The 57,671-nt window shown below is 39.8% G+C and carries 55 protein-coding genes and 1 pseudogene (1 of these 56 running past the window's edge); 25 read left to right on the top strand and 31 right to left on the bottom strand.

All coding sequences use genetic code 11. The features are described 5' to 3' along the window. The 22 genes from J8L71_RS17310 to rpmH all read right to left on the bottom strand — a co-directional run. On the bottom strand, positions 1 to 63 hold the start of the coding sequence (locus J8L71_RS17310; RefSeq protein WP_211001624.1) for a hypothetical protein. It extends 1,146 nt beyond the left edge of the window; only the first 63 of its 1,209 coding nucleotides appear in the window; its start codon is at positions 61 to 63; the stop codon falls past the left edge of the window. 488 nt (positions 64 to 551) lie between these two features. Then, positions 552 to 1,916, bottom strand: coding sequence for a bifunctional UDP-N-acetylglucosamine diphosphorylase/glucosamine-1-phosphate N-acetyltransferase GlmU (gene glmU / locus J8L71_RS17305; RefSeq protein ID WP_211001623.1), 1,365 nt, complete (start codon positions 1,914 to 1,916; stop codon positions 552 to 554). A 233-nt stretch (positions 1,917 to 2,149) separates the two neighbouring features. Further along, positions 2,150 to 4,279 carry a winged helix-turn-helix domain-containing protein gene (locus J8L71_RS17300; protein WP_211001622.1) on the bottom strand — a complete coding sequence of 710 codons (2,130 nt, stop codon included), beginning with the start codon at positions 4,277 to 4,279 and terminating at the stop codon, positions 2,150 to 2,152. Between the two features lie 157 nt (positions 4,280 to 4,436). Further along, a complete protein-coding gene (locus J8L71_RS17295) occupies positions 4,437 to 4,856 on the bottom strand; it encodes a F0F1 ATP synthase subunit epsilon (protein ID WP_138541934.1) in 420 nt (139 codons plus the stop codon). Positions 4,857 to 4,869: 13 nt separating this feature from the next. Next, the gene (gene atpD / locus J8L71_RS17290) at positions 4,870 to 6,255 is read right to left on the bottom strand and encodes a F0F1 ATP synthase subunit beta (protein WP_058548204.1); all 1,386 of its coding nucleotides are present in this window, start codon (positions 6,253 to 6,255) and stop codon (positions 4,870 to 4,872) included. 33 nt (positions 6,256 to 6,288) lie between these two features. After that, complete coding sequence (gene atpG / locus J8L71_RS17285) at positions 6,289 to 7,149, bottom strand: F0F1 ATP synthase subunit gamma (RefSeq protein ID WP_211001621.1); 861 nt, start codon at positions 7,147 to 7,149, stop codon at positions 6,289 to 6,291. 60 nt (positions 7,150 to 7,209) lie between these two features. Further along, entirely contained in the window at positions 7,210 to 8,751 is a 1,542-nt protein-coding gene (gene atpA, locus J8L71_RS17280) for a F0F1 ATP synthase subunit alpha (RefSeq protein ID WP_211001620.1), read from the bottom strand. A gap of 14 nt (positions 8,752 to 8,765) precedes the next feature. Further along, a complete protein-coding gene (atpH, locus tag J8L71_RS17275; RefSeq protein ID WP_211001619.1) occupies positions 8,766 to 9,299 on the bottom strand; it encodes a F0F1 ATP synthase subunit delta in 534 nt (177 codons plus the stop codon). Positions 9,300 to 9,315: 16 nt separating this feature from the next. Then, the gene (gene atpF / locus J8L71_RS17270; RefSeq protein WP_058548200.1) at positions 9,316 to 9,786 is read right to left on the bottom strand and encodes a F0F1 ATP synthase subunit B; all 471 of its coding nucleotides are present in this window, start codon (positions 9,784 to 9,786) and stop codon (positions 9,316 to 9,318) included. 42 nt (positions 9,787 to 9,828) lie between these two features. After that, the gene (gene atpE, locus J8L71_RS17265) at positions 9,829 to 10,062 is read right to left on the bottom strand and encodes a F0F1 ATP synthase subunit C (protein ID WP_138683981.1); all 234 of its coding nucleotides are present in this window, start codon (positions 10,060 to 10,062) and stop codon (positions 9,829 to 9,831) included. A gap of 51 nt (positions 10,063 to 10,113) precedes the next feature. Continuing rightward, positions 10,114 to 10,971: a F0F1 ATP synthase subunit A gene (gene atpB, locus J8L71_RS17260; RefSeq protein WP_211001618.1), complete on the bottom strand. Its 858-nt coding sequence runs from the start codon at positions 10,969 to 10,971 to the stop codon at positions 10,114 to 10,116. A 15-nt stretch (positions 10,972 to 10,986) separates the two neighbouring features. Next, positions 10,987 to 11,367, bottom strand: coding sequence for an ATP synthase subunit I (locus J8L71_RS17255; RefSeq protein WP_211001617.1), 381 nt, complete (start codon positions 11,365 to 11,367; stop codon positions 10,987 to 10,989). Between the two features lie 142 nt (positions 11,368 to 11,509). Next, positions 11,510 to 12,436, bottom strand: coding sequence for a ParB/RepB/Spo0J family partition protein (locus tag J8L71_RS17250; RefSeq protein ID WP_211001616.1), 927 nt, complete (start codon positions 12,434 to 12,436; stop codon positions 11,510 to 11,512). A 20-nt stretch (positions 12,437 to 12,456) separates the two neighbouring features. Beyond that, positions 12,457 to 13,242, bottom strand: a complete 786-nt coding sequence (locus tag J8L71_RS17245) for a ParA family protein (RefSeq protein ID WP_058548196.1) — start codon at positions 13,240 to 13,242, stop codon at positions 12,457 to 12,459. A gap of 14 nt (positions 13,243 to 13,256) precedes the next feature. Beyond that, entirely contained in the window at positions 13,257 to 13,877 is a 621-nt protein-coding gene (gene rsmG / locus J8L71_RS17240; RefSeq protein WP_058548195.1) for a 16S rRNA (guanine(527)-N(7))-methyltransferase RsmG, read from the bottom strand. Between the two features lie 15 nt (positions 13,878 to 13,892). Beyond that, positions 13,893 to 15,782, bottom strand: a complete 1,890-nt coding sequence (gene mnmG / locus J8L71_RS17235; protein WP_211001615.1) for a tRNA uridine-5-carboxymethylaminomethyl(34) synthesis enzyme MnmG — start codon at positions 15,780 to 15,782, stop codon at positions 13,893 to 13,895. Positions 15,783 to 16,208: 426 nt separating this feature from the next. Further along, positions 16,209 to 16,658, bottom strand: a complete 450-nt coding sequence (gene mioC, locus J8L71_RS17230; protein WP_211001614.1) for an FMN-binding protein MioC — start codon at positions 16,656 to 16,658, stop codon at positions 16,209 to 16,211. A 962-nt stretch (positions 16,659 to 17,620) separates the two neighbouring features. Continuing rightward, entirely contained in the window at positions 17,621 to 18,985 is a 1,365-nt protein-coding gene (gene mnmE / locus J8L71_RS17225; RefSeq protein WP_211001613.1) for a tRNA uridine-5-carboxymethylaminomethyl(34) synthesis GTPase MnmE, read from the bottom strand. Between the two features lie 166 nt (positions 18,986 to 19,151). After that, on the bottom strand, positions 19,152 to 20,786 hold the full coding sequence (gene yidC / locus J8L71_RS17220; RefSeq protein WP_211001612.1) for a membrane protein insertase YidC: 1,635 nt from the start codon (positions 20,784 to 20,786) through the stop codon (positions 19,152 to 19,154). 8 nt (positions 20,787 to 20,794) lie between these two features. After that, complete coding sequence (yidD, locus tag J8L71_RS17215) at positions 20,795 to 21,070, bottom strand: membrane protein insertion efficiency factor YidD (protein WP_058548191.1); 276 nt, start codon at positions 21,068 to 21,070, stop codon at positions 20,795 to 20,797. Positions 21,071 to 21,195: 125 nt separating this feature from the next. Beyond that, positions 21,196 to 21,621, bottom strand: coding sequence for a ribonuclease P protein component (gene rnpA / locus J8L71_RS17210; RefSeq protein ID WP_211001611.1), 426 nt, complete (start codon positions 21,619 to 21,621; stop codon positions 21,196 to 21,198). 7 nt (positions 21,622 to 21,628) lie between these two features. After that, positions 21,629 to 21,763, bottom strand: a complete 135-nt coding sequence (gene rpmH / locus J8L71_RS17205) for a 50S ribosomal protein L34 (RefSeq protein WP_004335215.1) — start codon at positions 21,761 to 21,763, stop codon at positions 21,629 to 21,631. 518 nt (positions 21,764 to 22,281) lie between these two features. Between rpmH and dnaA the strand changes: the two genes are divergently transcribed. From dnaA to J8L71_RS17160, 9 genes are all read left to right on the top strand, one after another. After that, positions 22,282 to 23,673 carry a chromosomal replication initiator protein DnaA gene (gene dnaA, locus J8L71_RS17200; protein ID WP_138683988.1) on the top strand — a complete coding sequence of 464 codons (1,392 nt, stop codon included), beginning with the start codon at positions 22,282 to 22,284 and terminating at the stop codon, positions 23,671 to 23,673. Between the two features lie 13 nt (positions 23,674 to 23,686). Continuing rightward, positions 23,687 to 24,790 carry a DNA polymerase III subunit beta gene (gene dnaN / locus J8L71_RS17195; protein ID WP_138683989.1) on the top strand — a complete coding sequence of 368 codons (1,104 nt, stop codon included), beginning with the start codon at positions 23,687 to 23,689 and terminating at the stop codon, positions 24,788 to 24,790. 15 nt (positions 24,791 to 24,805) lie between these two features. Then, positions 24,806 to 25,900, top strand: coding sequence for a DNA replication/repair protein RecF (gene recF / locus J8L71_RS17190; protein WP_211001610.1), 1,095 nt, complete (start codon positions 24,806 to 24,808; stop codon positions 25,898 to 25,900). A gap of 12 nt (positions 25,901 to 25,912) precedes the next feature. Further along, positions 25,913 to 28,339: a DNA topoisomerase (ATP-hydrolyzing) subunit B gene (gene gyrB, locus J8L71_RS17185; RefSeq protein ID WP_058548186.1), complete on the top strand. Its 2,427-nt coding sequence runs from the start codon at positions 25,913 to 25,915 to the stop codon at positions 28,337 to 28,339. Between the two features lie 141 nt (positions 28,340 to 28,480). After that, positions 28,481 to 29,383 (top strand): glycine--tRNA ligase subunit alpha, encoded by a 903-nt coding sequence (gene glyQ, locus J8L71_RS17180; RefSeq protein WP_211001609.1) that lies wholly within the window; start codon positions 28,481 to 28,483, stop codon positions 29,381 to 29,383. 1 nt (position 29,384) lies between these two features. After that, on the top strand, positions 29,385 to 31,454 hold the full coding sequence (gene glyS / locus J8L71_RS17175) for a glycine--tRNA ligase subunit beta (RefSeq protein ID WP_211001608.1): 2,070 nt from the start codon (positions 29,385 to 29,387) through the stop codon (positions 31,452 to 31,454). A 74-nt stretch (positions 31,455 to 31,528) separates the two neighbouring features. Further along, positions 31,529 to 31,978: a hypothetical protein gene (locus tag J8L71_RS17170; RefSeq protein ID WP_211001607.1), complete on the top strand. Its 450-nt coding sequence runs from the start codon at positions 31,529 to 31,531 to the stop codon at positions 31,976 to 31,978. A gap of 132 nt (positions 31,979 to 32,110) precedes the next feature. Further along, the gene (locus J8L71_RS17165) at positions 32,111 to 33,469 is read left to right on the top strand and encodes an AAA family ATPase (protein WP_211001606.1); all 1,359 of its coding nucleotides are present in this window, start codon (positions 32,111 to 32,113) and stop codon (positions 33,467 to 33,469) included. After that, complete coding sequence (locus J8L71_RS17160) at positions 33,466 to 34,215, top strand: HNH endonuclease (protein ID WP_211001605.1); 750 nt, start codon at positions 33,466 to 33,468, stop codon at positions 34,213 to 34,215. The genes J8L71_RS17165 and J8L71_RS17160 overlap by 4 nt, the downstream gene beginning before the upstream one ends. On the opposite strand, the gene tusA is transcribed toward J8L71_RS17160, so the two are convergent. The 3 genes from tusA to fadB form a co-directional block, all read right to left on the bottom strand. Beyond that, a complete protein-coding gene (gene tusA, locus J8L71_RS17155) occupies positions 34,216 to 34,455 on the bottom strand; it encodes a sulfurtransferase TusA (protein ID WP_004335190.1) in 240 nt (79 codons plus the stop codon). It lies immediately after the preceding gene. A gap of 264 nt (positions 34,456 to 34,719) precedes the next feature. Further along, positions 34,720 to 35,889: an acetyl-CoA C-acyltransferase FadA gene (gene fadA, locus J8L71_RS17150; RefSeq protein WP_211001604.1), complete on the bottom strand. Its 1,170-nt coding sequence runs from the start codon at positions 35,887 to 35,889 to the stop codon at positions 34,720 to 34,722. Positions 35,890 to 35,893: 4 nt separating this feature from the next. Beyond that, complete coding sequence (gene fadB / locus J8L71_RS17145; RefSeq protein ID WP_211001603.1) at positions 35,894 to 38,053, bottom strand: fatty acid oxidation complex subunit alpha FadB; 2,160 nt, start codon at positions 38,051 to 38,053, stop codon at positions 35,894 to 35,896. Between the two features lie 194 nt (positions 38,054 to 38,247). On the opposite strand from fadB, the gene J8L71_RS17140 reads away from it, so the two are divergent. From J8L71_RS17140 to J8L71_RS17105, 8 genes and pseudogenes are all read left to right on the top strand, one after another. Further along, positions 38,248 to 40,134: a transglycosylase SLT domain-containing protein gene (locus tag J8L71_RS17140; protein ID WP_211001602.1), complete on the top strand. Its 1,887-nt coding sequence runs from the start codon at positions 38,248 to 38,250 to the stop codon at positions 40,132 to 40,134. Between the two features lie 149 nt (positions 40,135 to 40,283). Then, a complete protein-coding gene (pepQ, locus tag J8L71_RS17135; protein ID WP_211001601.1) occupies positions 40,284 to 41,606 on the top strand; it encodes a Xaa-Pro dipeptidase in 1,323 nt (440 codons plus the stop codon). Positions 41,607 to 41,694: 88 nt separating this feature from the next. Continuing rightward, complete coding sequence (locus J8L71_RS17130) at positions 41,695 to 42,309, top strand: YigZ family protein (protein ID WP_211001600.1); 615 nt, start codon at positions 41,695 to 41,697, stop codon at positions 42,307 to 42,309. A gap of 96 nt (positions 42,310 to 42,405) precedes the next feature. Next, positions 42,406 to 43,857 (top strand): TrkH family potassium uptake protein, encoded by a 1,452-nt coding sequence (locus tag J8L71_RS17125; protein ID WP_211001599.1) that lies wholly within the window; start codon positions 42,406 to 42,408, stop codon positions 43,855 to 43,857. A 29-nt stretch (positions 43,858 to 43,886) separates the two neighbouring features. Further along, a pseudogene (locus tag J8L71_RS17120) lies at positions 43,887 to 44,549 on the top strand (flagellar brake protein). A gap of 466 nt (positions 44,550 to 45,015) precedes the next feature. After that, entirely contained in the window at positions 45,016 to 45,228 is a 213-nt protein-coding gene (locus J8L71_RS17115; RefSeq protein WP_211001598.1) for an EF-hand domain-containing protein, read from the top strand. A 136-nt stretch (positions 45,229 to 45,364) separates the two neighbouring features. Continuing rightward, positions 45,365 to 45,577 carry a calmodulin gene (locus tag J8L71_RS17110; RefSeq protein WP_211001597.1) on the top strand — a complete coding sequence of 71 codons (213 nt, stop codon included), beginning with the start codon at positions 45,365 to 45,367 and terminating at the stop codon, positions 45,575 to 45,577. A gap of 77 nt (positions 45,578 to 45,654) precedes the next feature. Then, positions 45,655 to 45,870 (top strand): calmodulin, encoded by a 216-nt coding sequence (locus J8L71_RS17105; RefSeq protein WP_211001596.1) that lies wholly within the window; start codon positions 45,655 to 45,657, stop codon positions 45,868 to 45,870. 65 nt (positions 45,871 to 45,935) lie between these two features. Here the strand turns inward: J8L71_RS17105 and trkA are convergent, their stop codons facing one another. The 4 genes from trkA to def form a co-directional block, all read right to left on the bottom strand. Continuing rightward, on the bottom strand, positions 45,936 to 47,312 hold the full coding sequence (gene trkA / locus J8L71_RS17100; protein ID WP_058548169.1) for a Trk system potassium transporter TrkA: 1,377 nt from the start codon (positions 47,310 to 47,312) through the stop codon (positions 45,936 to 45,938). 106 nt (positions 47,313 to 47,418) lie between these two features. Next, complete coding sequence (gene rsmB, locus J8L71_RS17095; protein ID WP_211001595.1) at positions 47,419 to 48,714, bottom strand: 16S rRNA (cytosine(967)-C(5))-methyltransferase RsmB; 1,296 nt, start codon at positions 48,712 to 48,714, stop codon at positions 47,419 to 47,421. After that, the gene (fmt, locus tag J8L71_RS17090) at positions 48,707 to 49,660 is read right to left on the bottom strand and encodes a methionyl-tRNA formyltransferase (RefSeq protein WP_211001594.1); all 954 of its coding nucleotides are present in this window, start codon (positions 49,658 to 49,660) and stop codon (positions 48,707 to 48,709) included. The genes rsmB and fmt overlap by 8 nt, the downstream gene beginning before the upstream one ends. Before the next feature lie 21 nt (positions 49,661 to 49,681). Beyond that, positions 49,682 to 50,188 (bottom strand): peptide deformylase, encoded by a 507-nt coding sequence (gene def / locus J8L71_RS17085; protein ID WP_058548166.1) that lies wholly within the window; start codon positions 50,186 to 50,188, stop codon positions 49,682 to 49,684. Positions 50,189 to 50,307: 119 nt separating this feature from the next. On the opposite strand from def, the gene J8L71_RS17080 reads away from it, so the two are divergent. The 6 genes from J8L71_RS17080 (at position 50,308) to hemF (ending at position 55,239) form a co-directional block, all read left to right on the top strand. Then, positions 50,308 to 51,429: a LysM domain-containing protein gene (locus J8L71_RS17080; RefSeq protein ID WP_211001593.1), complete on the top strand. Its 1,122-nt coding sequence runs from the start codon at positions 50,308 to 50,310 to the stop codon at positions 51,427 to 51,429. A 31-nt stretch (positions 51,430 to 51,460) separates the two neighbouring features. Further along, the gene (dprA, locus tag J8L71_RS17075; protein ID WP_211001592.1) at positions 51,461 to 52,552 is read left to right on the top strand and encodes a DNA-processing protein DprA; all 1,092 of its coding nucleotides are present in this window, start codon (positions 51,461 to 51,463) and stop codon (positions 52,550 to 52,552) included. A 1-nt stretch (position 52,553) separates the two neighbouring features. Then, complete coding sequence (locus J8L71_RS17070) at positions 52,554 to 53,027, top strand: DUF494 family protein (RefSeq protein WP_211001591.1); 474 nt, start codon at positions 52,554 to 52,556, stop codon at positions 53,025 to 53,027. Positions 53,028 to 53,122: 95 nt separating this feature from the next. After that, positions 53,123 to 53,698 carry a topoisomerase DNA-binding C4 zinc finger domain-containing protein gene (locus tag J8L71_RS17065; RefSeq protein ID WP_211001590.1) on the top strand — a complete coding sequence of 192 codons (576 nt, stop codon included), beginning with the start codon at positions 53,123 to 53,125 and terminating at the stop codon, positions 53,696 to 53,698. A gap of 25 nt (positions 53,699 to 53,723) precedes the next feature. Continuing rightward, positions 53,724 to 54,287 carry an L-threonylcarbamoyladenylate synthase gene (locus J8L71_RS17060; RefSeq protein ID WP_211001589.1) on the top strand — a complete coding sequence of 188 codons (564 nt, stop codon included), beginning with the start codon at positions 53,724 to 53,726 and terminating at the stop codon, positions 54,285 to 54,287. Between the two features lies 1 nt (position 54,288). Beyond that, positions 54,289 to 55,239 (top strand): oxygen-dependent coproporphyrinogen oxidase, encoded by a 951-nt coding sequence (gene hemF, locus J8L71_RS17055; protein ID WP_211001588.1) that lies wholly within the window; start codon positions 54,289 to 54,291, stop codon positions 55,237 to 55,239. A 50-nt stretch (positions 55,240 to 55,289) separates the two neighbouring features. On the opposite strand, the gene J8L71_RS17050 is transcribed toward hemF, so the two are convergent. After that, positions 55,290 to 55,727, bottom strand: a complete 438-nt coding sequence (locus J8L71_RS17050; protein ID WP_211001587.1) for a group II truncated hemoglobin — start codon at positions 55,725 to 55,727, stop codon at positions 55,290 to 55,292. Positions 55,728 to 55,781: 54 nt separating this feature from the next. On the opposite strand from J8L71_RS17050, the gene aroE reads away from it, so the two are divergent. Next, positions 55,782 to 56,606 (top strand): shikimate dehydrogenase, encoded by an 825-nt coding sequence (gene aroE, locus J8L71_RS17045; protein WP_211001586.1) that lies wholly within the window; start codon positions 55,782 to 55,784, stop codon positions 56,604 to 56,606. Beyond that, on the top strand, positions 56,603 to 56,863 hold the full coding sequence (locus tag J8L71_RS17040) for a DUF1488 domain-containing protein (RefSeq protein ID WP_138684061.1): 261 nt from the start codon (positions 56,603 to 56,605) through the stop codon (positions 56,861 to 56,863). The genes aroE and J8L71_RS17040 overlap by 4 nt, the downstream gene beginning before the upstream one ends. Here the strand turns inward: J8L71_RS17040 and J8L71_RS17035 are convergent. Then, the gene (locus J8L71_RS17035; protein ID WP_211001585.1) at positions 56,846 to 57,382 is read right to left on the bottom strand and encodes a gamma carbonic anhydrase family protein; all 537 of its coding nucleotides are present in this window, start codon (positions 57,380 to 57,382) and stop codon (positions 56,846 to 56,848) included. The genes J8L71_RS17040 and J8L71_RS17035 overlap by 18 nt on opposite strands. Positions 57,383 to 57,671 lie beyond the last annotated feature (289 nt).

Here is a 57,671-nt window from a genome sequence, read left to right as displayed (position 1 = left end):
TGAAGATATAATCATCACGAACAGCACATATATTTTGCAAACGACACCCAATATTATTTTCATATTATCCTCCTGATCTGCAAAAATTGTATAACGATAAATTGAGCTTGGTAAATGAGGCGATGGGTGGCTTTATAGGAGGATAAAAGGAAATAATGACAGATAAGGCTATTTGGTAAAAACAGCTTATGAGCGGCTATAAAGATATTTGGTGCCTTTTAAGAGCCATGATGGGTAAAGAGGAAGTTATAAATAAAGAATAATAATATACCTAGTAATTTAAAGTCATATTTGTAAAACAACGGCTAAAAAGGCTTGCTTAGAATTAAATCTCGGCCACCTGTACATTTAACTCCATTTGATTCTGAATTAAAGCATGCCATGGAGGAACTGAGTATTTTGCAATATTTCCGCTTATTACTAAAAATAGCTTACCTTGTACCCATTAACATAAGATGTTACTTAAAAACGTACCTATTTTTTGATGTAAATAATAAGTACGATAACGCAGCGTAAAAGAATAGCAAATACAGTCTTTACTTAGAAAGTTGTTAAAAAAGCTTTTTAACTGGGCGTTTCCAACCATCTAAATTACGTTGCTTGCCACGTGCTACAGCTAGCTGATCATCCGCCACGGTATTGGTAATAACAGAGCCAGCGCCAACTGTTGCTGTAGCACCAATATTTACAGGAGCAACAAGTGATGAATTTGAACCAATAAAGGCGTTATCACCAATAATGGTTTTTGCTTTATTAACTCCATCGTAGTTACAGGTAATTGTACCTGCGCCTATATTCACTTTTTCGCCAATTTCAGCATCGCCTAAGTAACTTAAGTGGTTTGCTTTAGAACCCTTACCTAAGCGTGTTTTTTTCATCTCTACAAAGTTACCAATGTGCGAGTCTTCTTCCATTACCGCACCTGGGCGTAAGCGGGCGTATGGGCCTAGCGTACATTGAGCCGCTACGCTTGCACCTTCAATTAGGGTATTTGCTTTTATAACAACGTTATCGCCTATGGTACAGTTTTTAAGTACACAATTAGGGCCAATTTGTACATTATTACCAAGGGTAACACTGCCTTCAAAAATAACATTGATATCAATTAATACGTCTTCGCCTGTTTTAACATTGCCGCGTACATCGATACGGGCTGGGTCGGCGAGGGTGGCACCATTTAACATTAACTCTTCTGCTTGCCATGCTTGATAAGCTCGTTCAAGGCCTGCAAGTTGTACGCGGTTATTTGCGCCTTCAACTTCCATTGCATGATCTGGCTGCGCCGATGCAATTTCTACACCTTCACTGTGTGCCATAGCAACGATATCGGTAAGGTAGTATTCACCTTGTGCATTATTGTTAGATAGATTACCTAACCATGTTTTTAAAAGCTTGCCATTTACCGCCATAATGCCGGTGTTTACTTCGCTAATAAGTAGCTGCTCAGGGCTTGCATCTTTTTGCTCAATAATACCTACAAGCTTGCCATTTTCACGCAGCATACGGCCGTAGCCATTTGGGTTAACTAAGTTAACGGTTAATACCGCTAAACCATTTTTAGGTGTTGCAGCTAATAAGCGCTCTAGTGTTGATTGCTTTGTAAGAGGTACATCGCCGTACAACACAAGTACTGTGTCGTCATCATTAATGTGTGGGTTAGCTTGAGCTACTGCGTGGCCTGTACCAAGTTGATCTGCTTGCAGTACCCAGTTTACGTTATTATCGGCAAGTTGTTGTTGTAATAGTTCGCCGCCGTGTCCGTAAACTAAGTTAGTGGTGGTTGCACCAAGTGCCTTTGCATTATCTATAACGTGCTGCACCATAGGTTTATCTGCCACTTTATGCAGAACTTTAGGTAGAGCAGAGCGCATACGAGTACCTTTACCCGCAGCAAGAATTACTGTTGTTAGAGCCATTAAAACAATTTCCTTTTTTCGTTGTTTTAGCTAAATAAGTCTTATGTTTGTGCAGAAGATTACGTAAATCACTTCTTGTGCAAATACTCAGTAGCTTATTTTACTAGCACTGAATCTTGACTGAAAAAATAGACTTAATTGTATGGCGTTATTGTAGCGAGGATTGGTGAAGGATATAAGTAAAATATTTTGAATGACTCCTATTATCTTAAATTTCAAAGCGTTATCTAGCTTTAATTTTTAACCTGAGTTACTTCAAATATTTTATTGTTATGTGACGAAATCAAACCGACAAATAGAGAATTAACTGCTTCGTTATAATTAATACTTCTTATTACCCTTGAGTTTTCTCCTTTGTAAATAACCTGGGGAGCAGTATTAAAACCTAAACTAAAATCATATAAGAAAACATTTATACCATCTGAATGAAAGAGTTTATTGCCATCTAACGATAGAGAATGCCTATATTTCACTGGATTTAAATCAAGCTCGGTAATGACTTTATTTTTCCAACTATCAAAAATTTGTAGCTTGTTTTGTGCAGAAAGAAATATATATTGTGTAGTCGATAGTTGATCAAACCACACAGCATTACTTATTGGCAATATAACACTCTTCTTTGTTGTTCTATCATAGACATAGGATGAATTACTCGAAGAATGACTACCACGCACAATAAAACCTATATTTTTATTTATTAAAAACTCAGTGTTAACAAAAGTACCATTCACCTGAATAGAGTCTTTTAAATTAATAAGCTCAGTATCGTGAATTTCTATTGCCTTTGTAGTGACTCGTAATGCCTCTTCACCATCTCGTGACACTCTTAATAACAGATTAAAAGCAATACTCGATTTTGTGTTTATAGTGTTTGTGGCTTCATCCAGAGCTTGCAATTTATAAGTACGATCAGCCCCTATATTATTTTTTCCACTAAGAAAAAATATATCCCCATTATTCGTTAATTGCGGGAGTATTTGACTTATTGACGGAGTACTAATCGTTGTATCAGATAAGTTGAAATTATTTAAATCAATTTTATTAATATCTGCATCGTAAGGATATTGAAAGGCTAAGATTTTATAAGGACTAATAGGTAGGGTCATAGAGTAAGTTGACACTCCTTGCATTGATGTTTTACTTAATAATTTCTGCTCAGATAAAGAGTACTGAAATAAAATGTTGTCTACATTGTCGTACCAAAGTAATGAATCTAATTCTTGGTTATACTTCAATGTCCAGATACGATTTTTAGTCGTATACAGATGAGTTTGAGCTCCACCCTCAATACCTGTAATGTACAACTCACTAAAACCAAATTGATGCCGTTCAAAAACTACTTTATTTTTACCTTCTATATGCGCTAAAAATTTATCACCGTAAGAGTTTAGATTCGGAGAGCTTATTTGATACTCTTCACCTGTTAGGAGGTCGCGATTCATCAATACAGCAAGCTCATCCCGATTACGATAACCAAATTTAGAATATACGAGGTTAGTATTATTAATACTCTCTCCAGAAAAAGGTAAATGTGAGCAATCAAACAAATACCTACTCTCGCCAGCAAAGTTACTATCAACAATAAATACCTGACAATCCTGACCATTACTTTGCCAATAGATGATCTCATTATTGTTATGTGACCAACCAACTGGATATATTTCATAACCAGGTTTTATTAATAGCTTTTCCGTTCCCGTAGCAAGCTCTTTATTGATTAAAATGAACTCTGAGGTTTCGTATTTTATAAGTGTAAAAACTAAACTTTTCTCATTGGGTGAAAGAGAGAGAAAAGTATGCATCCCTTCTTTCATGGATAATACTTCTTCTTGATAGCTTTTATTAGTGACTTGTACCCCATTACTTTTAGCTGTCAACTTATATACACCTGTTATGGCGCTTACTAGCAGCACGACTATTAAGGCGAATATCCAAGGTAAGTATTTTTTTTTCCCCAGAACAGCTGATTTTTTAGCAACGTGCTCATAAACTAAATTTGAAGTTACACTTTGATAACCACTTTCTACAAACTCAACATTAGGGAGAAAACTATACCCTTTACGATAATGAGTTTTGATAACTAAAGCAGCTTGGTTAGGGGACTTTAAGATTTTCCGGAGTTCTGATACAGCTCGATTTATAGCATTATCGTCAACATAATGTTGACACCAAACGTCGTCAATTAAGTCTTGGCGGGTAATAATCGACTCTTTATTGAGAATAAGGTAACAGAGAATTTTAAACAGTAGCGGTTCTAATTCTCTTTCAATTACACCATCATTAATAGTTTGCTGTTTGGGGTTTAAACACCATGCTCCAAACTTAACTTCTACTATTGATTCTGAAAAATTTGACGGTTTCATTGGTGGTTCACTACGTCCTTATAGCTAATAATTTGATGTAATTTAATTATTAAAACTAACTACTTAATGTTTTTTAGATTATCAGCAAAGCTAGGTGGAGTCATCAATGAAGCACAAAAAAGCCCACATAAAGTGGGCTTTTAAAAACCGGATAGGCTTACTTACGTAATTGTTGGATTACGCGAAGTTGTGCAATAGCTTCCGCTAGTTGCATAGCTGCTTTTTGATAATCAAATTCAGCAGCTGACGCATTAGCCATTTGGCTTTCTGCGTCACGTTTAGCTTGCTCTGCAGCTTGCTCGTCAAGGTCTTCACCACGAACAGCTGTATCAGCAAGTACGGTTACTATGTTCGGTTGAACTTCTAGTGTACCGCCAGCAATGTAGATGAGTTCTTCTTCACCAAACTGCTTAACTAAACGTACCATACCAGGTTTAAGGGCAGTTAGTAGTGGGGCGTGGCCGGCATTAACACCAAGCTCACCTTCACTACCAGATACTTGAATCGATTCAACTAGACCAGAGAACAAACTCTGCTCTGCGCTTACTACGTCAAGATGTACAGTCATAGCTGCCATACTACCCTCCTAATTACATGCTTTTAGCTTTTTCTTGAGCTTCTTCGATAGAGCCAACCATGTAGAACGCTTGCTCTGGAAGGTCATCAAATTCACCGCTTAAGATGCCTTTAAAGCCAGCAATTGTATCTTTTAGTGATACGTATTTACCAGACGCACCTGTAAACACCTCTGCCACGAAGAATGGCTGAGATAGGAAACGTTGGATTTTACGTGCACGAGATACAAGTTGCTTATCTTCGTCAGAAAGCTCGTCCATACCTAGGATTGCAATGATGTCTTTAAGTTCTTTGTAACGCTGAAGAACTGTTTGAACGCCACGTGCTGTATCGTAGTGCTCTTGACCAATTACTAATGGATCAAGTTGACGTGAAGATGAATCAAGTGGATCTACCGCTGGGTAAATACCAAGTGATGCGATATCACGTGAAAGTACTACTGTTGCATCTAAGTGAGCAAAGGTAGTTGCTGGAGATGGATCCGTTAAATCATCCGCAGGTACGTATACCGCTTGGATTGATGTAATTGAACCTGTCTTAGTTGAAGCGATACGCTCTTGAAGCACACCCATTTCTTCAGCTAGTGTAGGCTGGTAACCTACCGCTGATGGCATACGACCAAGTAGTGCAGATACTTCTGTACCAGCAAGTGTGTAACGGTAGATGTTATCTACGAAGAAAAGTACATCGCGACCTTCGTCACGGAACTTTTCAGCCATAGTAAGACCTGTTAACGCTACGCGTAAACGGTTACCTGGAGGCTCGTTCATCTGACCGTATACAAGCGATACTTTATCAAGTACGTTTGAATCGTTCATCTCATGGTAGAAATCGTTACCCTCACGAGTACGCTCACCAACACCTGCGAATACTGAGTAGCCGCTGTGCTCGATTGCGATGTTACGGATAAGTTCCATCATGTTTACGGTTTTACCTACACCGGCACCACCGAATAAACCAACTTTACCACCTTTAGCAAATGGACATACAAGGTCGATTACCTTGATACCAGTTTCTAAAAGCTCAACTGAACTTGATTGCTCTTCGTATGAAGGCGCTGCACGGTGAATAGACATACGGTCTTCTTCGCCGATTGGGCCAGCTTCATCGATTGGCTCACCAAGTACGTTCATGATACGACCAAGCGTTGCTTTACCAACTGGAACTTGAATCGCTTCACCTGTGTTTGATACTGAAGCACCACGACGTAAACCGTCTGTAGTACCTAGTGCGATAGTACGTACCACACCGCCACCTAGCTGCTGTTGAACTTCTAGAGTCAAACCAGCTAAATCGCCATCTGTTACTTTTAGCGCGTCATATACGGCTGGCACGTTGTCTTGAGAAAACTCAATATCCACAACGGCACCGATAATTTGGACGACCTTACCTAAACTCATGTCTATTCCTCTCGTTAATCTTTGCCTGAAGCATTAAACTGCGGCTGAACCAGAAACAATCTCACTAATTTCTTGTGTGATTGCCGCTTGGCGGGCCTTGTTATAAACAAGCTGTAACTCATCCATAAGGTCGCCGGCATTATCTGTTGCAGCTTTCATTGCAACCATACGGGCAGCCTGTTCAGAGGCAGCGTTCTCAACCACACCTTGGTATACCTGAGACTCTACGAAACGTACTAACAAAGACTCTAAGATAGCCTCTGGGTTTGGTTCGTATAAGTAGTCCCATGTGTGGGCAGATACTTCTTCTTCAGCTTTTGGCAAAGGGAGTAACTGATCTATTGTTGGCTCTTGCTTCATGGTATTAACGAAGTTGTTATATACCAGGAATAAACGGTCAATTTTACCTTCAGAGAATGCATCAAGCATTATTTTTACAGGACCAATAACGTCTTGTACTGAAGGTTTATCTCCTAGGCCTGCTTTTTTAGCAAGCACTTGACCACCAAAGCGTTGAAAGAAACCAGCAGCTTTGCTGCCTAAAGTTGCAAACTCTGCGTCTACACCTTTTTCTTTCCATGCTTTAATATCTAATGCAACTTTTTTAAACTCGTTTGAGTTTAAGCCGCCACATAGACCACGGTCAGTAGAGATAACAATATAACCAACTCGCTTTACTTCACGTTCTTCTAAGAACGGGTGAGTAAAATCAAGATTTGCTTGAGCAACACGACCAATCACTTTGCGTAATTTGTCAGCGTATGGACGGCTTGAAGCCACTCGTTCTTGCGCCTTTTTCATTTTAGACGCAGCAACCATTTCCATTGCGCTAGTGATCTTTTGAGTATTTTTAATACTCCCGATCTTGCTTTTAATCTCTTTTCCGCTGGCCATGACTCTCTCTCCGAATCAAGGTGTGCTTTAGTAAACTAAAGCGCACCATTAATAACTAAATTACCAAGTTTGCGTAGACTTGAACTTCTCTAGAAGTTCTTTAAGCTGCGCTTCGATCTCGGCGTTGTAGTTACCAGTTTCATTGATTTGAGCCACAAGCTCTGCGTATGTGCTACTTGCGTAAGAAAGTAAAGCTGCTTCGAAATCCATAATTTTAGGAATTTCGATATCTTTAAGATAGCCTTTCTCAGCTGCAAATAACGACAAAGACATATCAGCAACAGACATTGGTGCGTACTGTTTCTGCTTCATTAGCTCTGTTACACGCTCACCATGCTCAAGTTGAGCACGAGTAGCATCATCAAGGTCAGACGCGAACTGCGAGAACGCAGCTAATTCACGGTACTGAGCTAGGGCTAGACGGATACCGCCACCTAGTTTCTTAACGATTTTAGTTTGTGCAGCACCACCAACACGCGATACCGAGATACCAGCATTTACTGCCGGACGGATACCTGAGTTGAATAAGTCAGTTTCTAAGAAGATCTGACCATCGGTGATAGAGATAACGTTTGTCGGTACGAACGCAGAAACGTCGCCGCCTTGAGTTTCAATGATTGGCAATGCCGTCAATGAACCAGTTTGTCCTTTCACTTCACCGTTAGTGAACTTTTCAACGTAATCAGCGTTTACACGCGATGCACGCTCTAAAAGACGAGAGTGAAGGTAGAATACGTCACCTGGGTATGCTTCACGACCTGGTGGACGCTTAAGTAGTAATGAGATTTGACGGTAAGCAACTGCTTGCTTAGATAAATCATCATATACGATTAATGCATTTTCACCACGGTCACGGAAGTATTCACCCATAGTACAGCCCGAGAACGGTGCTAAGTACTGAAGTGCCGCAGACTCAGAAGCAGATGCTACAACTACGATAGTATTTGCAAGTGCACCGTGCTCTTCTAATTTACGTACTACGTTAGCAATAGTAGATGCTTTTTGGCCAACCGCTACGTACACACACTTAACGCCTGTGTTCTTTTGGTTGATGATTGCATCGATTGCTAGTGCAGTTTTACCTGTTTGGCGGTCACCGATTACAAGCTCACGCTGACCACGACCAACTGGGATCATAGCATCAATAGATTTGTAACCAGTTTGTACTGGCTCATCTACAGATTGACGCTCGATTACACCTGGTGCAATTTTTTCTACAGGTTCAAAACCGTCGTTATCTAAAGCGCCTTTACCGTCGATAGGAGCACCTAGTGTGTTTACAACACGACCAAGTAAACCAGCACCAACAGGAACTTCTAAGATACGGCCAGTTGTGTATACTTTTACGCCTTCAGTAAGGTCAGCGTAAGGACCCATTACTACTGCACCAATTGAGTCGCGCTCAAGGTTTAGTGCGATAGCATAACGGTTGCCTGGAAGCTCAATCATTTCACCTTGCATACAGTCAGCAAGACCGTGGATGCGGATGATACCGTCAGTAACAGATACAATTGTACCTTCGTTACGAGCTTCACTTACAACTTCGAACTGCTCAATACGTTGTTTGATCAGATCTGAAATTTCAGTGGAATTAAGTTGCATGCTCTTTTTCCCAATTACGATTGTAGTGTTGTGGCTAAGCGGTTTAATTTACCGCGTACTGAGCCGTCGATTACAGTGTCACCCGCCTTAATAATAAGGCCGCCAACTACTGCAGCGTCTTCACTACAATTCAGCTTAACTTTGCGTGCGAAACGTTTTTCAAGTGTCGCTACCAATGACTCTTGCTGCTGTGCAGCAAGAGGGGTTGCCGAAATCACATCTACATCGATTTCTTTGTCATACTCTGCTTTAAAAGCAGCGAATAACTGAGCAACCTCAGGCAGTGCAATCAAACGTCCATTTTCAGCCATCACCTTCACTAGGTTCTGACCTTGTTCGTTGAGCTGCTCTGCACATATGTTAATAAATAACTCAGCTTGTGCAGTAGCAGTAGGCAATCCAGCTAAAATGGCTGATGCTTGCTCATTGCTGGCAACTTCGCCTGCAAAGAACAACATGTCATTCCAGCTTTCAATTGTGCCTTTTTCAACGGCAAGCTCAAAAGCCGCTTTAGCGTATGGGCGAGCGATAGTAGTCAATTCAGACATGCTCATACCCTCCTAATTACAGCTCAGCGACAAGTTTTTCAACGATGTCACTATGTGCGGCTTGATTGATTTCACGCTCTAAAATTCTCTCTGCGCCAACCACAGCCAGTGTTGCTACTTGCTTACGTAGCTCTTCTGTCACACGGTTACGCTCTGATTCAATTTCAGAGTGCCCTTGAGCAATAATTTTTTCACGTTCTTCTTGTCCACGAACAGTTTCTTCGTCAACAATTAGCACGGCACGCTTTTTAGCTTGTTCAATGATATCTGCCGCTTGAGCTTTTGCATCTTTAAGCTGTTCTGCAGCTTTTTGTTGCGCAAGTTCTAAGTCTTTTTCGGCTCTATCAGAGGCAGCTAAACCATCTTCAATTTTCTTCTGGCGAGCTTCAATTGCATCATTAAGTGGTGGCCATACATATTTCATACAAAATAGTACAAACACCGTAAACGCAATTAATTCACCGATAAGAGTGGCTGTTATATTCACGACCGCTCCTCCTTAAAATAGTAAGCTGTTCAAAAAATTAAATTAAAGTACGAACAGGATTACCATTGCGATACCAACACCGATCATTGCTACCGCATCGATTAGACCAGCTAGGATGAACATCTTAACTTGTAATGAAGGTGCAAGCTCAGGCTGACGCGCACATGCTTCTAGGAATTTACCACCCATGTTACCGAAGCCGATTGCAGTACCGATTGCACCGAAGCCGATAAGTAAAGCAACTGCGATGTACTTAAGACCGATCATTAGTTCCATTTTTTTCTCCAAAGTTTCAATTGTTAAAGTTAAATATAAAAAGTGTATAAATTAGTGATTATCTGAACTTGCCATGCTTAGGTAAACAATGGTTAGCATCATAAATACGAATGCTTGTAACACGATTACTAAGATATGGAATACAGCCCAAACAAAGTGCAACGGAAGTTGCATTAAACCAACTGCGCCGATAAGTATGAAAATCAATTCACCAGCGTATAAGTTACCGAATAAACGCAGTGCTAACGAGAAAGGCTTAGACACTAAAGCGATTGTTTCTAGTAATAAATTACAAGGAATTAAGAAAATCATAGCTACTTTGCTATTAGAGCTAAATGGGTGAAGTGTAAGCTCTTTAATAAAGCCGCCAACCCCTTTAATTTTAATAGAGTAGCCAATCATCAGAATAAACACACCAATAGCTAAAGCTGCTGTTAAGTTTATGTCTGTGGTTGGTACAATTTTCATGTATACGTCGTGTGAATCCATGCCAAAGGCTTGTTCACCAACAAGACCAGCAAGTGCAGGCAAGAAGTCAACAGGGATTAAATCCATTAGGTTCATTAAGAACACCCAAACAAAGATTGTTAAGGCTAATGGAGCAATTAATTTGCTTTTACCGTGGTAAGTGTCACGTACGTTGTCACCAACGAACTCAACAATAATTTCAATAAAACATTGAAATTTACCAGGCACACCTATGTGTGCTTTTTTTGCGGCACTACGGAAAGTCCATAAAAATAATAGACCTAGTCCGATTGACCATGCGAGGGTATCTATATTCCATGTCCAGAAACCACTGTCTGCACACGCTTTGTTGAAGGCAAGACCAGAGTCGGTCATACACATCTTAGCGTTTGTTAAGTGATGCTGGATATGGCTTGATATAGTAACTTCTTCTGCAGCCATGTTATATCCCAAAAGTTAATGTTTAAAAAAAACGGGTGCGAACAATCCTGTAAACAACACAAATACATAAACACAAAAAAACGGCATTAATATTACCGTGGTTGACTTGAGTATCAGTGCGAACAATACGATTGTTAGCATAAATTTTAATCCGTTACCGCGTTTTAACGAGGTATACGCTTGATTTGCTTGGCTTGCACCCATAAATCTGAATGCATAAAGCGCAAATACTAGGTGAGGGAGTATTGCAACGCTGCTTCCAGCTAACGCTGATAAGCTGGCACTTGCTCCCCAACCAATAAAAATAATAACTGCAGCTACTAAAGCCACGATACCCTGTAGACAAATTAATTTAAATGCGGCAAGCCTGTAAGGTCTTGCTAACTTATTAGTCACGTTTAGTTAACCTTTATGGCGTTCTAATTGTTAGGGTGTGAAAACTGGCGAAATTATACTTAATCCTGCCAGTTTTGCAACTTGAGTAGACGCTTTGTAACACAAAATAGCTACAAATGTCTCTTATTGGACATGTAGAAAACTAATGCTGGGTATTGTCGTGGTTGATGCGGTTTAAAATACCGTCGAGCTCATCTAAATTAGTGTAAGAAATGACCAACTTGCCTTTGCCTTTTTTGTTGTAATTTATTTCAACTTTGGCACCTAGGTTTTCAGCAAGCTGTTGTTCTAACTGCTTCACGTCAGGGTCTTTCGCTACCACTTCTTTTGCTGGTGCCGGCTCTAAAATAGAACGTACCAGTTTTTCAGTTTCACGAACCGTGAGTGCTTTTGCAACAGCTAAACGCGCGGCATCTGATTGTGATTCACCTTCTAGGGCTAATAAACAACGTGCGTGCCCCATTTCAATGTCGCCATGTTCTAACAGAATTTTTACATCGCTATTTAAATTATTTAAACGTAGTAAATTAGTTACGGTTGTACGCGATTTACCAACAGCATCAGCTACCTGCTGATGTGTTAGTTCAAATTCATTAAGTAGGCGGTTTAGTGCAACTGCTTCTTCCATTGCGTTTAAATCTTCGCGCTGAATGTTTTCAATAAGCGCAATAGCAACAGCCGCTTCATCTGGCACATCTTTGATAATACAAGGTACACTTTCAAGCTTTGCAATTTGCGCCGCTCGCCAACGACGTTCACCGGCAATGATTTCATAACTATTTTGTGCAACTGGGCGCACAACAATTGGCTGAATAATGCCTTGTGAGCGAATAGAGCTGGCTAATTCTTCAAGCGCCTCTTCAGACATGTCTTTACGTGGTTGATATTTACCCGAGTGTAAAAACTCGATAGGCAATTTTTGTAGTTCGCTGTTATTAACTTCTACTGCTTTTTGTACAGTTTCAGTAACAGGTGTAGTGTCTTGATCCTTGCTTACGCTTGGTGCAGGTTTTGACGAACTTAAAAGTGCATCGAGTCCTCGGCCTAAACCTCGTTTTTTAGCAGACATTTTATTTTTTTACCTCAAAGTTAGGCGACAACGGACGCTGTTTTTTCTTTTCTGCGCAACATTTCACCCGCAAGTGCTAAATATGCTTTAGCGCCACTTGATGCTCGGTCATAGTACATAGCTGGTGCACCAAAACTTGGCGCTTCTGCTAATCGAACGTTACGTGGAATTACAGTGCGGTATACTTTATCACCAAAATGTTGTTTTAATTGTTCTGATACGTCATTAGCTAAACGATTACGCGGATCGTACATAGTACGAAGTATGCCTTCTATTTTTAAGTTAGGGTTAACCAACTTGGCAAGTTGCGTAATGGTGTCCATTAATGCAGTTAAACCTTCTAAAGCATAATACTCACACTGCATTGGCACTAAAATAGAATCAGCAGCGGCCATAGCGTTAACGGTTAACATATTTAAAGAGGGCGGGCAGTCGATAAAAATAAATTCGTACTGGTCCTGAATTTTTTCAAGTGCATTACGAAGGCGAACTTCGCGTGCAAATAATTCCATTAATTTAACTTCTGCAGCGGTTACATCACCATTTGCAGCAATCATATGGTATTCGCCAGAGGTTTCTTTAATTATTACCTCTTCAATGGGCTTATCTTCTATGAGTAAATCGTAGATAGTAGGTACGTCGCCGTACTTATCTACGCCACTTCCCATTGTCGCATTGCCTTGCGGGTCGAGATCAATTAACAGCACTTTACGTTTCGTTGCAGCCATAGATGCAGCGAGATTAACGGCGGTTGTAGTTTTACCCACTCCACCTTTTTGATTTGCTAATGCGATGACTTTTGCCACAGTGTCTCTGATCCCTAGTCTTTAGAAAGAATAATTAAATGTCGTTGTGCATCTAACTTTGGTACTTCCAATGCAATTTTTTGCTCAAACTTAACACCTTTAGGTAACGACTCTAGCTCTTCACTAGGAAACACACCTTTAAGTGCTATAAATTTACCTGAATGATCAATTAAGTGCGAACACCAGTCAACCATATCTTGTAATGAAGCAAATGCACGACTGAGTACGCCATCTAATTTAACACTTGGCTGATATTCTTCAACTCTTGACTGAACAGGGGTTACGTTATCAAGACCAAGCTCATGTTTAACATGCATTAAAAAGCGAACGCGCTTACCTAGGCTATCGAGTAATACAAATTGTGTATCAGGCAATGCAATAGCTAAAACGATACCTGGTAAACCAGGGCCCGTACCAACATCAATATAATGATGACCGGGTAAATGAGGAGCAACAACTAAGCTATCCATAATATGCTTAACCATCATTTCTTCAGGTAAGCGTACAGAGGTTAAATTATAAGCTTTGTTCCATTTGTTTAATAACTCAACATATTGAACTAGCTGCTGCTGTTGTTTTTCTGTTAGCGCAATATCAGTTTGCGCTAACAATGTAGTTAATTGTTGCTGTAACACAGTGTACCTTTACTGTTACGCAGTTTTGCGTAACAAGCCTTGCTTCTTCAGATACACTAATAATAGCGAAATCGCCGCTGGGGTGATACCAGAAATACGCGAAGCTTGACCAATAGTATCCGGACGAGCATCAGTTAGCTTAGCAACTACTTCGTTTGATAAGCCAGATACTGTTTTATAGTCGAACTCTTTTGGTAAGATTGTTTGCTCATGACGAAGCTGCTTATTGATCTCATCTTGCTGACGCGCAATGTATCCAGCGTACTTAGTATGAATTTCAACCTGTTCAAGTGCGGCTTTATTTGTGTGCTCAGATCCCAGTCCATCAATAGCAACAAGATCGTTATAACGAATCTCTGGACGACGAAGAAGATCCTCTAAACTCGCTTCACGCGTTAATGGTGTTTTTAGTAAAGCATTAACTTGATCAACAACAGGGTGATCTTTATGGATCCACGTATCTTTCATACGTTGTTTCTCTTTTTCGATCACTTCCATTTTTTCGTTAAATGCCTGCCAACGTTCATCATTAACTAGCCCTAACTCACGGCCTTTTTCTGTTAAGCGAATATCAGCATTGTCTTCACGCAATAATAAACGGTATTCAGCACGGCTAGTAAACATACGGTACGGTTCTTTTGTACCAAGCGTTGCTAAGTCATCAATTAATACGCCAACATAAGCTTCATCTCGACGTGGTGTCCATGCATCTTTGCCTTGAACTTGCAACGCAGCATTCATACCGGCAATTAAACCTTGTGCACCTGCTTCTTCGTAACCAGTAGTACCATTTATTTGACCTGCGAAAAATAACCCGTCAATAAATTTGGTTTCTAATGACTGTTTTAAATCGCGAGGGTCGAAAAAGTCATACTCAATAGCATAACCAGGACGACAAATATGCGCATTTTCAAATCCGCCAATTGATCGCACTATTTCTAGTTGCACATCAAACGGTAAGCTTGTTGAAATACCATTAGGGTATAACTCGTTAGAAGTTAAACCTTCAGGCTCTACGAATATCTGGTGTTTATCTTTATCGGCAAAACGAACTATTTTATCTTCAATTGAAGGACAGTAGCGAGGGCCAATACCTTCAATAACACCTGAGTACATAGGTGAACGATGTAAGTTTTTACGAATAACATCATGTGTTTTTTCGTTAGTGTAAGTGATGTAGCACGGTATCTGTTGTGGGTGATCACTTTGTTTGCCCATAAATGAAAATACAGGGGTAGGCGTGTCGCCAGGCTGTTCTTCCATTTTACTAAAATCAACTGTACGGGCATCAATACGTGGAGGTGTGCCGGTTTTTAATCGATCCACTCTAAATGGTAGTTCACGTAGTCTATTAGCTAATGCAATTGAAGGTGGATCGCCTGCGCGTCCGCCTTTAAAGTTTTCTAAGCCAATATGTATTTGACCACCTAAAAATGTACCTACAGTTAAAACAACACTGGGTGCACTAAAACGTAAACCCATTTGGGTGACAACACCAACAACGTGATTATCTTCAACGATTAGATCATCACATGACTGCTGAAATATTTTTAAGTTTTCTTGGTTTTGTAAAGTTTCTTGGATAGCCGCTTTGTATAATGCGCGATCAGCTTGTGCACGCGTTGCACGAACAGCTGGTCCTTTAGAAGAATTAAGCGTACGAAACTGGATCCCGCCTTTGTCAATCGCCTGGGCCATTGCACCGCCAAGGGCGTCAATTTCTTTAACCAAATGACCTTTGCCAATGCCACCAATTGCAGGGTTACAAGACATTTGTCCAAGGGTATCCATATTGTGAGTTAGCAGCAGGGTATTCATCCCCATGCGTGCAGCTGCCAATGCGGCTTCAGTGCCAGCATGTCCACCGCCTACTACGATAACGTCAAACTTTTCGTGAAAAATCATTAATGGGATCCTACTTAAACCAAACCAGTAAACTTCAAAAGGGAGCGTATTCTACCTAGAATTTAGCAGAAGATAAATGATTAAACAGTGCTCAAGATCTAAGTCACTGATCACTTATAATATAAAGGATCTTTTAAAGAGATCTTTTAATACTATTACTACTACTGATCGGGATTTCTGTTGATAAGGTGTATTTCTATATTTAAAACATGGAATTAGATCGGATCTAAAGGTGTTAACATGATCGGATCTTCAGGCAAATAAGCTCTGATCAAAATAGCACTTTATACACAGGGGTATATCAAGTCGATCTTATCCAATGGATAAGCATGCATTAAATCGCAGTTTGATCAGCGGTTATCCACAAAAGTAACTAAATTATTAGTAAATTGTGGGTAACTTTTTTATTGCTTTATTTAGATCGTGTTACTTTAATTGTGTTTTTTCTATCCAAGAATCAAGCCATTCTAGGGCTGTATCTTCAGGTAATGCTTCATCAAGAATATTTAATTCAAGCCTTGGGGCTATGCAGGTCGCGCCTTTGCTGGCCATTAAACTATTTATATTACGCCCGGCTAAGTTGTAAGTGTCATAACTTGTGTCACCCAAACCAATGACTGAATATTTTACAGCTGATAGATCACTTTGCTGGTTTAACTGTTCTATAAAGGGCAAAAGGTTTTCAGGGTAATCACCTGCACCATAAGTAGAAGTGCATATAAGCCATATTGTATTGTGTTGATCAATATCAGATAAATTTGGTTGATCGTGTATCTCAGTGCTAATCCCTTGGTTGTTTAATTCATCACAAAGTTGTTCTGCAACATATTCTGCAGATCCCATTTGGCTACCAACGATTATATTTACTAAACTCATATTTTTACTGATCACACATTACCAATTTGCCCGCTATGATAGCTTAGTTAGTGCTTCAGTAAAGAGCTTGAGAGTATTTTGTATAACTATTTTTGCTAAGTTTTTAAACTGTTATTTTAGTTGTGTTTTAAGTTATTGAATTTAAATGGTTTAACATATTTACTTCAAATGTAATCTTATGATCAAGTTGTTGATAAGGTTGGGGGAACCTCTGTTTAAGTTAACTTGTTCACTGTTTACTTAATTGGTAAGTTATTGATATTTAAATTAAGTAGATCCACCAGCCAGCATTTTGTGACTCATGTATAGCTGTTGATCACAATGTGGATAGTAATCTTGTTGATAACTTAAAAACGCGATCAAAAATAATTTTCAAAAACGATCTATTTAATGGGATCCGCTTTAAAAAGCTAAAATTAATTTTATAAATAGCTCTTTTTTTAAAGATCGTCGTCGCTTTGACTCTTTAGTGAGCTAATTTTTAGCATTGTTTGCCATAAAACTGCTTATTGTGGATAACCTTTTTGAATAATTTTTTATTTTGAACAATTTATGAAGATTTTTTGCTGGTGGATGGGGTATTAAAAGTTAAGTTTAATTCAAAATCGCAGTGGTGATTTTATATTTAAGTAATCGGATCGTATTAAAATATGAAAGGAGAATTGCTTTCTAGTGCATTTTGATAGCTATTTAAACTCACTTTTTGAATACTATTTTAGCACTTTAGCGACTTTAGTTATGGCTAATAAGGTTATTTAGATCGACAGTATTTAGTATCAATTCAGTTGAACCTAGTTATTAAATACTCTTTTTAGCTCCTAAATTCATCATTTTGATAGCTTTTATAGTAGTAATTGAATGAGTTATTTTGGCTCTTTTAACCCAATTTTTTTAATTTAATGACTTATATTTAGGCATAAAAAAGGGCACTTAAGTGCCCTAAATTAGATTGTATCAGTGACTTATTTACCAATACAAAACGAGCTAAATATTTTGCCAAGTAAGTCGTCTGAGGTAAATTCGCCGGTTATTTCATTCAAGTATTGCTGCGTTAAACGAAGCTCTTCAGCCAATATTTCGCCGGCTACGTGCATTTCTAACTGAGTTTTACCTGTATATAAATGATAGGCCGCGTGCTCAAGCGCATCTAAGTGACGACGACGTGCCATAAACCCGCCCTCTGTAGCTCCTTGAAAGCCTATACAGGCTTTTAAATGCTCTCGTACAAGCTCAATACCATCTGCATTTTTTGCGCTTAAACTAATTACTGGGTACTGCTGTTCTTGCTCCATACCTACAACATCGCCCGACAGATCTGCTTTATTTCTTATAACTGTTACACCCATACCTTGCGGTAATTTAGCCATAAATTCAGGCCAAATAGTGTGTGGGTCGGTGTCGATTGTGTCGGTACCATCAAGCATAAATAACACGCGGTCAGCTTGCTTAATTTCATCCCATGCGCGCTCTATGCCTATTTGCTCTACGCGGTCTGGGCTCTCACGTAAGCCTGCGGTATCAATAATATGTAGTGGCATGCCATCAATATGAATATGCTCTCGTAGTACGTCGCGAGTAGTACCTGCTATTTCGGTTACTATGGCGGCTTCGCGTCCTGCTAAGGCATTTAATAAACTTGATTTACCCGCGTTAGGGCGCCCAGCAATAACTACGCGCATACCTTCTCGCATAATACTACCTTGCTTAGCTTGGCTAGTTACTGTGTTTAATTGACTGATTATGGCATCTAAATCGCCCGATACTTTGCCATCAGATAAAAAATCAATTTCTTCATCAGGGAAATCAATTGCAGCCTCTACATACATACGTAAGTGAATTACTTTTTCTACTAGGGTTTCTATATGTTTAGAAAATTCACCTTGTAGCGATTGTAAGGCACTTTTAGCGGCCTGCTCTGAGGTTGCATTAATTAAATCGCTAATAGCCTCTGCTTGAGTTAAATCAAGCTTATCGTTCATAAATGCGCGTTCAGAAAACTCACCTGGTTTAGCTAAGCGAACGCCTTCAATTTGGCTAATTTCTTTTAATAGCATGTCTAGTACAACAGGGCCGCCATGACCTTGTAGCTCTAGTACATCTTCGCCGGTAAATGAGTTTGGGCCTGCAAAATAAATAGCAATACCCTGATCAAGTTGCTCGCCACTTAGGCTTTTAAACGGGACATAGTCGGCGTATCGAACTTTAGGTATTTTACCAATTACTTTTTCAGCCACGCTTTTGACAAGACTGCCAGAAACCCTGATTATACCTACGCCACCACGCCCGGGAGCGGTTGCTTGTGCTGCAATTGTATCTTGATTGATCATGCTATTAATTTGCCAACAATGAGTAACTTTATGGCCGTATTGTAACCTATGCATTTATTTGTAGCGAATAGCTGTGGTAAAAAACAGGCAATAAAAAAGGCGACCTAAGTCGCCTTTATATAAGTAATATACCCAAACCATCTTGATGTGGCTTGGGTATAGGCAATTAGCCTCTTACTTTTATTCCTTTCTTTTCCATGCCACGGTAGATGATAAGCATCTGGACAATAGAAATAAGGTTAGATACTAACCAGTAAAGTACTAAACCAGATGGGAACCATAAGAAGAATACAGAGAAGATAACCGGCATAAAGGTCATCATTTTTTGCTGCATTGGATCGGTAACCGTCATCGGTTGTAGTTTTTGCGTCACAAACATACTTGCACCAAATAATATTGGTAATACGTAGTATGGGTCTTGTGCTGAAAGGTCAGTCAACCAAAGTACAAACTCTGCATGGCGAAGTTCTGTAGACTCTAAGAATACGTAAAATAACGCTAAGAAAATTGGCATTTGTAACAAAATAGGGAAACAGCCGCCCATAGGGTTAACTTTTTCTTTTTTGTACATTTCCATTGTAGCTTGGCCGAATTTTTGACGGTCATCACCATATTTTTCTTTAAGAGCAGCCATTTTTGGCTGAAGGGCACGCATTTTGGCCATTGAGGTATATTGCGCTTTAGTCAGTGGATACATTAGCGATTTAACGATAATAGTGATGGCAATAATTGCTACACCCCAGTTACCTAAAATACTGTGTAACCATTTAAGTAGGACAAATAAAGGCTGTGAAATAAACCATAACCAACCGTAATCTACAGTTAAGTCTAAGTCTGGGTGAATCGCTTCAAGAATATCAGACTCTTTAGGGCCCATGTAGTAAATAGCACTTAGTGTTTGTTCACTGCCTGCTTGTATGTTTACAGGTTCTGCTTTAGAACCAATAATAGCCGCGTTACTTTTTGTAATTAAGCTATAAATAGTATGTGTTTCGTCTTGCTTAGGCACCCATGCACTTACAAAGTAATGCTGAATAAAGGCAACGTAACCGCCTTGGGTATTTTTATTTAGGTTTTTGTCAGCCATATCTGAAAAACTATATTTTTCGTATGGTTCATCATCCGTGCCGAATGCAGACCCTAAATAGTTTTGATCAACTAAGCTGCCTTTTTCTTGTACAGTGCGCTTAATTTGCGTGTATAGCTGTACTTGCACTGGTGCGCTTGTAGCATTGTTTACTGTGTACTCTAGGCCTACATCGTACTGACCTTTTTTAAATACATATGTTTTAGTAAAGCTTACGCCGTTACTATCTACATAAGTAAGTGGTACACGTAGTTCATCACCACTTAGCGTGTAAGCTTTTTGCGTTGCTTGATAAGTAGGGCGACCATTTGCAGATGCATCTGGGCCATTTAAGCCAATTAAGCCACTTTGTGAAAAGTATTGATTACCATCAAACTCACCCAAAAGCATAAATGGTGTTTCTTCACCTTTTACTTCTTCGTATTGGAGTAAGTCTGCTTCAACAATGTCACCGCCTTTGGTGTCAATTTTTACTTTAAATACATCAGTTGTTATTTCAATAACTGAACGTTTAGCTAAAGCAGCTGAAGCAGGTAAACCTGAATCTGACGATGACGGTATGAAGTCATCCGATTCTGGTGAATTTGCTTGTTGTGTTTGTGTTGTGGCACTTGGATCGGCTTTAGGTGCGTTGTAATCGTTATTCCATTCTTGAAATAATAAAAACGACACTAACATTAGGCCGATTAATAAAAACGTGCGTTGCGATTCCATAACAGCTCTTATTTCTCGTGTTGGTGGTTAATATGGGTTAATTTTTCAGGTACGGGGTCATCTCCGCCTGAATGTAAAGGATGGCATTTTAATATGCGTTTAAGTGCTAACCAACTCCCTTTTACAAATCCATGCAAATTAATTGCTTGAATCGCATAATGAGAGCAGCTTGGATTAAAACGACAATGCGGGCCTAGTAGTGGGCTTATCCACATTTGATAACCGCGGATAAATAACACTAAACAACGCTTTGGAATAGCAACAAGTGGTTTTAGTAACCTCATGGTGTTTATGCCCCTGCGTATATTTAGTGAATAGATACCATGTATTTAAAGGCTCAATTAGAGATTTTAAACGCATGATTAAAAGGTGAGCTAAAGATACATTAATTAACCCTGCAATTCTATTGCTATCGGGGTTGTTTATTAGATTTAGCTGATTTGTTTGGGCGTTTTTTAAAAGGTGGTGGTTTAGGTGCACCAGGTTTGCAGCGTTCATTTATTTTACGCCACAGTTTAGTTAACTGTTTGGTTAACTCTTCATTAGACTGCTCATCAACACCAGATTTAACCATTAGCACAATATCGATATTATCTAAATTGTGTTTATTTAAACGAAAACTTTCGCGAGCGAGTCGTTTAATACGGTTACGTTGGCATGCTTTTTTTACACGTTTTTTAGCGACAGTAAGTCCTAACCTAGGTTTTTCTTGGTCATTGGGTTTTGCTAAAAGAGTAAAGTAAGGAGTTGCAGCCCGAGCGGGTTCATTAAATATGCGAGAGTAATGCGAGGGAGTTAACAGACGTAACTCCCTGCCAAAGCTAAAGTCTTCCACTTATAAATTAAGCAGAAAGAACTTTGCGGCCTTTAGCGCGGCGACGTGCTAATACTTTACGGCCATTTACAGTTGCCATGCGAGCACGGAAGCCGTGTGCACGTTTGCGTTTTAAAACGCTAGGTTGAAAAGTTCTTTTCATAACAATCTCATCCGATCGGTTAAAGTTAAAACATCCTATACAGGTCGCGATCCTGGCATAGGTGCCATTGCGAGCGCGAGATATTATAGATTAAGTAATGTAAAGTCAATCATAATTACGTTAGCGCAATAGGGTTTATTTACTGTTTCAAGGGGATCTTATAAGGGTGATCAAGTAGGATCATCATAAATAAAGAGTTTTCCACAGCCCTTGTATAAAAAGTGAATAAAAGCGGGGGAAAAGTAAATTGGATCGTAAATTTGGTTCGCGATCTTCGTGTTATTTTGTTATGATCACTCCTCAGCCTTTAAAATAAAAACTGTTTTAAATCAGCCTGTTAATGATTTTATACATCGATATCAACAATTTAATAAAAATCAATCTTTTACTTGTGGATAAAGTGCCTTCATAATACCTAGTCTTGGGTCGCTTATTTGGCCAACTGAACGTAATAAATGTATGATTTTTAATCATTAATGATGTGCGGGAATAAAAATTATATCTCTGGGAGTTTAACTGTGTATCTGTCGGTTTGGCAAAGTTGTTTATATGTATTGCAAGATGAGCTGCCTTCGCAGCAATTCAGTATGTGGGTAAGACCACTTCAAGCAGAAAGTACCGAAGATACCTTAACTATTTATGCACCTAATCGTTTTGTGCTTGACTGGGTTAGAGAAAAGTACCTAAATAGAATTAACGAATTATTAGTAGAAATTTGTGGTGTAGAAGCACCAGAGCTGCGTTTTGATGTAGGTAGTAAGCCTTTATTAAACACTCAAGTTGCGCCAGCTGTTGAAACTCAATCAGCGCCAAGTGCTCAGCAAACAACTGCAAAACAACAGCCACGAGAACAAAAGCCTGTTGTTGAACCTGCTCCTAAGTCAGGTTATAAATCTAATATAAAAGAAAACTATACCTTTGATAGCTTTGTTGAAGGTAAATCTAACCAATTAGCAAAAGCTGCAGCAACTCAAGTTGCTGATAATCCAGGCTCTGCTTTTAACCCTGTATTTATATATGGCGGAACTGGTTTAGGTAAAACTCACTTATTACATGCAGTAGGTAATGGCATTATGGCAAATAAGCCTGATGCTAAAATTGTTTACATGCATTCAGAGCGCTTTGTACAAGACATGGTTAAAGCGCTACAAAATAATGCGATAGAAGAATTTAAGCGTTACTACCGTAGTGTTGATGCATTGATGATCGATGACATTCAGTTTTTTGCTAATAAAGAACGTTCTCAAGAAGAATTTTTTCATACCTTTAATGCACTACTTGAAGGTAATCAGCAAATAATTTTAACCTCAGATAGATACCCAAAAGAAATTGAAGGCGTTGAAGACCGTCTTAAATCTCGTTTTGGCTGGGGTTTAACGATTGCCATTGAGCCACCAGAGCTTGAAACGCGCGTTGCTATTTTGATGAAAAAAGCCCAGCAGAGTAAAATTAATTTACCGCACGAAGTGGCCTTTTTTATTGCTAAAAAATTACGTTCTAATGTACGTGAATTAGAAGGTGCACTTAACCGTGTAATAGCTAACGCCAATTTTACGGGTCGTCCGATTTCTATCGACTTTGTAAAAGAAGCACTGCGTGACTTATTAGCACTACAAGATAAGCTTGTAACCATAGATAACATTCAACGCACAGTAGCCGAATATTACAGAATTCGTGTATCTGATCTGCTATCTAAGCGCCGCAGTCGCTCTATAGCAAGGCCTCGTCAAGTAGCAATGGCGTTATCTAAAGAATTGACCAATCATAGTCTACCTGAGATTGGCGACGCATTTGGCGGGCGTGACCATACCACCGTATTACATGCGTGTCGTAAGGTGAAATCACTACGTGATGAAAGCCACGAAATAAAAGAAGATTATCAAAATTTAATAAGAACATTGTCATCTTAGGGCTGACTTTATTATGCAAATAACAATTTCAAGAGAACAATTTTTAAAGCCATTAGTGCAAGTATCGGGTGCTATAGAGCGTAAGCATACGTTGCCTATTTTATCTAACGTATTGTTAGTGGTAGAAAACGGACAACTATCAATGACAGGGACAGACCTTGAAATTGAGTTGGTTGCAGGCGTTTTTGTAGGTGAAGATATTGCTGATACAAAATTAACTTTACCCGCTAAAAAATTACTCGATATTTGTAAAAGTCTACCTGATGGTTCAGACCTTACTTTAAGCTTGCAAGAGCACCAACTACTTTTAACAAGTGGTAAAAGTCGCTTTTCATTAACTACGCTTGCTGCTGAAGACTTTCCTAATTTAGAGCAGTGGGATGGTGAAGTTGAGTTTCAACTTACTCGCATAGAGCTTCGTAAATTACTAGAAAGCACGCATTTTTCGATGGCTAACCAAGACGTACGCTATTACCTAAATGGCATGTCGTTTGAGGTTGATAACACTGATATAAAAACAGTTGCGACTGATGGCCACCGTTTAGCTATTGCTCAAAAAGAGCTGACGCAATCACTTAATACACAGCGCCAATTAATTATACCGCGTAAAGGTGTGCAAGAAATTATGCGCCTTATGGTTGCTGATGATGAATTAGTAACAATTCAGTTTGGTGCTAACCATATTCGTATTATTGATGTTGAGTTCACGTTTACCAGTAAGTTGGTTGATGGGCGTTTTCCTGATTACCGTCGTGTATTACCACGTGGTGGTGACAAAGTGATTACAGCTAATCGCGAGTGGTTACGAAATGCTTTCCAACGCGTATCTATTTTATCTAACGAAAAGTTTAGAGGCGTGCGATTAAATCTTTCAAACGGTTTACTTAAAATTACAGCTAACAACCCAGAGCAAGAGCAAGCTGAAGAGGTGGTAGAAGTAAATTACGAAGGTGATGATTTAGAAATTGGTTTTAATGTGTCTTATGTACTTGATGTTTTAAACACATTAAAAACTGAAGATGTTTTATTTACATTAGCCGATTCAAATAGCAGCGCACTTATTGAAGGTGCAGGCGATGAAGAAGCTATGTATGTCGTTATGCCAATGCGCTTATAAGACTATAAATATATAATGAGCTTAAGTCATTTGAGCCTCAAATATTTTCGTAATATTGAGGCATTGACGCTAGAACCAGTCAACGGCGTTAACATAATTTATGGTGAAAACGGCAGTGGAAAAACCAGCCTTTTAGAAGCTATTTATTACCTTTCTCACGGCAAATCTTTTAGAACTCCAAAACATAAAAGCATTATTTCGCATCAGCAAGAACAATTTGTAATTCATGGGCGTAAGTCGCTTCACGATTTATCGATCCCCATTGGTATTAGCAAAACCCAAAGTGGTGAAACTAATTTAAAAATCCAAGGTAAAGCAAGTAGGAAAATGTCTGAGCTTGCGCAATTAATGCCGGTACAAATAATTACGCCTGAAAGCTACTCTTTATTTTTTGGTGGCCCGAAAGAACGCAGAAAGTTTTTAGATTTAGGTTTGTTCCACGTGGAACATGAGTTTTTTTATTTATGGCAGTCGTTTAATAAAGTATTAAAACAACGCAACGCGCTACTTAAAACTAAGCCTAAGAATTATTTTGACCAAATTAGGTTTTGGGACAAAGAATTTGTTAGACTGGCTGAACAAATAAATAAATTAAGAATGGCGTATATAAGTAGGTTTAAGCAGCAATTTTTTGATAAAATGTGTGCAGAATTAACGCTTATACGCGATTTAGAAATTAGCTATAACGCTGGATGGAAAGAGACAGAATCTCTTAACGAGGCGTTAGAGCAAAGCTTTGAGCGAGATTCTCGCCAAGGGTTTACAAGTAAAGGGCCTCATAAGGCTGATTTTAGTTTTAGTGTCGCTGGCAACAGTGTGGAGAACACGTTCTCACGCGGTCAATTAAAGTTGCTATTGTATGCGTTAAAAGTAACGCAAAATAGTTTAATTGAGTCAGAGACAGATAAGCAATCTATATTGCTAATAGATGATTTACCTTCAGAGCTAGGCGAAGATACAAAAGAGAAAGTGGGGCAATTACTTGCTCACTGCAGTTCTCAAATTTTTATTTCTTCAATTTTATCTGAAAGTATTTCTGCTGTGGTGGAACCCATGAAACGAGAACTACAAATGTTCCACGTGAAACATGGCAACCTAATAACAAGATAAGTGGGATTAACCATGTCTGAGAATTATGACTCGTCGAGTATTAAAGTACTTAAAGGATTAGACGCAGTAAGAAAGCGTCCTGGAATGTATATAGGGGACACCGATGATGGCACAGGCTTACACCACATGGTGTTTGAAGTAGTTGATAACTCTATCGATGAAGCCTTAGCAGGTCATTGTGATGATATTTATGTAACTATTCACTTAGACGGTTCTGTCTCAGTACGAGATAACGGTCGTGGTATCCCAACTTCTATCCATGAAGAAGAAGGCGTATCAGCAGCCGAAGTTATCATGACGGTACTTCATGCTGGTGGTAAGTTCGATGATAACTCTTATAAAGTATCAGGCGGCTTACACGGTGTTGGTGTTTCAGTTGTAAATGCACTTTCTGAAAAGTTAAAGCTTACAGTTCGCCGTGAAGGAAAACTTCATCAGCAGTTTTATACTATGGGTGTGCCAGATGCACCACTCGCTATTATTGGCGACTCTGAAACAACAGGTACTGAATTACGCTTTTGGCCAAGCGGTGAAACATTCACAAACCTAGATTTTCATTACGATATTTTAGCTAAGCGTTTACGCGAGCTTTCATTCTTAAACTCTGGCGTTAGTATCATTTTAAGTGATGAGCGTGAAGAAAATAAATCTGACCACTTTAAATACGAAGGTGGTATTCAGGCTTTTGTTGAATACCTAAACCGTAATAAAACTCCAGTGCATAAAGGTGTATTCCACTTTACTCACGAACGTGAAGAAGATGGTATCAGCGTTGAAGTATCAATGCAGTGGAACGATGGTTTCCAAGAAAACATCTACTGTTTTACAAACAATATTCCACAACGTGACGGTGGTACTCACTTAGCCGGTTTTAGATCTGCGTTAACACGTACACTGAACAACTATATGGAAAAAGAAGGCTTTAACAAAAAAGCTAAAACAACCAGTAATGCAACGGGCGATGATGCACGTGAAGGCTTAACTGCAGTTGTTAGCGTTAAAGTTCCAGATCCTAAGTTTTCATCACAAACCAAAGACAAGCTAGTATCAAGCGAAGTTAAATCTGCGGTTGAACAAGCAATGGCTGAAAAATTCACTGATTTTTTATTAGAAAATCCAATGGATGCCAAAATTGTTGTTGGTAAGATTATTGACGCTGCTCGTGCTCGTGAAGCGGCGCGTAAAGCACGTGAAATGACACGTCGTAAAGGCGCAATGGATTTAGCTGGCTTACCTGGTAAGCTTGCAGATTGCCAAGAAAAAGACCCAGCCCAATCTGAACTATATATAGTGGAAGGGGACTCTGCTGGCGGATCAGCCAAGCAGGGACGTAATCGTAAAAACCAAGCTATTCTTCCGCTTAAAGGTAAAATTTTAAACGTAGAAAAAGCGCGTTTTGACAAAATGTTATCTTCGCAAGAAGTAGCAACGCTAATTACTGCATTAGGTTGTGGTATTGGTCGCGATGAATATAATCCTGAAAAACTACGTTATCACCGCATCATTATCATGACCGATGCGGACGTGGATGGTTCTCACATTCGTACGTTATTACTTACTTTCTTCTACCGTCAAATGCCGGAAATTGTTGAACGTGGGTATATCTATATTGCACAGCCGCCACTTTATAAAGTGAAAAAAGGTAAGCAAGAGCGTTATATTAAAGATGATCCTGCACTTGTTGATTACTTAACTTCATTAGCACTAAATAATGCCGCACTTTATACAAGTGCAGATGCAAGTGCGATTGAAGGTGAAGCACTTGAGCAAATCGTTCATGATTACCAAAACACAGTTAAAGTAATTGAGCGCTTAAAACGTAAATACCCTAATACGGTAATGGAACGTTTAATTTATCAAAGCGAACTGAAAACAGATGACCTTTCAGACGAAGCTAAAGTAATTGCTTGGACTAAGGAACTTGTTGATGACCTTATTGAACGTGATGAAGACGCAACAATTTTCCATGCGGGTACTGAGCATGACGCAGAGCGCAACCTTTACTTCCCGGTTGTGAATATTCGTCAGCACGGTGTTGATAAAGCACATGTACTTCATCATGACTTTATTGCATCACGTGACTACCAACGTATTGCTGTGACTGGTACTAACATTGCAAATATCCTTGGTGAAGGCGCATATATTCAACGTGGTGAGAAAACAAAACCTGTTGATAACTTTGTGGATGCTTTGGAATGGTTGATCACAGAATCTAAGCGCGGGATCTATATTCAACGCTATAAAGGGTTGGGTGAGATGAACCCTAGCCAACTGTGGGAAACGACAATGGATCCTAGCGCTCGTCGTATGTTACAAGTAACTATTGAAGACGCAGTTGCTGCGGATCAATTGTTTGCAACATTAATGGGCGATCAAGTTGAGCCTCGTCGCGACTTTATTGAAACTAACGCACTACGAGTAGTTAACTTAGACGTGTAAAAAATTATACTTACATCTTAAAAGGAGCCTAATGGCTCCTTTTTTATTTTATCAACCGCACAAACTGCTTAAAACCTGAGTGTGCACAAGGTATACTGAGGGTAATTTTCACGCTACTTCTCAGATAGTAAAAAGCCAAATATGCAAAAATATGACGTTAAAACCTTTCAAGGTTTGATCCTGGCTTTACAGGATTATTGGGCGCAGCAAGGCTGTGTCATTATTCAACCACTTGATATGGAAGTGGGCGCAGGGACATTTCACCCGCAAACATTTTTAAAATCGATTGGCCCTGAGCCAATGTCGAGCGCGTACGTTCAGCCGTGTCGTCGTCCTACGGATGGCCGCTATGGCGAAAATCCAAATCGCTTACAACATTACTACCAATTTCAAGTAGTACTTAAGCCATCGCCAGATAACATCCAAGAGCTTTACTTAGGCTCGTTAGCGGCAATGGGTATTGATACTCTTACTCACGAAGTTCGCTTTGTAGAAGATAACTGGGAATCACCTACGCTAGGCGCATGGGGCTTAGGTTGGGAAATTTGGTTAAACGGTATGGAAGTAACGCAATTTACCTACTTTCAACAAGTAGGCGGCTTAGAGTGCTCACCAGTAACAGGTGAAATTACTTACGGCCTAGAGCGTTTAGCAATGTACATTCAAGGCGTAGATAGCATTTACGACCTAGTATGGGCTGACGGTCCACTAGGGCGTGTAACATACGGCGACGTGTTCCATCAAAATGAAGTAGAGCAATCTACTTATAACTTTGAACACGCAAACGTAGAAGACTTATTTGAACAGTTTGATAAGTGTGAAGCAGAAAGCCAAAAGTTAATTGAAGCTAACTTACCACTACCTGCATACGAGCAAGTAATGAAAGCATCGCACGCATTTAACTTGTTAGATGCACGCCACGCAATATCGGTAACAGAACGTCAGCGTTATATTTTACGCGTTCGTGCGTTATCTAAGGCGTGTGCACAAAGTTATTACGATGCACGTGAAGCGCTTGGTTTCCCGCTGTGTAAGGATAAGTAAAATGTCAGCACAAAATTTATTAGTAGAAATTGGCACTGAAGAGTTGCCACCAAAAGCACTGCGTAAATTAGCAGAAGCCTTTGCTGCAAATTTAACTCAAGAGCTAGAAACACTAGAGCTAGCACACCAAGGTGTAAGCTGGTATGCATCGCCTCGTCGTTTGGGCTTGCAAGTAAAATCGCTTGAAGCTAAGCAACAAGACAAAGAAGTAGAAAAGCGCGGCCCAGCTACAAAGGCAGCGTTTGATAGCGAAGGTAATCCAACTAAAGCAGCGATGGGTTGGGCGCGTGGTTGTGGTATTGACGTAAGTGAAGCACAAACACTTGAAACCGATAAAGGCGCTTGGTTATTGCACATTGCTAAAGTAGCAGGGCAAGAAACTAAAGCGCTAATGACAGATGCCATTGCAAAAGCGTTAAGTAAATTACCAATCCCTAAACCTATGCGTTGGGGCGCGAATAAAACACAATTTATTCGCCCAGTTCATACAGTAACTATTTTATTTGGTAGTGAGTTACTAGAAGGCGAAATACTTGGTAAACAAGTAAGTAACCAACTACAAGGCCATCGTTTTCATCATCCAGAAAAAATTAGTATCAACCATGCTGATGATATTTTTGATGTACTTAAATCGGCTTACGTTATTGCTGACTACGAGCAGCGTAAAGCGCAAATACGTACACAAATAGAAGAGGCAGCAAGCGCAGTTAACGCTGTTGTCGCGATGGATGAAGACTTACTAGAAGAAGTAACATCACTTGTAGAGTGGCCAGTTACATTAACAGCTACATTTGAAGAAGCATTTTTAGATGTACCAGCCGAAGCGCTAATTTACACCATGAAGGACGATCAAAAGTACTTCCCGTTATTAGATCAAAACGGCAAACTTTTAAATAAGTTTTTGTTTGTATCTAACATCGAAAGTAAAGATCCAAGTGTGGTTATATCAGGTAACGAAAAAGTAGTGCGCCCACGTTTAGCCGATGCACAATTCTTCTTTGAAACAGATAAAAAGAAAACATTAGAAAGCCGTTTAGAGTCGCTTGATACCGTTTTATTCCAAAAGCAGTTAGGTACGCTTAAAGATAAATCTGTACGTATTAGCGAGCTTGCCGGTTATATTGCAGAGCAGTTAGGTGCCGACAAAGACCTTGCAAAGCGTGCTGGTTTATTAAGTAAAACTGACTTAATGACCGAAATGGTAATGGAATTTACCGACGTACAAGGTGTTATGGGTATGCATTACGCTCGCCACGATGGAGAAGCTGAAGATGTAGCTGTTGCGCAAAACGAGCAATACATGCCACGCTTTGCAGGCGACAACTTACCTACAAACCTAATTAGCTGCGCGGTAGCTATTGCAGATAAGTTTGATACGCTGGTGGGTATTTTTGGTATAGGCCAAGCACCAAAAGGTGATAAAGACCCATTTGCGCTTCGTCGTGCTGCTATTGGTGCACTACGCATCATGGTAGAAAAAGAACTTCCGCTGGATATTTTAGACCTAGTAGCAAAAGCACAAACATTGTTTGGCGATAAGTTAACTAATCTAAATGTATCAACGGACGTATTTGACTTTATGCTAGGGCGTTTCCGCGCATGGTATCAAGATGAAGGTATTGAAGTAGACGTAATTCAAGCTGTGCTTGCACGCCGCCCAACTAAACCTGTTGATTTTGATCGCCGTGTTAAAGCAGTAAGCCATTTCCGTACATTAGACGAAGCAGAAGCGCTTGCTGCGGCTAATAAGCGTGTGGGTAATATTCTGGCTAAAAACAATATTACTAACCAAGGTGATGTTGATGAGAGCTTATTAAGCGACGACGCTGAAAAAGTATTAGCTTCACAAGTAGCAAAATTTGCAACTGAACTCGCACCACTTTATGCCGATGGAAACTACCAAGAGGCATTAAGCCAATTAGCGGGTATTCGTCAAAGTGTTGATAACTTTTTTGACAACGTAATGGTTATGGCCGACGATGAAGCTGTTAAGCAAAATCGTCTTGCGCTACTAAGCCAGTTAAGCGGATTATTTTTAGGTATTGCAGATATTTCTGTGTTACAAAAATAAGCTAACTTAGCAATTTAAAAAGCCAGCGATTTGCTGGCTTTTTAGTTTTCACAGAACGTAGAGGATACTCACTGATGCTCCCAATGAAACGAATTTTAACACTCGCTATTGCCGGCTTACTTACAGCCTGTACTAGCCAAATTTCCATTAACGACGTACTGCCACAACAAGAGCTAGATAAAACCATTTACTTAAGAGGCGACTTTACGCTTTGGGATGCTGAGCCTCAGTATCAATTTATGCCAGTAGGTCCAGCGCTTTACCAAGCAGAAGTTAAATTTAGTACGCCAGGTAAAGTATACGAGTTTAAAATAGCCGATGCCGATTTTAGCGAAGGCTACAATTGCGGTTATAGCGATACACAACCTGCAGGGCAAAAACTAACACTTGGCCAACCAGCGCTTGCAGACTGTAATACTATTTATAATTACTTTAGTTATACACCCGCAATAAAAGGCACGTACATAGTAAGCATTGATTACAGTGATTATGATGAGCCACAAGTGACGATAAATAAGAAGTAAATATTTTAAAAATTATTGAGCCCTAAAAATAAATTTATAGTGGGCTTAATTAACTCCTAAATTACAGAGTTTGTATATTCTTATGCTATAGTCCTTTCATATTTCAGTTGTATTTAGTACAGAGCGAACACCATGTTAAGCAGCATTTTCATTCAAAACTTTAAACTGTTTTCCGACTCGAAATTCACATTGAATTCAGAATTTAATTTGATTGTTGGTGTGAACGGTTGCGGTAAAAGCTCTCTGCTTAAAGGTGTAGCAATTTCCCTAGCTGGCTGGGCTCATGCCTACATTAAGAGTAATGATAACCTGAGACCAATTAAATTTGATGAGGTTAGGGAGATCGAAAATAACGGACGTTTTGATAAAGCACAAACTACAAGAATTGAAGCGTTAGGTGAGTTTCCTATTATTAATAGGTTTAATACTTTTACTTATGGAAAAGTAAAGTGGACAAGAACTCGCTTTGAGGGAAATAGTGAGACATATATAAGCGGAACTATTCAGTACCAAAATAGCGGTACGAAGACCTACAATGGGAAAGAGTATTCATTAAACCTTTCAACACTTGGAAGTGACGTACTCAACTACATTGAAAAAGGTACTAATTTTGATTTACCTTTGATTGCTTTTTATGAATGCGATCGTCTGTGGATCTCTAAAGATAAAATAGATATTGAAGATTCTGCAAAGAAGCAATACTCAAGGTTTGAACCTTATTTAGATTGTTTTCATACTGGAGCAGATGATAAATCTATTGCTGTTTGGTTACTGAAGCTTGAATTAGCAGAATTACAAAAGAAAATAAAGTCACCAATGAAAATGGCGATCGAATATGCTGCCAAAAAAGCTTTAGAAAGTTGTGTGGGATTTGGATTTGATTTTGATGAATCAAGGGTAATGGTTAGGTTTGAAGATGGAAGCTCCACACCATTTGAGCACTTGAGTGACGGACAGAGGACAATATTAGGACTTTTTTGCGACATAGCTAGAAGAGCTGCAATATTGAACCCTCATTTGGAAGAAAGTGTCTGCGAAAAAACAGAAGGAGTTGTACTAATTGATGAGCTTGATTTACACCTCCATCCAAAATGGCAAAGACGTGTAATTGAAGATTTGAGAACTGTATTCCCCAAAATTCAATTTATTTGCACAACACACTCCCCATTTCTAATTCAATCTCTCAGATCAAGCGATGAACTAATCATGTTAGATGGTGAGCCTTTGATTGAGTATTCGAATAAAGGAATTGAAGAAATTGCTAAAAACATGGGAGTAAATAGGCCTGATGTCTCTGTTCAATATGAGTTACTAAAAGAAGTTGCGCATAGCTTTTTAGAAACGTTAGATAATGATCGGCTTTCACCATCGGAGTTTCATCAAAAATATCAAACTCAATTAGCTGAGTTAATTAAACCTTACTCTGATAACCCAGCTTATCAAGCTTTTCTAGAACGTAAATATACAGCTAGAACTGGCTTTGAATTATGAGACCAGTAAAAAAGGGGGCAACACCAGTTGCTGCATTTAATAGGTATGAAGACGCTTTTGACTACCTTTTAGATAGAGTGGGAATCGGCGAATGGAGTGGCATTAAAATTGGGCAATACTGCAGCTATTGTGAAAGGTGTATTCAAACTAATTTAGCTGTTGAACATATTGAGCCTAAAAGCGGCGACTTTGCAAAACCCGAATTACAAAAAGAGTGGAGTAATTTCTTACTAGCCTGTGTGAATTGCAATTCTACTAAGGGAGCTAAAGAGGTCGATTTAGGATCTATTTTTCTCCCCGATAGAGATAATACCTTCAGAGCTATTCAATATAAGCAAGATGGAACTATCGAACCAAAAGATGGGTTAAGTGAGCATGATAGGCAACTGGCAATAAATACAATTAATCTATTAGGGCTAAATAATAGTATTAACTCTGATTTGAGTGGTGTTGCTAAAGATCGTAGGGTTCAAAGACTAAATGTATGGATGATTGCACTTAATGCATATGAAGATTTTCAAAACTGTGTTGACAAAGAAACGTTACAAAGAACTATTGTTCGAGAAATGCTATCAAATGGTTTCTTTAGTATTTGGATGAAGGTTTTTGAAGAAGAGATAAATATAAAAAAATTATTTATAGAGTCAGTAAAAGGAACTAAAGATAGTGGATGCTTTGATGAGTTTGGTGCAAGTAATTCACAACATCCAAATGGAGATAATCTAGAATCAGGTGGTAAAATTTAGCTAAAGCCCTTTCTTCACCACATATCTATACGGTGCTTCTTCTGCATCTTTAGCCACCAGCGTGTGATCCATAAATGTACAAAAGCTCGGAATGTCGCGAGTTGTAGATGGGTCATCTGCGGTTATTAATAACGTTTCACCATCATTCATTTTACGAATGGCAGCACGTACCATCATTACAGGTTCAGGGCAGCGAAGACCTATGGCATCTAATTGGTGATCGGGGTTATCAAAGCTCATATTAAGTTGGCCTGTTTAATTAAAATGATTGCTGTGTACGAAGTGCTTAAGCATAGCAATTAATAAGTTTGCAAGTTTAACGTAATTTTAAGTGTAATTTAACTATTTTACTTATCTTAAGGTCTGCAATAGTGGGTAATATAATTATATATTATGCTTCATAAAAGCTGGTTTCACTTAATTGAAGGGAATAAAAAAGGCGAACTAACATAGGTTAGTTCGCCTTTTTAATCACCAAGATGGTTTACATGTTTAAGCTAATAGTTAGTCTTGAACACGTTCAAATACAGTGGCAATGCCTTGGCCTAAACCAATACACATAGTTGCTAAACCGTATTTTGCATTTTTATCTTCCATTAAGTGAATAAGCGAGGTGCTAATACGCGAACCCGAACAACCCAGAGGGTGACCAAGTGCGATTGCGCCGCCGTTTAAATTCACTTTTTCGTCAACCACGTCTGCTAATCCTAAGTCTTTAAGTACAGGCAGTGATTGTGCTGCAAATGCTTCGTTAAGCTCTGCTACGTCGATGTCATCAATTGTAATACCCGCTTGCGCAAGTGCTTTTTTACTTGCTGGTACTGGGCCGTAACCCATGATTGATGGATCGCAACCAGCAACAGCCATAGCTCTAATGCGTGCACGAATTGGTAAACCAAGCTCTTTTGCTTTTTCTTCGCTCATTACTAACATCGCTGATGCGCCATCAGAAAGTGCAGAAGACGTACCCGCAGTAACCGAGCCAGAAGCCGGATTAAATACTGGACGAAGCTGAGATAAACCTTCAACCGTTGTTTCAGGACGAATTACTTCATCATCTTCAACTAAAATAAGTGAGCCATCGGCTGCGTGACCTTCCATTGCTAAAATTTCGCGGCGGAAACGTCCTTCAACTGTTGCAGCATGTGCACGTTGATGTGAGCGATAAGCAAACTCGTCTTGTTGCTGACGGCTAATACCGTGAATAGTAGCAAGGTATTCAGCTGTTAAGCCCATAGAGCCAGATGCTTGTGCAATTGATGTAGCTAAGCCTGGGTGAAAATCGTTACCGTGAGTCATAGGTACGTGACCCATGTGCTCAACACCACCAATTAGGTAAGTGTCGCCAGCGCCGGTCATAATGGCGCGTGCTGCGTCATGTAATGCTTGCATTGACGAGCCACATAAACGGTTAACGGTTGTAGCAGGTACTGAATGTGGAATACCCGCAAGCAGTGATGCGTTACGTGCAACGTTAAAGCCTTGCTCTAATGTTTGCTGTACACAACCCCAATAAATGTCGTCAATTGATGCTGGATCAACCGCTGGGTTGCGTTCTAGTAAGCCCTTCATTAAATGAGCGCTTAAGTCTTCCGCACGCTTGTTTTTAAATACGCCGCCTTTTGAGCGACCCATTGGTGTGCGGATACAATCTACAATTACTGGATTATTCATGATATTAACCTTCCACCTTATAGAAAACACGACCTTCTTCGGCCCATTTGCGAGTTTGCTCTGATACTTGGTAAATCGCACCTAGGTGAGCATATTTGTCTGCTGATGCAACAAAGTTAGCTAAACCAGTTTGATCTAAGTAACGGAACGCGCCGCCTCTAAATGGAGGGAAACCAACGCCGTATACAAGGGCCATATCAGCTTCTTGAGGAGAAGCAACAATGCCTTCTTGTAAACAAAGTAGTACTTCGTTGATCATTGGGATCATACAACGGTCAATGATTTCTTGTTTATCAAATTCTTTAGGTGCATCAGTGATTGGTGCTAGTAGCTCAACTGCTGTTGCATCGCCTGATTTTTTAAGACGACCACGACGGTCTGTTTCGTACTTGTAGAAGCCCGCTTTGTTCTTTTGACCAAAACGTTTTTCGTTAGCAAAAACAGTGACCGGATCTTTTTCTGCACGTGCCATACGCTCAGGAAAACCGTCTGCCATTACGCCAGTACAATGATAAGCCGTATCAATACCTACAACATCAAGTAGGTAAGCCGGGCCCATTGGCCAGCCAAATACGTTTTCCATTACTTTATCTACTTTTGCAAAGTTAGCGCCTTCAACCACTAATTTGCTAAAGCCTGCAAAGTAAGGGAATAAAACTCGGTTTACAAAAAAGCCTGGGCAATCGTTAACAACGATAGGTGACTTGCCAAGTTTAAGAGCGTAATCAACTACTGCGTTAATTGTTTTATCTGAAGTTTTTGCACCACGAATAATTTCTACTAACGGCATTTTTGGCACTGGATTGAAAAAGTGCATACCACAGAAGTTTTCTGGTTTATCAAGTGCTTCTGCAAGCAAATCAATACAAATAGTCGAAGTGTTTGATGTAAGTACAGTGCCTTCAGGCATGTTCTTTTCAAGGTCAGCTAATACGGCTTGCTTAACTTTAGGGTTTTCTACTACGGCTTCAACAATAATGTTGGCGTTTTGTAGGTCAGCATCGTTAAGCGTTGGTTTAATTTTGCTAAGCGTTGCTAGCATTTTTTCCATTGGCATATGGCCGCGTTTAACTTTTGCACCAAGTAGTTTAGACGCTTCGCCCATACCTAAATCAAGCGCATCCTGTTGGATGTCTTTCATTATGATTGGTGTACCTTTATAAGCTGACTGGTATGCAATACCGCCGCCCATAATACCTGCGCCTAATACAGCAGCTTGTTTAATTTCAACATCGCTGTGCTTAGCAAGTTTGCGTGCTTTACCTTTAATAAACTGGTCATTTAAGAAAATACCGGTTTGTGCAGCTGCTTCGTTAGTGCGCGCAAGTTTTGCAAAGTTAGCATTTTCGATTGCCATTGCTTCATCGCGAGTACAGTTTGCCGCTGCTTTAATGGTGCGTACTGCCATAACCGGAGCAGGATAGTGGCCTTTGGTTTTACCCATTACCATACCTTCTGCCATAGCAAAGCTCATGCCTTGCTCAACGCGGTTTAATTTAAGTGGCTGTAGTTTTACGTTGCGTTTTGCTTGCCAATCTAACTTGCCAGCAATTGCTAATTCAAGTGTTGCTACGCTTGACTCTAATAGTTTGTCAGTACTAACTACCGCGTCAAACGCACCTACTTTTAAGGCATCAGCTGCACGGTTTTCTTTACCAGAGGTGATCCATAACATAGCGTTATCGGCACCAATAATGCGTGGTAGGCGCACTGTGCCACCAAAACCAGGCATTATGCCAAGTTTAACTTCTGGTAGGCCCATTTTAGCTGTTTCGCTTGCTACACGATAATCGGTAGCAAGTGCCCACTCACAACCACCACCAAGTGCCATACCGTTTATAGCGCTAAGAGTTGGGAATGGTAAATCTTCGATAGCGTCAAAAACGTCGGTTGCGTTTTTGATCCACGTTACTAATTCTTCTTCTGGTTTAGTAAATGTAGGTAAAAATTCGAAGATGTCGGCACCAATAATAAAGTGGTCTTTATCACTGGTAAAAATCATGCCTTTGATATCAGTATTAGCGGCTAATTCTTTTAATGCTGCCGCGCAATCTGAAAGAGTTTTTTGAGATAGTGTGTTTACAGAACCTGCAACACAAAACTTAAACTCGGCGATGCTTTCCTTAAGGAAGCTAACTTCAAAGGAATCGCTTTTATATAACATTATTATTCTCCCTAGTTGACGAACTAAGACTGGTACGATGAGTTTGCATTTCAATCAGTGTGCTTGCTTTAAATTAAAAATGCAACGAAAAATTTAACTCGGTTACAAACGGCTGGTTAAAATATAGCTGGTTTGGTGCTAAGGTGTGATGGAAAGTTTTTAGTCATCGCTTTAATTTTTTATTAAAGGACATTATGAAAAAATATTTATTAAACGTTGCGGCAGCTGCATTTATATTTCCTCTTTATTCTGCCGAGGCGAGTATCGATAACGATGCATTTTTAGATGCTGAAAAAAAAGCACGTTACGGTAGTTATCAAGACTTTAAAGAAGCAGTTAGCGGGCTTAATCATCCGCTGAAACCGTATGTTGAAAAAACCTATTGGCAGCGTAACCCAAACTTTAAATACCAAGCTGAAATAGAAGACTACTTAACTGTTTATCAGCATACGCCATTAGAATGGCCTGTGCGAAAAGCGTGGTTAGAGTATTTAAAAGATAAAAACAAAAAAGCGGCATATATTCGTAATTATCGCGATACCTCAAATGCAGAACTTACGTGTACTTATTTGGATTTTCAGCTTGATTTAGGTGCACCTGAAAAAGCAATTTTTAATCAGGTGACTGATCTATGGGCGGTTGGTAAGTCGCAACCCAATGAGTGTGATGCGCTTTTTTCTCAGTGGCGTAAAAAAGGCTACATGAAAGAAGACACCGTATGGCAACGCGTTACACTCGCAGCGCAAGGCGGTACGCAAAGCTTATTACCTTATTTAAAAACGCTATTGCCTAAAAATGAACGCTATTTAGCTGATTTATATTTAAAAGTACGTCGCGACCCAAGTGCAGCAGCTGGTTTATACCGTTATAAAAATAAATCGGCTAAAGAAGGCGAAATAGCTCTTTACGGAGTTAAGCGTTTAATTTGGCGTGACAAAGAGCTTGCATTAAAAGCATGGGAAAAGTTAGAAAAAATATTCAACTACAGTGAGGCTTCTAAGGCTGATGTGTATTACACCTTTGCGCTATCGCTTGCATCAAGCGGGCACAAACAAGCTAGCTTTTGGTTAAATAAAGTACCTAAAGACCGACAAGATAAAAAGCTCATACAATGGCAGCTTGGTAATATGCTCAAAACCCAAGATTGGGAAGGCATAGCTGCATTTTTTACAGGCAAAGAAGATTTAAGTTTAGGTCAACAATATTGGTTAGCGTACAGCTATGCTAAACGTGGTGAGCAACAAAAAGCGGACGATATTTGGAGAAAAGTGGCTACTAATCGCGATTATTACGGCTTTTTAGCTGCTGCGCGTTTAGGGCTACCTATTGATTTAAATAACCACCCTTTGGCAGTTGATAAAAAGTTAGTTGATAAAGTGAGTAATGCACCAGGGTTTAAACGTGCAAAGGCGCTTTACGATATAGAGCGATTTACCTCAGCGCGCCGTGAGTGGAATTACTTAACAGATACTTCTAGTGCTGACGAAAAGTTAGCTGCATCAATACTCTCTACCGATTTAGGTTGGCACGACAGCACTATTTTCACACTGGCTAAAATAAAAGCATGGGATAATGTAGAGCAGCGTTTTCCGTTTGCATATAAAGATGTATTTGAGCGTTACAGCAAACGTAGTAAAATAGACCCCGCATGGAGTATTGCAATTGCAAGGCGTGAAAGTTCGTTTGCGCCAGATGCACGCTCACATGCTAATGCGCGCGGTTTAATGCAATTATTGCCAAGTACTGCTGAGTACGTAAATAAAGGGAGTGTATCGAGCAATCGCTTGTATCAGCCTAAAACTAATATTAAGTTAGGCACAAGCTACTTACAGTATTTAAAAAAGAAAAACCACGGCAACGAAGTACTAGCAACGGCTTCTTATAATGCGGGGTATCATCGTATAAAACGTTGGTTACCCGATGAGGCAATACCCGCTGAGTTATGGGTAGAGCTTATTCCGTATCGTGAGACCCGCGACTATGTAAAAAATGTATTTGCATATAGGCAGGTGTATCACACCCGAATGGGCAGAGAAGGTAATGTACTTGCGCCGCTCCTTGAAATGAAAATGGGTGGTTGAATATATAATACCCACCGAGTAATAACTTAACACGATTGGTATAAGCATTAAGAAGGGGGATATTTACATGTTAAATATCCCCCTTTTTTGAGCGCTCAGCCTTTAAGTGGTAGACTCAAAGCAAGTTAAATTTAAAAGATGGATTAACAATGGATAAATTAGCCGTTTTATATGCAGAGCATATTGCCACATTGCAACAACGTACGCGTACAATTTGTGAGCGTGAAGGGCTCGAAGGTTTAGTTATTCACTCAGGCCAAGCTAAGCGCCAGTTTTTAGACGACATGTATTACCCGTTTAAAGTTAATCCACAATTTAAAGCCTGGTTGCCTGTTATTGATAATCCACATTGCTGGATTGTGGTTAATGGCAGCGATAAGCCAAAGCTTATTTTTTATCGTCCAGTTGATTTTTGGCATAAAGTTCCCGACGAGCCACGTGACTTTTGGGCTGAGTACTTTGACATAGAGCTATTACTACAGCCCGATCAAGTAGAAAAGCTACTTCCATACGATAAAGCTAAATATGCGTATATGGGCGAATACATTGAAGTAGCACAAGCACTTGGTTTTAGTTTAATGAACCCTGAGCCTGTACTAAATTACTTTCATTTTCATCGTGCATACAAAACGCAGTACGAGCTTAAATGTTTACGCCAAGCTAACCGCATTGCAGTAGATGGGCATAAAGCCGCACGCGATACGTTTTACAACGGTGGTAGCGAGTTTGATATTCAACAAGCGTACCTTATAGCTACACGCCAAAGCGAAAACGAAATGCCATACGGTAACATTGTGGCGCTTAACGAAAACTGCGCTATTTTGCATTACACACATTTTGATCCTAAAGCGCCGCATACTCATAATTCGTTTTTAATTGATGCAGGTGCAAACTTTAATGGTTACGCTGCTGATATTACTCGTACATACGATTTTAAAAAGCAGGGAGAGTTTGCTGAGCTTGTAAATACTATGACGGCTACGCAAATTGAGTTAGGCAAAGGTTTAAAGCCAGGTATGTTATATGGTGATTTACACGTTGAATGTCATAACCGTATCGCACAAATACTTAGTGACTTTAAAATAGTTAACTTACCCGCTGAGGAAATTGTTGAGCGTAAAATTACCTCTACTTTTTTCCCGCATGGACTAGGGCATCACCTAGGTTTACAAGTGCATGATATGGGCGGTTTTATGAGTGACGAAAAGGGCACACATCAGCCATCACCAGAAGGGCATCCGTTCTTGCGTTGTACTCGTAAAATTGAGAAAAACCAAGTATTCACTATAGAACCGGGTTTATATTTCATTGACTCACTGTTAGGTGATTTAGCACAAACCGACAACAAGCAGTTTATTAACTGGGATAAAGTTGAGACGTTTAAACCTTATGGCGGTATTCGTATTGAAGACAACATTATTGTGCACGAAGATAGCCTAGAAAACATGACTCGTGATTTAGCGCTCGACTAGATCCTTATAAAGACGAGTTAGGTAATACGCGCTAAAATACGCGAATACAAAGGGGCCTTTTGGCCCCATTTTTAATTGAGCTTTAATTATGTCTGAATATAAATACCCTGCCGAAGATGTGTTTCACCAAGAAGAAATTAAAAAAAGCACTTTTATTGTTCATATAGCTCATACGCCTGATTTAAATGCAGCTAAAGCGTTTATTAAAAGCATTGAAGAAAAGTACTCAGATGCTCGCCATAACTGTTGGGCGCATGTAGCGGGTAATCCTGGTGGCAGCCATGTTTATGGTTTTTCAGATGATGGAGAGCCAAACGGCACAGCAGGCAAACCTATGTTAAATGTGCTGGTGGGGTCGGGGCTTGGTGAAATTACCGCAGTGGTTACACGTTATTTTGGGGGGATTAAGTTAGGCACAGGTGGTTTAGTGCGTGCTTATGGCGGCTCACTTAATAATGCGCTTACTCAACTTAAAACAGTCACGAAAGTACCTAGCGTAGAAATAATTGGTCAAAGCGAATACAACATGCAAAGTGCAATAGAGCAGTTATTAAAAACCAGTTATCAGGTACTTAATATTGATAAGCAATTTACTGCTAATATTGAATGGGCGATCACAATAGATAGTCGACAAGCCCAGCAAGCAATAAAAGATATTTTTGATTTAAGCCACGGCGCAGTTGAGTTAACTATTAAAGAGTAATAACCTACACAAATTGCATTTAATGCATACCTGTTTAATTTGATCTGATTGAAGTTATTCAATCCCAGTTTACTAATAATAAAAGCGATAAGCTAAATGCAATTTCGTACCATCATAAAAATTCTTGGCCAACTTGTTGCGCTGTTTAGTATTACCATGGTGCCACCGGCACTGGTGTCTTTAATATATAAAGACGGTGGTGGTGTTCCGTTTGTTTTAGCATTTATATTCAGCGTTGTTATTGGCATGATGGCCTACTACCCAAACCGCCATGAAAACGGCGATTTAAAAGCACGTGAAGGCTTTTTAATTGTTGTTTTGTTTTGGTTGGTACTTGGGGCGTTTGCATCATTACCGCTTATATTTTTACAAGAGCCAAACTTATCTTTGGCTGATGCCGTATTTGAGGCGTTTTCAGGCCTTACGACCACCGGTGCTACCGTACTAACGGGTATTGAATACTTACCAAAATCGGTATTATTTTATCGCCAGCAACTCCAGTGGTTTGGCGGTATGGGTATAATCGTACTTGCTGTCGCTATACTGCCCATGCTTGGTGTGGGTGGCATGCAGTTATACAGAGCTGAAATACCTGGTCCTGTTAAAGATTCTAAAATGACCCCTCGCATAGCTGATACAGCCAAGCACCTTTGGTATATTTATGTGTCGTTAACTATTACGTGTATGCTGGCTTATTGGGCTGCTGGAATGGAGTGGTTTGATGCTATATGTCATGCGTTTTCTACGGTGGCGATCGGTGGCTTTTCTACTTACGATGCGTCTATGGGGCATTTTGACAGCCCAACGATTAACTTTATTTGCGTGTTCTTTTTAATTATTGCGGCGGTTAACTTTTCTTTGCATTATGCGGCTGTTGCAAGCAGAAATATTCAAGTATACATACGAGACCCTGAGTTCAAGGTATTTTTGTGTATTCAATTAGCGCTGGTGGTTATTTGTTTTACAGTGCTTTCATCTAACGAAATATTTGCCAATGGCGACGAGACTCTCGATCAGGCTTTGTTTCAAGCGGTATCTATGAGTACAACGGCAGGCTTTGCTACCGATAACTTTTCTACTTGGCCACTGTTTTTACCTATTTTACTTATATTTTCGAGCTTTATTGGCGGCTGTGCAGGCTCTACCGGTGGCGGTATGAAAGTAGTAAGAGTATTTTTACTTTACTTACAGGGCGTACGTGAGCTTAATAGGCTTGTACACCCGCGCGCTATATACTCTATTAAGCTTGGCCGTAAAGCATTGCCAGATAAAGTTGTAGAGGCCGTATGGGGCTTTTTCTCGGCATATGCACTGGTGTTTATTATTATTATGCTGGCGCTTATGGGGACTGGTATGGATAACATTACGGCGTTTTCTGCCACTGCTGCGTGTTTAAATAACTTAGGCCCAGGCTTGGGTGATGTAGCCTCGCACTATGGTGCAATTACCGATGGCGCAAAATGGTTGCTAACTATTGCCATGGTATTTGGCCGGTTAGAAATATTCACGTTATTAGTATTATTTACGCCTACTTTTTGGCGTGGCTAAACGCTATTAAACTAACTTAGGGATAGAGTATGCCAGCGTCAAATCTAAATAAATTACACCAGCTTACTCCAAGTGGTTTGGTTGATTTAGAAATACACTAACCCCGACTGACAGCAAGCGTATTAAAACCGAGTTTGTAGGCTTGCTCGAAAAGAAATTTATTATTTAAATTTCCCTAATTTAAAGCGCTTACCCGTTAGGAGTGATTATTTACGCGACGGTGTAACTGTCATAGTAAGAGCATTAATATAAAGCAATGGTGGGCAGATTATTGCCTTTTGACAACAAATTATGTCGGTGGCTACTCACCCTACTAGGTTGATCTTTATTAACTACCCTAAGCAAGTACAGCTTTTTTCCTGCGCTTTTAAGCACGGATCCCTACGTTATTACCGGCTAAATTAAAAGTGAGCGATAACAGAGTACTTGAAGGCATCATCAAAGATATTTCACTCACAGGTGTTATGTTTGATATTAGAGGCGATCAACAAGACGAAGACCTAAAAAACATGCAGTGCACTGTAATACTAGATACCAACAGTAAGGATTTTCAAGGTGAAATTTGCAGTGTAAAAGAGCACTCATCAGGTGTTAATTGCGGGATTAGGTTATTAGCCAGTGAAGATGAAATGAAAGCATTTATGAAAGAGCATTTTATCGACCCATCTGTACTTGATATGGCTGTAGAGTAATAACGTTTCGCCTTTTTGCAACAAAAAGGTATTTTTCGTCAAAATATTAAAAATATCTCTTCATTTAATTTAAAAATAAATATAATTTCTATAAATAACAGTTGGTTGCACTAGGTAAAAATAGAATGATTATTTTCACTGCAAACCTGCTTAGCTTAAAGTTTATTTAAATTTTTTAGGTAAAACCCCACCTTTCCATTAAATACTCAAAACTGTAGCTTTTTACTTAATTGTAACTAGCTGTTTTAGTTGAATTTAATTCCCCCTTAGTAAATCGCGTTGCTAAATAGCAACAAAAATCACAGCTGAAATCTTCAAAATAACGAAGGGATTATCGTAATGCATTGATATATGGTGGCTTTTAAAGGTTGGCATTTAAGTTGTAATAGTCTAGGTGTACTGAACGAAAACGTGATTTAAAGTGAAAGACTTAATCGCACACACATAAATTTGAAGGATACATATTATGAAAAGCATTAATAAAACTTTAGCACTAATCGCTATAGCATCTTCATCAGCAGCTTTTGCAGCATCAGATTTTAATGCGTTAGATGTAGATGGTAATGGCGCAATTAGCCAAGCAGAAGCATCGGTAGATGCAAAGCTAATGAGCATGTTTTCAGAGCTCGATACTGACCAAAATGGTGAGTTATCAAAAGAAGAGTTTTCAGAAGCTTAAAGTATTTATCCTGAGTTGCCAAAGACAACCTAAGTAGGCAAGGGAGCCTACGAAAGAGGATAACAAGGAAGTGAATATAACCTTTATTTTAGCAAACCAATTTTTTGATAGAACATTGAATATGAAGGAATACGCTATGAAACATCTAAATAAAGCACTTGCTCTTATTGCTATCGCATCTTCTTCAGCTGCATTTGCAGCATCAGATTTCGATAGTTTAGACACCGACGGCAGTGGCGCAATTAGCCCAAGCGAAGCGGCAGTAGATACAGATTTAATGGCTGAATTTATTGAGCTAGATACAGACGGTAGTGGTGAGCTTTCTAAAGAAGAGTTCTCAGATTACTAATTAATCTTTAAAGGTTAAGCATTTTTCACAGTTAGGGATCTTTGAAAAGGACTTTTCATCTTACTAGGAATATTATTATGAAAACATTAAATACAACACTTGCAGTTTTAGTTTTAGCATCTTCATCAGCAGCTTACGCAGCAGTAGACTTTGCCTCATTTGATGCCGATGGTGATGGTGCAATCACTAAGCAAGAAGCGCAAGTAAATGCACAATTAGTAAAGATTTTTGATAATTTAGATGCTGACGGAAACGGCGAGCTTTCAAAAGAAGAGTTTGCAAAAGTACAGTAAGCAAACGCTTCATACTCCACTAAAGCCGCCTTAGTCAGCGGCTTTTTTGCATTTACGCCAAATAATTATAAAAATATAGCACTTACTTGGAATAGCTTTTCTACAACGGTAATATGTTTTTTGTCGATTAAAAACATGATTACATGATCGCCCGACATGATAATTGTATCGTCGTGGGCTATAAGTACATCGTCATTGCGTACAATAGCGCCAATGGTAGTACCGGCTGGGAGCTTAATGTCGGCAATTGCACGGCCAACCACTTTTGAAGTGTTTTCGTCGCCATGAGCAACGGCTTCAATTGCTTCTGCTGCACCTTTGCGTAATGAGTAAACATTAACAATATCACCACGGCGTACATGAGTAAGCAATGCTGATATAGTTGCCTGCTGCGGCGATATGGCTATATCTATTTCCCCACCTTGTACTAAATCAACGTATGCACCACGCTGAATAAGTACCATGGTTTTTTGTGCGCCCATTCGTTTTGCAAGCATAGCCGACATAATATTTGCTTCATCGTCGTTAGTTACGGCAATAAATACGTCAACTTGCTCTATATGCTCTTCAGATAGCAGTTCCTGATCTGATGCATCACCACAAAATACCACGGTGTTGTCGAGCATTTCAGATAGTTGCTCAGCGCGCTCTTTACTGCGCTCTATTAATTTAACACTGTGGTTTTTTTCAAGCGAGCGGGCAAGGCCGGCACCAATGTTACCGCCACCAGCAATCATAATTTTTTTGTAAGAGCGTTCTAGCTTTTGTAGTTCGTTCATCACCGCGCGAATATGCTTGGTTGCGGCTATAAAAAAGACTTCATCGTCGGCTTCAATTACTGTAGTACCCAGCGGTTTAATGGCTTTACCTTGGCGGTAAATAGCCGCAACGCGGGTCTCTACATTAGGAATGTGCTCTTTTAAAGCAGAAAGCGCGTAACCCACTAACAAGCCACCGTAATAAGCTTTAACAGCCACTAAAGAGAGCATACCATCGGCAAATTGTAATACTTGTAATGCACCAGGGTAGTCTATTAAGCGGCGAATATATTTGGTCACGAGTGCTTCAGGGGCAATATAATGGTCGATTGGTAAATCGTCATTTTGGAAAAGTTTTTCGCGGTATTTTAAATATTGCTCTGAACGTATTCGAGCAATTTTAGTCGGGGTATTAAAAATACTGTACGCTACTTGGCAAGCAACCATGTTCACTTCATCTGAACTGGTTACCGCTATAATCATATCGGCATCTTCGGCGCCAGCACGGCGTAGTACATCAGGGTGCGCACTGTGGCCCATAACCCCTTGTAGGTCGTACTTATCTTGAAGCTCACGCAGACGGTTGCCGTCTATATCTACAACCGTAATTTCGTTTTGTTCGCCAACTAAGTTTTCAGCAAGCGTAGCGCCAACTTGCCCAGCTCCGAGTATGATTATTTTCATTATTTACCCGTATTAGTAATCAACCTAAAAAGAGATTAATTACCGTTTAATTAAAAAAATAGCCATTTAATATCTCATAAATGGCTAACTATTTAGTGTACGGTTATTAGGCTTTTTTAACTAGCTTAGCGTAATAAAATCCATCACTTTCGCCCGGTAGTAATTGCAAACCCGGGTTAGTAACAGTGTCGTTTTCGTGCAATGGAATATGCACTACATCGTCATTATTAGCTAAAAACTTAGCAACTTGTTGCTGGTTTTCTTGTGGGAGTACCGAACACGTAGCGTATACCAATGTGCCACCTGGTTTTAGTAGTGGCCAAATGCTATCGATTATATCACTTTGCAGTTTAGCTAGATCTTCGATGTCTGATGCGCGGCGTAACCATTTTATATCTGGGTGACGGCGTATAACACCAGTTGCAGAACATGGCACATCTAATAATATACGATCAAACTGCTGCTCATCCCACCAAGTATGAGGCTGTGAAGCGTCACCACATTGTAAATCGGCACCTAAGCCAATACGCGTAAGGTTTTGCTTAACACGCTCAAGGCGAGTTGAGTCGCTATCTAGGGCTAATACTTCAGCATCAGCAAGCTCTAATATATGACACGTTTTTCCGCCAGGCGCTGCACAGGCATCTAAAATGTATTCATCAGCTTTAGGTTCTAAAAAGCGCGCTGCAAGTTGTGCTGCTGCATCTTGCACCGAACATGCACCAACATCAAATTCTGGCAGCGAGAATACATCACGCGGCTTAGCTAGCTTAATACCGTCAACAAACTCTGGGTTTAATGTGTGTTCAATATCGTTAGCCGTTAACATTTCGCTGTATTCTTGCGTGCTGTATTGAGCTTGATTTACACGCAACCACATAGGGGCTTGTTGCTGGTTTTCTTCAAGCAATGCTTCCCAGCTATCTGGGTATGCAGCTTGTACTTGTTTAATAAACCAATTTGGATGGTTGTATAAACATACCGGTATTTGCTTCGCTTTTTCTTCAAGCTCGCTTTGTTGGCGTTGAAAGCTACGTAAAATAGCATTTATTAGGCCTTTTAAACCCAGTGCGCGCATTTGAGCGAGTGCATTTACAGTTTCTGATATTGCGGCATGCGGTGGTACGCGCATGTGCTGTAGCTGATATATACCTACATATAACAAAAACTGAAATATTCTACGCTTACCTTTTAACGGCTGCTCTACTAAGTGTTGGCAATAGTTTTCAAGGCTTGGTAAGTATCGTAATACGCCATAACAAATTTGCTGCAGTAAAGCTTTGTCTTTTTGGGGTAAGCCTTGGCTCGCAAAAGGAAGCTCTTGATTAAGCGATGCGCCTTTATCAACGACGTTATATAAAGTTTCTGCGGCAAGCGCGCGTACATTTGGAACATTACTCATTATTTTCGCCTAATACTGTACCCGGGGTTACCCAGTCACTACGACCATTTAAAAAGTCACTAATTGCCATTGGCTTTTTACCTTGCGGCTGTAATTGCGTAATGCAAATAGCATGTTTGCCACACGCTACAATCACACCCGTTTTATCGCTTGATAAAACCTGGCCTGCACTACCTGTTTGCTCAACTACTTGCGCTTGGTAAATTTTTACCGTTTGCTCACCCATTTGTGTAAAACACACAGGCCAAGGGTTGAAAGAGCGAATATTTCGCTCTATTTGAGCTGCATCCATAGACCAGTCGATATTTGCTTCGTCTTTAGATAGCTTTTTAGCGTAGTTAGCCAGCTCATCATTTTGAGGTTCAGCTACAAGCTCGCCTTTTGCTAATTTATTAACGGTTTCGATAAGCGCATCAGGGCCCAGCTCGGCCAGTTTAGTGTATAAACTGGCACTGGTTTCATCAGCATTAATTGCACAGCGACTAATATGAAGCATGTCGCCGGTATCAAGCCCTTCATCCATTTGCATAATAGTTACGCCGGTTTGCTCATCACCAGCCCAAATTGCACGTTGAATAGGTGCAGCACCACGCCAGCGCGGTAATATAGAGCCATGTACATTTAGACAACCTAAACGCGGGGCTTCTAATATTGCTTTTGGTAAAATTAGCCCGTAAGCCACCACAATCATAATGTCGGCATTTAAGCTTTTAAGCTCTGCTAATGCGTCATCACTTTTTAACGACTCTGGCTGAAAAACCGGTAAGTTATGTTCAAGCGCTAGCGCTTTAACTTCACTAGCTTTTAATTTTTTACCTCGACCTGCAGGGCGGTCAGGTTGGCTGTATACACCAACTATTTGGTGCTCGCTTTGTATAAGCGCTTGTAAATGACGTGCGGCAAAATCCGGCGTACCGGCAAATATAATGCGTAATGGTTGGGTCACTGAGTTTTCCTAAGGTGCTTATTACTGTGCTGCAAATTTAGCTTCTTTTTCAAGCTTTTTACGAATACGTTGGCGTTTTAGTGGTGATAAGTAATCAATAAATAGCTTACCTTGTAAGTGATCAAGCTCGTGTTGAATACAAATAGCCAGTAACTCGTCTGCATCTAATACAAACTCTTCACCGTTTTCGTTAAGCGCAGCAACAGTTACTGTTTCTGCACGGTCTACTTTTGCGTACGAGTTAGGTACTGATAAACAGCCTTCTTCACTTACGGTAGAGCCGTCTTTTTTGATAATTTGTGGGTTAATAAGTACTAAAGGCTCATCGCGCTCTTCAGATACATCAATTACTACGATACGTTGATGAATATCTACTTGTGAGGCTGCTAAGCCAATACCATTTTCATCATACATAGTTTCCAGCATGTCTTTAACAATTTGGCGTACTGCGTCGTCAACTTGTTCAACGTCTTTTGCTACTGTACGTAAACGCTCATCTGGAAATCTTAAAACTTCTAACCTAGCCATAGTTACCTTTTTACACTTGTGCTTAATTTAGGGTGTTGTATGCTCTTATTTTAGCCATTAGCGTTCCCCTTTAACAGGTTTTGGACAATAATAATGAAAAAACAATACAAGGAAGCTCAATGAAATCTCCATTACTTGCAATCATGCTTGCGTTAAGTGCTGCTTTCCCGGCAGTTGCTGATGTACTTAAAATAAAAAAAGATGCACCAAAACAGTATGTTGTAAAGAAAGGCGATACACTTTGGGATATTTCTAGCATTTATTTAGATGAGCCATGGCTGTGGCCTGAACTTTGGCAAATGAATCCACAAATTGATAATCCTCATCTTATTTACCCGGGTGATGCGCTTGCTTTAATATATGACGCTGATGGAAATCCACGTTTGGTGATTAATAAAGCGTATAGAAAACTATCTCCTCAAGGGCGCATTACACCAAAAGGCACGAATGCAATAACTACTTTACCACTTGAAATGATCAAACCTTACATCAGTTTCGAGCAGGCAATTGATAGTGACGATATTAAAGGTATGCCTTATGTTTTAGGTGCAAACGAAAATACTAAAACACAAACGTTAGGCCATATTTTGTATGTTAAAGGTGACTTAAAAGTACACAAAGCGTATGCCATTTATCATGAAGGCGAACCTTATACCGACTTAGAAACCGGTGAAGTACTCGCAACGCGTGCCTCTTATGTGGGTATGGCGCGTGCATTTAGAACGGGCGATGAGCAAAATGGAGTACCTTCATCATTACGTGTTGAGTCTGTTAAACGTGAAATTCAACAAGGTGATTTTTTAATGCCAGCAATGCAAGGGCAATTACTTCCTGCATACTTTGATATTCACCGCCCAGACAATGCAGTATCGGGTCATGTTATTGCATCTCCGCGTCAAGTAAGAGAATTCAGCACAATGGATGTTGTAGTGCTAAACTTAGGTCGCGACCAACAAATAGAGCCAGGGCATGTGCTTGATTTAGAACGTCAGTCTCCGACAGTTATTGATGGCCCTCGTGGTCCTCGTTATCCTGAGGATTCGAGTAAATTCGAAAAATTACTATCTGACGCTAGTCAGTTATTTGGTGATGAATCTGATGAAGAAAATACAACGTGGACAATGCCTAAAGAAAAAGTTGGAGAGCTTATTGTTTTCAAAGTGTATGACAAAGTAAGTTATGCATTAATAACTAAAAATCAGCACCCAATTCGCATTGGAGATATTGCAGTTATTCATTAAGAAGTAGCGAGTCGGTGCTCTAGGAGAGAGCATGGATCAATCATCTGGCAAGCTAGCCCACTGGCTTGCCTTTTATATGTGTAAAGGGTTGGGCATTAAAACCCTTTTGGCACTATCTCAAACACATTCCCTCGCTTCGTTATTTGATTTGTCGAGTAATGAGCTTCAGCAACTTGGTTTAACAGCTAATCAGGCGAGTAACCTACAAAATACGAATTGGCAGCAAGTTGATTATTACCAGCAACAAATAACGCAAAATAATATAACTGTTATATGCATTTTTGATGCGCTTTATCCAACCGATTTAAAGCACATAGCTAGTGCTCCATTACTTTTGTTTTGCAAAGGCGATACGTCATTACTTTCCAGTCCGCAAATAGCGATAGTCGGTAGTCGAAATGCCACACCGACAGGCCTTGAAATAGCATCTGAATTTGCGTATCAACTTACTCTTGCGGGTATAACGGTAACCTCTGGTATGGCGCGAGGAATAGATGGTGCGGCACATAAAGGGGCCTTAGCTGGAAGCGGCAAAACAATTGCAGTGTTAGGAACTGGTGTCGATATTTACTACCCTAAACGCCATAAACTATTAACAGACCAAGTGCTAGAGCATGGTTTGCTGATCAGTGAATTTTTACCAGGTACGGCCGCTAATGCGCATAATTTTCCTCGCCGTAATCGTATTATTTCAGGGTTATCGTTAGGGGTGTTAATAGTAGAGGCTGAAATTAAAAGTGGCTCGTTAATTACTGTACGTTATGCACTTGAGCAAAATAAAGAGGTGTTTGCAGTACCGGGTTCTATTAAAAACCCGCTTGCGCAAGCAAGTCACTTTTTAATAAAGCAAGGTGCAAAACTGGTTGAAAACGTAACAGATATATTAGATGAAGTGAGCTTTTCTTATCAAAGCGGTCTATATAATAAAGACGAACCTGTTAACGAAGAGTCAGACTGTGCGGTATTAAATAGTATTGGTTTTGAGGTAACCAGTGTTGACGATATTGTACGCCGCGCTCAGTGGCCTATAGATAAAGTATTGGCTAGGTTGCTTGATTTAGAGTTAGACGATCAGATTGAGCGAGTGTTAGATGGCTACATAAAGTTAAGTACCCGGGGGTAATATGTTTGATATTCTTATGTATCTTTTTGAAAACTACATCCATAGCGAGGCCGATATTTATGTTGAGCAAAATCAGCTAACGGATGAATTACTTCGTGCAGGGTTCAATAAACCTGAAATATTTAAAGCGTTAGATTGGTTAGAGCAACTTGCAGATTTACAGTACAGCGACGAGTCGCCTTACTTAATTACTAAGCCTCAACATGCCGTAAGAGTGTTTACCGACAGTGAATGCCAAATGCTTAATGTTGAATGCCGTGGTTTTTTAATGTTTGTTGAGCAAATAGGCGTTATTAATAGTGTAACCCGAGAGATGGTTATGGACCGCTTATCAGCATTAGATAAACCATATATAGGGTTAGACGACTTAAAGTGGGTAGTGCTCATGGTGCTCTTTAATGTACCTGGTTCTGAAGAGGAATATGGCCAAATGGAAGATTTAATTTTTGACGAACCCACCGAGCTTTTACATTAAAAGCTCGTTTAAACTACTTAAAGGTATATGCACAACTTGTATCTTTAAGTGGTTTGGGTATATTAGGCGAAAATTCATTAACCTTTAGGATCAGCATGAGTAAAATCGACCATTCGCTTTTCTCAGCGGATAAGCACGCCTTAGAAAAAGAATACGAAATATGCCCACAGTGCGGTTCTGAACTGGTTATACGTAATAGTAAGTCGGGTCCATTTTTAGGCTGTGCTAGTTACCCTAAATGCGACTTTATTCGTCCTCTTGCTCATCACGACAGCAACGAAATTAAAATACTTGAAGATTCAGCTTGCCCACAGTGCACTAAACCGCTGGTGGTTAAGAATGGCCGTTATGGTATGTTTATTGGCTGTACCGGGTACCCTGAATGCCATTACATTGCAAACGAAGATGATGAAAAGCAAAACGAAGAGGCGTTACCTCCTTGCCCTAAATGTAAAAAAGGTCACTTAGTTGCGCGAAGTAATAAGTTTGGTAAAACGTTTTATTCCTGCGATAGCTATCCTAGTTGTAAGTACACGCTAAATAATAAACCTATAGCAATACCATGCCCAGAATGTGATTGGCCACTCGTGATCGAGAAAAAGATGTCTAATGGCGCTGTGCTACAATGCCCGCAAAAAAGTTGCATGCACAAGCTTGCCCCAACTAAATAACGTTTAATAATTTTTGGAGAGTACTTTGTCAAACCCCTCTAATACGCCTACGGCTGTTTCGTGTTTAGAACAAGGTGGTGTTATTTTATATCCAACCGAAGCTGTTTTTGGTTTAGGTTGTGATCCAGATAACCAAAAAGCTGTAGAGCAGTTATTGGCGATTAAACAGCGCCCAGTAGAGAAAGGCCTTATTTTAATCGCTGATAATTACGGTCAGTTATTAAAGTATGTTGACGATGCTAAATTACCAATGGATAAGCGCGCTGATATATTCTCGAGTTGGCCAGCACCTATTACATGGGTAATGCCAGCAGCTAAAAACACTCCTAAATGGCTAACAGGTCAATTTGATACCATTGCTGTGCGCGTTAGCAACCACCCAACAGTTAAACGTTTATGCCAAGAGTTTGGTAAGCCACTCGTTTCAACAAGTGCAAACTTAACGGGTCAAGAAACCGTAACAAGCATTGCACAAGCGCAGCTGCAATTTGCAGAGCAAGTAGGCTTTTATGTTGACGAGCCGTTAGGCGGGAATACGCAACCAAGTACAATTAAAGATGCCATGACCGGCAAAGTGTTTAGAGGTTAATATGCAAAGCGAATTATTAGAACAAGTAAAAGCCTACTTTATGGCTTTGCAAGACACTATTTGCCAAGGCTTAGAGAAGGCTGATGGCAGTGCAAAGTTTGTAGAAGACAGTTGGCAGCGCGCCGAAGGTGGCGGTGGTCGTACCCGAGTAACCACTAACGGTAACGTAATTGAGCAGGGCGGCGTTAATTACTCTCATGTATTTGGCGCATCTATGCCAGGCTCTGCTACTGCGCATAGGCCTGAGCTTGCAGGGCGCAGCTTTCATGCTTGTGGTGTGTCGTTAGTTATTCATCCTAAAAACCCACACGTACCCACAAGCCACGCTAATGTACGCTTTTTTATTGCTGAAAAAGAAGGCGAAGAGCCTATTTGGTGGTTTGGCGGCGGATTTGATTTAACCCCTTTTTACCCTGTATTTGAAGACGTACAGCATTGGCATCAAGTAGCACACGATATTTGCGCACCGTTTGGTAGCGACGTTTATGCAAAATACAAAACCTGGTGCGATGAATATTTTTACCTTAAGCACCGCGACGAAACACGTGGTGTGGGTGGGCTATTTTTTGATGATTTGAACGAGCTAGGGTTTGAGCAGAGCTTTGCATTTATGCAATCAGTGGGTAATGGCTTTTTAGATGCTTACTTACCTATTATCGAACGTCGCAAAAATGATGAATTTACACAGCAACAACGTGACTTTCAATTATATCGTCGCGGACGCTACGTTGAATTTAACCTAGTGTGGGACAGAGGCACGTTGTTTGGCCTGCAAAGCGGTGGTCGTACTGAGTCTATATTAATGTCTATGCCACCATTAGCACGCTGGGAATACAATTATAAACCAGAGGCAGAAAGTGCAGAGGCTGACTTATATCAATACTATTTACGCCCTCAAGAATGGCTAACAACTAAACCAAGTGATTTGATAGCCCGAGAGTGGCAGTTGTAAATATTAAATTGAGTTAAAAAAGGCGCCTAACAGCGCCTTTTGCTATTTTATTAGTGCTCATTAATCATATGTGTGGCAAGTTGACCAAACGATTGCTTTAAGCCTTCACGCAGGAGAGGGTTATCCACTTCTATATCGAGGGTTTTATTCATGCAATACATCCATTGATCGCGTAGGTCTTTATTTATTGAAAAAGGCATGTGGCGTTTACGCAGCATAGGTTGGCCATGTTTTTCAGTAAATAGGCTAGGACCGCCTAACCAACCAGATAAAAATTCAAAAAATACTTGGCGAATTCTATCTAATGGCAGAGGATGCATATCATATAACGGTTTAGCGTATTCATCTGACTCCATTATGTCGTAGAATCTATTAGCAATAGCACGGGCACCGGTTTCTCCACCAATTATTTCGTACGGTGTTTTTTCAGGAGTAGGAGCTTGTTGCTCAGGAGCTGGCTTAGATTTAGAAAAAAGTCGTTTAATCATATTACTTATCATCGTTAATAGGCAGTGTTATAGCTGCAAAGAGGTTGCTTTAAAATGGACAAATATGCGGTTTTTGGAAATCCAATCAAACACTCAAAATCCCCCGCGATACATAAACAATTTGCTATCTCACTGGGTGAGCAAATCGACTACCGCGCAATATTAGCACCTATAGATAACTTTGAAAAAACAGTATCGTCTTTTTTTGAGCAAGGTGGTAAAGGTGCCAATGTAACAATGCCATTTAAAGAGCAAGCTTTTGCTATGGCTGATGAACTAACTCCTCTTGCAAAAATAGTGGGCGCGGTTAATACACTCAAAAAAAGAGGCGATGGTACATTATTAGGAGATAACACCGACGGGGTCGGCTTTGTAAATGATCTACTTGCAAATGAAGTCGTGATTGCTGATAAGCGTATTTTAATAATTGGTGCGGGTGGTGCTGCAAGGGGAGTTATATTACCTTTGCTTGAACAAAAACCCGCAGAAATCATTATCGTTAATCGTACAGCTCAAAAGGCACAGGACCTTGCTCAATTATTTGCTGAATATGGGCCTGTTTCTGGTTTTGGTTTTAATGACTTGCCAGTAAGTGACTACTCACTAATTGTAAATTCCACCTCTAGCAGTATGAATAACGAGTTACCCGCACTTAATGAAAAGTACTTAAAAGGCTGTGATGTTGCATATGATATGTTTTATTCGCAGACAAACACTATTTTTATGAGCTGGGTTGCGGAGCATAATAACAATACTAAGCTTTTAGATGGCAGTGGTATGTTAGTAGGGCAGGCAGCACAAGCATATTATGTATGGCATAACAAAATGCCAGAAATCCTCCCTGTAGTTAAAGCGCTTAAACAAGGCTCACTAAAATGAACCAAGCTATACAGTTTATAGATAGACTCGAATTTAGAGAGCCTGATCACCAGTTGGTGTTTTTTGCTCAAGTGAGTGGCATGCTGGTGGAGTGCGTTATTGCAGTCAAAACACTTAAACTAACTGATGAAAGTCATGCTACAGATTATTTTGAAAAATATCGTTTTGAATACGAAGAACGTGCCGAGCAACTAATAGAAGAAGAAAGTTATAACTCGGCGGGACAAATAGAGGTGGACTTAGTTAGCCTCAGCTAAATATTCATCTTTTAATTGCACATAGTTATCTGCAGATATTTTTAAAAAGGTGAGCTCCTGCTCAGTCAGTGGGCGGGCTTGCTTTACAGGGCTACCTACATATAGATAGCCAGATTCTAAGCGCTTATTTGGTGGTACTAATGAGCCCCCACCAATAATAACATCATCTTCTACAGTTACATTATCCATAACAATAGCACCCATACCCACGAGTATACGGTTTCCAAGTACACACCCATGCAGCATCACTTTGTGACCAACCGTTACATCATCGCCTATTATAAGGGGGTAACCGTCAGGGTTACTTTTAGTTGCACGCGATAAATGTAATACACTGCCATCTTGAATGTTAGAGCGCTCACCAATACGTATATAGTTAACATCGCCACGAGCAGCAACTAAAGGCCATACGCTACTATTATCACCTAGTTGAATATCGCCAACCAAAACTGATGACTCATCAACGTATACAGATGAATTAAACGAAGGCGTTACACCTTTATAAGAACGGATTGTCATAGTTAGTACCTTTTTAGATAATAGTTATTAGCTCTGAGTGTATCAGCAAGGTTATTTTTGTACCACATAGGGTTCTTTTTGATTACAAAAGTATCAGTTTTAAGGTGTTTAGTTCAGATACTGACCGAACAGACTGTTTTTTTAGTTTTTCTTTAAAAAAGTACTTGCGTAAAAATCTGTTCTCCCTATAATGCGACCCCACTGAGACGGGAAACGCCGACGCATAGCAAGGCAGCAGCGGCTCAGAGAGTTAAATAAAACTTCGGTTTTAATCTTCTGAAAAAGAAAT

This window comes from Pseudoalteromonas sp. MMG007 (assembly GCF_018100985.1).
GTDB lineage: Bacteria > Pseudomonadota > Gammaproteobacteria > Enterobacterales > Alteromonadaceae > Pseudoalteromonas.
The sequence above is the reverse complement of the archived record's forward strand: the minus strand, read 5'-3'. Positions and strand labels throughout refer to the sequence as shown.

What these genes read in the sequence shown, in the direction of transcription:
- glmU (WP_211001623.1), bottom strand. Translation starts at nt 1,916, where the DNA reads ATGGCTCTAACAACAGTAATTCTTGCTGCGGGTAAAGGTACTCGTATG.
- J8L71_RS17300 (WP_211001622.1), bottom strand. Translation starts at nt 4,279, where the DNA reads ATGAAACCGTCAAATTTTTCAGAATCAATAGTAGAAGTTAAGTTTGGA.
- J8L71_RS17295 (WP_138541934.1), bottom strand. Translation starts at nt 4,856, where the DNA reads ATGGCAGCTATGACTGTACATCTTGACGTAGTAAGCGCAGAGCAGAGT.
- atpD (WP_058548204.1), bottom strand. Translation starts at nt 6,255, where the DNA reads ATGAGTTTAGGTAAGGTCGTCCAAATTATCGGTGCCGTTGTGGATATT.
- atpG (WP_211001621.1), bottom strand. Translation starts at nt 7,149, where the DNA reads ATGGCCAGCGGAAAAGAGATTAAAAGCAAGATCGGGAGTATTAAAAAT.
- atpA (WP_211001620.1), bottom strand. Translation starts at nt 8,751, where the DNA reads ATGCAACTTAATTCCACTGAAATTTCAGATCTGATCAAACAACGTATT.
- atpH (WP_211001619.1), bottom strand. Translation starts at nt 9,299, where the DNA reads ATGTCTGAATTGACTACTATCGCTCGCCCATACGCTAAAGCGGCTTTT.
- atpE (WP_138683981.1), bottom strand. Translation starts at nt 10,062, where the DNA reads ATGGAACTAATGATCGGTCTTAAGTACATCGCAGTTGCTTTACTTATC.
- atpB (WP_211001618.1), bottom strand. Translation starts at nt 10,971, where the DNA reads ATGGCTGCAGAAGAAGTTACTATATCAAGCCATATCCAGCATCACTTA.
- J8L71_RS17250 (WP_211001616.1), bottom strand. Translation starts at nt 12,436, where the DNA reads ATGTCTGCTAAAAAACGAGGTTTAGGCCGAGGACTCGATGCACTTTTA.
- mnmG (WP_211001615.1), bottom strand. Translation starts at nt 15,782, where the DNA reads ATGATTTTTCACGAAAAGTTTGACGTTATCGTAGTAGGCGGTGGACAT.
- mioC (WP_211001614.1), bottom strand. Translation starts at nt 16,658, where the DNA reads ATGAGTTTAGTAAATATAATCGTTGGTAGCCAAATGGGATCTGCAGAA.
- mnmE (WP_211001613.1), bottom strand. Translation starts at nt 18,985, where the DNA reads ATGATCAATCAAGATACAATTGCAGCACAAGCAACCGCTCCCGGGCGT.
- yidC (WP_211001612.1), bottom strand. Translation starts at nt 20,786, where the DNA reads ATGGAATCGCAACGCACGTTTTTATTAATCGGCCTAATGTTAGTGTCG.
- yidD (WP_058548191.1), bottom strand. Translation starts at nt 21,070, where the DNA reads ATGAGGTTACTAAAACCACTTGTTGCTATTCCAAAGCGTTGTTTAGTG.
- rpmH (WP_004335215.1), bottom strand. Translation starts at nt 21,763, where the DNA reads ATGAAAAGAACTTTTCAACCTAGCGTTTTAAAACGCAAACGTGCACAC.
- dnaN (WP_138683989.1), top strand. Translation starts at nt 23,687, where the DNA reads ATGCAAATAACAATTTCAAGAGAACAATTTTTAAAGCCATTAGTGCAA.
- recF (WP_211001610.1), top strand. Translation starts at nt 24,806, where the DNA reads ATGAGCTTAAGTCATTTGAGCCTCAAATATTTTCGTAATATTGAGGCA.
- gyrB (WP_058548186.1), top strand. Translation starts at nt 25,913, where the DNA reads ATGTCTGAGAATTATGACTCGTCGAGTATTAAAGTACTTAAAGGATTA.
- glyQ (WP_211001609.1), top strand. Translation starts at nt 28,481, where the DNA reads ATGCAAAAATATGACGTTAAAACCTTTCAAGGTTTGATCCTGGCTTTA.
- glyS (WP_211001608.1), top strand. Translation starts at nt 29,385, where the DNA reads ATGTCAGCACAAAATTTATTAGTAGAAATTGGCACTGAAGAGTTGCCA.
- J8L71_RS17170 (WP_211001607.1), top strand. Translation starts at nt 31,529, where the DNA reads ATGCTCCCAATGAAACGAATTTTAACACTCGCTATTGCCGGCTTACTT.
- J8L71_RS17165 (WP_211001606.1), top strand. Translation starts at nt 32,111, where the DNA reads ATGTTAAGCAGCATTTTCATTCAAAACTTTAAACTGTTTTCCGACTCG.
- J8L71_RS17160 (WP_211001605.1), top strand. Translation starts at nt 33,466, where the DNA reads ATGAGACCAGTAAAAAAGGGGGCAACACCAGTTGCTGCATTTAATAGG.
- tusA (WP_004335190.1), bottom strand. Translation starts at nt 34,455, where the DNA reads ATGAGCTTTGATAACCCCGATCACCAATTAGATGCCATAGGTCTTCGC.
- fadA (WP_211001604.1), bottom strand. Translation starts at nt 35,889, where the DNA reads ATGAATAATCCAGTAATTGTAGATTGTATCCGCACACCAATGGGTCGC.
- fadB (WP_211001603.1), bottom strand. Translation starts at nt 38,053, where the DNA reads ATGTTATATAAAAGCGATTCCTTTGAAGTTAGCTTCCTTAAGGAAAGC.
- J8L71_RS17140 (WP_211001602.1), top strand. Translation starts at nt 38,248, where the DNA reads ATGAAAAAATATTTATTAAACGTTGCGGCAGCTGCATTTATATTTCCT.
- pepQ (WP_211001601.1), top strand. Translation starts at nt 40,284, where the DNA reads ATGGATAAATTAGCCGTTTTATATGCAGAGCATATTGCCACATTGCAA.
- J8L71_RS17130 (WP_211001600.1), top strand. Translation starts at nt 41,695, where the DNA reads ATGTCTGAATATAAATACCCTGCCGAAGATGTGTTTCACCAAGAAGAA.
- J8L71_RS17125 (WP_211001599.1), top strand. Translation starts at nt 42,406, where the DNA reads ATGCAATTTCGTACCATCATAAAAATTCTTGGCCAACTTGTTGCGCTG.
- J8L71_RS17115 (WP_211001598.1), top strand. Translation starts at nt 45,016, where the DNA reads ATGAAAAGCATTAATAAAACTTTAGCACTAATCGCTATAGCATCTTCA.
- J8L71_RS17110 (WP_211001597.1), top strand. Translation starts at nt 45,365, where the DNA reads ATGAAACATCTAAATAAAGCACTTGCTCTTATTGCTATCGCATCTTCT.
- J8L71_RS17105 (WP_211001596.1), top strand. Translation starts at nt 45,655, where the DNA reads ATGAAAACATTAAATACAACACTTGCAGTTTTAGTTTTAGCATCTTCA.
- trkA (WP_058548169.1), bottom strand. Translation starts at nt 47,312, where the DNA reads ATGAAAATAATCATACTCGGAGCTGGGCAAGTTGGCGCTACGCTTGCT.
- rsmB (WP_211001595.1), bottom strand. Translation starts at nt 48,714, where the DNA reads ATGAGTAATGTTCCAAATGTACGCGCGCTTGCCGCAGAAACTTTATAT.
- def (WP_058548166.1), bottom strand. Translation starts at nt 50,188, where the DNA reads ATGGCTAGGTTAGAAGTTTTAAGATTTCCAGATGAGCGTTTACGTACA.
- J8L71_RS17080 (WP_211001593.1), top strand. Translation starts at nt 50,308, where the DNA reads ATGAAATCTCCATTACTTGCAATCATGCTTGCGTTAAGTGCTGCTTTC.
- dprA (WP_211001592.1), top strand. Translation starts at nt 51,461, where the DNA reads ATGGATCAATCATCTGGCAAGCTAGCCCACTGGCTTGCCTTTTATATG.
- J8L71_RS17070 (WP_211001591.1), top strand. Translation starts at nt 52,554, where the DNA reads ATGTTTGATATTCTTATGTATCTTTTTGAAAACTACATCCATAGCGAG.
- J8L71_RS17065 (WP_211001590.1), top strand. Translation starts at nt 53,123, where the DNA reads ATGAGTAAAATCGACCATTCGCTTTTCTCAGCGGATAAGCACGCCTTA.
- hemF (WP_211001588.1), top strand. Translation starts at nt 54,289, where the DNA reads ATGCAAAGCGAATTATTAGAACAAGTAAAAGCCTACTTTATGGCTTTG.
- J8L71_RS17050 (WP_211001587.1), bottom strand. Translation starts at nt 55,727, where the DNA reads ATGATTAAACGACTTTTTTCTAAATCTAAGCCAGCTCCTGAGCAACAA.
- aroE (WP_211001586.1), top strand. Translation starts at nt 55,782, where the DNA reads ATGGACAAATATGCGGTTTTTGGAAATCCAATCAAACACTCAAAATCC.
- J8L71_RS17040 (WP_138684061.1), top strand. Translation starts at nt 56,603, where the DNA reads ATGAACCAAGCTATACAGTTTATAGATAGACTCGAATTTAGAGAGCCT.
- J8L71_RS17035 (WP_211001585.1), bottom strand. Translation starts at nt 57,382, where the DNA reads ATGACAATCCGTTCTTATAAAGGTGTAACGCCTTCGTTTAATTCATCT.